64 protein-coding genes, 3 pseudogenes and 1 riboswitch (2 of these 68 cut by a window edge) are annotated in these 57,671 nt (G+C 35.6%); of the genes and pseudogenes, 55 read left to right on the forward strand and 12 right to left on the reverse strand.

All coding sequences use genetic code 11. The features are described from left to right. From HF078_RS15795 to HF078_RS15830, 9 genes and pseudogenes are all read left to right on the forward strand, one after another. Positions 1–1,298, forward strand: the 3' portion of a protein-coding gene (locus HF078_RS15795; protein WP_169292017.1) for an ABC transporter ATP-binding protein. Its footprint begins 502 nt before the window's first position; 1,298 of the gene's 1,800 nt are visible here — the last part of the coding sequence; its start codon lies beyond the left edge, outside the window; it ends in the stop codon at positions 1,296–1,298. A 210-nt stretch (positions 1,299–1,508) separates the two neighbouring features. Beyond that, positions 1,509–1,829, forward strand: a complete 321-nt coding sequence (locus tag HF078_RS15800; protein ID WP_169292018.1) for a hypothetical protein — start codon at positions 1,509–1,511, stop codon at positions 1,827–1,829. A 216-nt stretch (positions 1,830–2,045) separates the two neighbouring features. Further along, entirely contained in the window at positions 2,046–2,228 is a 183-nt protein-coding gene (locus HF078_RS21220; RefSeq protein WP_346775363.1) for a P-loop nucleotide/nucleoside kinase family protein, read from the forward strand. Then, on the forward strand, positions 2,171–2,503 hold the full coding sequence (locus tag HF078_RS20935) for a P-loop nucleotide/nucleoside kinase family protein (RefSeq protein ID WP_240951775.1): 333 nt from the start codon (positions 2,171–2,173) through the stop codon (positions 2,501–2,503). The genes HF078_RS21220 and HF078_RS20935 overlap by 58 nt, the downstream gene beginning before the upstream one ends. A 402-nt stretch (positions 2,504–2,905) precedes the next feature. Then, positions 2,906–3,808 carry an ABC transporter ATP-binding protein gene (locus tag HF078_RS15810; RefSeq protein ID WP_088019138.1) on the forward strand — a complete coding sequence of 301 codons (903 nt, stop codon included), beginning with the start codon at positions 2,906–2,908 and terminating at the stop codon, positions 3,806–3,808. Next, the gene (locus HF078_RS15815) at positions 3,789–6,284 is read left to right on the forward strand and encodes an ABC transporter permease (RefSeq protein WP_169292019.1); all 2,496 of its coding nucleotides are present in this window, start codon (positions 3,789–3,791) and stop codon (positions 6,282–6,284) included. The genes HF078_RS15810 and HF078_RS15815 overlap by 20 nt, the downstream gene beginning before the upstream one ends. A gap of 31 nt (positions 6,285–6,315) precedes the next feature. Beyond that, a complete protein-coding gene (locus HF078_RS15820; RefSeq protein WP_088019135.1) occupies positions 6,316–6,861 on the forward strand; it encodes a hypothetical protein in 546 nt (181 codons plus the stop codon). A gap of 377 nt (positions 6,862–7,238) precedes the next feature. Continuing rightward, positions 7,239–7,698: pseudogene (locus HF078_RS15825) on the forward strand (NUDIX hydrolase). Positions 7,699–7,839: 141 nt separating this feature from the next. Then, on the forward strand, positions 7,840–8,346 hold the full coding sequence (locus HF078_RS15830; protein ID WP_169292192.1) for a GNAT family N-acetyltransferase: 507 nt from the start codon (positions 7,840–7,842) through the stop codon (positions 8,344–8,346). Between the two features lie 311 nt (positions 8,347–8,657). On the opposite strand, the gene HF078_RS15835 is transcribed toward HF078_RS15830, so the two are convergent. The 3 genes from HF078_RS15835 to HF078_RS15845 form a co-directional block, all read right to left on the reverse strand. After that, positions 8,658–9,272, reverse strand: coding sequence for an MFS transporter (locus tag HF078_RS15835; RefSeq protein ID WP_346775365.1), 615 nt, complete (start codon positions 9,270–9,272; stop codon positions 8,658–8,660). Positions 9,273–9,296: 24 nt separating this feature from the next. Continuing rightward, positions 9,297–9,941 (reverse strand): MFS transporter, encoded by a 645-nt coding sequence (locus HF078_RS15840; protein WP_169292021.1) that lies wholly within the window; start codon positions 9,939–9,941, stop codon positions 9,297–9,299. 68 nt (positions 9,942–10,009) lie between these two features. Beyond that, the gene (locus HF078_RS15845) at positions 10,010–11,140 is read right to left on the reverse strand and encodes a winged helix-turn-helix domain-containing protein (RefSeq protein WP_169292022.1); all 1,131 of its coding nucleotides are present in this window, start codon (positions 11,138–11,140) and stop codon (positions 10,010–10,012) included. A gap of 366 nt (positions 11,141–11,506) precedes the next feature. Between HF078_RS15845 and HF078_RS21320 the strand changes: the two genes are divergently transcribed. From HF078_RS21320 to HF078_RS15860, 3 genes are all read left to right on the forward strand, one after another. Beyond that, positions 11,507–12,721, forward strand: a complete 1,215-nt coding sequence (locus HF078_RS21320; protein ID WP_481748026.1) for a GNAT family N-acetyltransferase — start codon at positions 11,507–11,509, stop codon at positions 12,719–12,721. A gap of 120 nt (positions 12,722–12,841) precedes the next feature. Further along, positions 12,842–13,876: a serine hydrolase domain-containing protein gene (locus HF078_RS15855; protein ID WP_169292023.1), complete on the forward strand. Its 1,035-nt coding sequence runs from the start codon at positions 12,842–12,844 to the stop codon at positions 13,874–13,876. A 683-nt stretch (positions 13,877–14,559) separates the two neighbouring features. Next, positions 14,560–15,402, forward strand: a complete 843-nt coding sequence (locus tag HF078_RS15860; protein WP_169292024.1) for an SMI1/KNR4 family protein — start codon at positions 14,560–14,562, stop codon at positions 15,400–15,402. A gap of 508 nt (positions 15,403–15,910) precedes the next feature. Here HF078_RS15860 and HF078_RS15865 read toward each other — a convergent pair. Then, positions 15,911–16,522, reverse strand: coding sequence for a DUF421 domain-containing protein (locus HF078_RS15865; RefSeq protein ID WP_169292025.1), 612 nt, complete (start codon positions 16,520–16,522; stop codon positions 15,911–15,913). A 383-nt stretch (positions 16,523–16,905) separates the two neighbouring features. Between HF078_RS15865 and HF078_RS15870 the strand changes: the two genes are divergently transcribed. The 7 genes from HF078_RS15870 to HF078_RS15900 all read left to right on the forward strand — a co-directional run bounded on the left by HF078_RS15870 (position 16,906) and on the right by HF078_RS15900 (position 20,484). Next, the gene (locus HF078_RS15870) at positions 16,906–17,406 is read left to right on the forward strand and encodes a hypothetical protein (RefSeq protein ID WP_169292026.1); all 501 of its coding nucleotides are present in this window, start codon (positions 16,906–16,908) and stop codon (positions 17,404–17,406) included. A gap of 215 nt (positions 17,407–17,621) precedes the next feature. Beyond that, on the forward strand, positions 17,622–18,002 hold the full coding sequence (locus HF078_RS15875) for a hypothetical protein (RefSeq protein WP_169292027.1): 381 nt from the start codon (positions 17,622–17,624) through the stop codon (positions 18,000–18,002). An 84-nt stretch (positions 18,003–18,086) separates the two neighbouring features. Next, complete coding sequence (locus tag HF078_RS15880) at positions 18,087–18,524, forward strand: hypothetical protein (protein ID WP_169292028.1); 438 nt, start codon at positions 18,087–18,089, stop codon at positions 18,522–18,524. A 146-nt stretch (positions 18,525–18,670) separates the two neighbouring features. After that, a complete protein-coding gene (locus HF078_RS15885) occupies positions 18,671–18,826 on the forward strand; it encodes a hypothetical protein (protein WP_169292029.1) in 156 nt (51 codons plus the stop codon). A 109-nt stretch (positions 18,827–18,935) separates the two neighbouring features. Further along, positions 18,936–19,484, forward strand: a complete 549-nt coding sequence (locus HF078_RS15890) for a DJ-1/PfpI family protein (protein WP_240951776.1) — start codon at positions 18,936–18,938, stop codon at positions 19,482–19,484. Between the two features lie 67 nt (positions 19,485–19,551). Continuing rightward, complete coding sequence (locus HF078_RS15895; protein ID WP_205831652.1) at positions 19,552–19,989, forward strand: hypothetical protein; 438 nt, start codon at positions 19,552–19,554, stop codon at positions 19,987–19,989. Between the two features lie 141 nt (positions 19,990–20,130). After that, positions 20,131–20,484 carry a hypothetical protein gene (locus tag HF078_RS15900; RefSeq protein ID WP_169292031.1) on the forward strand — a complete coding sequence of 118 codons (354 nt, stop codon included), beginning with the start codon at positions 20,131–20,133 and terminating at the stop codon, positions 20,482–20,484. Between the two features lie 160 nt (positions 20,485–20,644). Here the strand turns inward: HF078_RS15900 and HF078_RS15905 are convergent, their stop codons facing one another. After that, entirely contained in the window at positions 20,645–20,986 is a 342-nt protein-coding gene (locus HF078_RS15905; RefSeq protein WP_169292032.1) for a hypothetical protein, read from the reverse strand. 95 nt (positions 20,987–21,081) lie between these two features. Beyond that, entirely contained in the window at positions 21,082–22,452 is a 1,371-nt protein-coding gene (gene pdxR / locus HF078_RS15910) for a MocR-like pyridoxine biosynthesis transcription factor PdxR (protein ID WP_169292033.1), read from the reverse strand. Positions 22,453–22,543: 91 nt separating this feature from the next. Between pdxR and HF078_RS15915 the strand changes: the two genes are divergently transcribed. The 10 genes from HF078_RS15915 to HF078_RS15960 all read left to right on the forward strand — a co-directional run bounded on the left by HF078_RS15915 (position 22,544) and on the right by HF078_RS15960 (position 29,144). Then, positions 22,544–23,137: a GNAT family N-acetyltransferase gene (locus HF078_RS15915; protein WP_169292034.1), complete on the forward strand. Its 594-nt coding sequence runs from the start codon at positions 22,544–22,546 to the stop codon at positions 23,135–23,137. 4 nt (positions 23,138–23,141) lie between these two features. Further along, positions 23,142–23,573 carry a GNAT family N-acetyltransferase gene (locus tag HF078_RS15920; RefSeq protein WP_169292035.1) on the forward strand — a complete coding sequence of 144 codons (432 nt, stop codon included), beginning with the start codon at positions 23,142–23,144 and terminating at the stop codon, positions 23,571–23,573. Positions 23,574–23,947: 374 nt separating this feature from the next. Further along, positions 23,948–24,508, forward strand: coding sequence for a class I SAM-dependent methyltransferase (locus HF078_RS15925; protein ID WP_169292036.1), 561 nt, complete (start codon positions 23,948–23,950; stop codon positions 24,506–24,508). A gap of 264 nt (positions 24,509–24,772) precedes the next feature. Then, positions 24,773–25,054 carry a colicin immunity domain-containing protein gene (locus HF078_RS15930; protein ID WP_169292037.1) on the forward strand — a complete coding sequence of 94 codons (282 nt, stop codon included), beginning with the start codon at positions 24,773–24,775 and terminating at the stop codon, positions 25,052–25,054. Between the two features lie 114 nt (positions 25,055–25,168). After that, positions 25,169–25,534 (forward strand): hypothetical protein, encoded by a 366-nt coding sequence (locus HF078_RS15935; protein WP_169292038.1) that lies wholly within the window; start codon positions 25,169–25,171, stop codon positions 25,532–25,534. Positions 25,535–26,347: 813 nt separating this feature from the next. Then, the gene (locus HF078_RS20940) at positions 26,348–26,482 is read left to right on the forward strand and encodes a hypothetical protein (protein ID WP_240951777.1); all 135 of its coding nucleotides are present in this window, start codon (positions 26,348–26,350) and stop codon (positions 26,480–26,482) included. Positions 26,483–26,698: 216 nt separating this feature from the next. Then, entirely contained in the window at positions 26,699–26,890 is a 192-nt protein-coding gene (locus HF078_RS15945) for a hypothetical protein (RefSeq protein ID WP_169292039.1), read from the forward strand. Beyond that, a complete protein-coding gene (locus HF078_RS15950; RefSeq protein WP_169292040.1) occupies positions 26,887–27,324 on the forward strand; it encodes an NUDIX hydrolase in 438 nt (145 codons plus the stop codon). Before HF078_RS15945 ends, HF078_RS15950 begins: the two co-directional genes overlap by 4 nt. Before the next feature lie 150 nt (positions 27,325–27,474). Continuing rightward, positions 27,475–28,437 carry a helix-turn-helix transcriptional regulator gene (locus tag HF078_RS15955; RefSeq protein WP_169292041.1) on the forward strand — a complete coding sequence of 321 codons (963 nt, stop codon included), beginning with the start codon at positions 27,475–27,477 and terminating at the stop codon, positions 28,435–28,437. A gap of 74 nt (positions 28,438–28,511) precedes the next feature. Then, positions 28,512–29,144, forward strand: a complete 633-nt coding sequence (locus tag HF078_RS15960; RefSeq protein ID WP_169292042.1) for a type 1 glutamine amidotransferase family protein — start codon at positions 28,512–28,514, stop codon at positions 29,142–29,144. 317 nt (positions 29,145–29,461) lie between these two features. Here the strand turns inward: HF078_RS15960 and HF078_RS15965 are convergent, their stop codons facing one another. Genes HF078_RS15965 through HF078_RS15975 form a run of 3 tightly spaced genes read right to left on the reverse strand, consistent with a single transcriptional unit; the run spans position 29,462 to position 33,123 of the window. After that, complete coding sequence (locus tag HF078_RS15965) at positions 29,462–30,574, reverse strand: Ger(x)C family spore germination protein (RefSeq protein ID WP_169292043.1); 1,113 nt, start codon at positions 30,572–30,574, stop codon at positions 29,462–29,464. Continuing rightward, entirely contained in the window at positions 30,571–31,656 is a 1,086-nt protein-coding gene (locus HF078_RS15970) for a GerAB/ArcD/ProY family transporter (protein ID WP_169292044.1), read from the reverse strand. The genes HF078_RS15965 and HF078_RS15970 overlap by 4 nt, the downstream gene beginning before the upstream one ends. A gap of 9 nt (positions 31,657–31,665) precedes the next feature. Then, a complete protein-coding gene (locus tag HF078_RS15975; RefSeq protein WP_169292045.1) occupies positions 31,666–33,123 on the reverse strand; it encodes a spore germination protein in 1,458 nt (485 codons plus the stop codon). Between the two features lie 775 nt (positions 33,124–33,898). Between HF078_RS15975 and HF078_RS15980 the strand changes: the two genes are divergently transcribed. From HF078_RS15980 to HF078_RS16015, 8 genes and pseudogenes are all read left to right on the forward strand, one after another. Next, positions 33,899–34,276: an iron chaperone gene (locus HF078_RS15980; RefSeq protein ID WP_169292046.1), complete on the forward strand. Its 378-nt coding sequence runs from the start codon at positions 33,899–33,901 to the stop codon at positions 34,274–34,276. Positions 34,277–34,577: 301 nt separating this feature from the next. Continuing rightward, complete coding sequence (locus HF078_RS15985; RefSeq protein WP_169292047.1) at positions 34,578–34,847, forward strand: hypothetical protein; 270 nt, start codon at positions 34,578–34,580, stop codon at positions 34,845–34,847. Between the two features lie 241 nt (positions 34,848–35,088). Further along, positions 35,089–35,511, forward strand: coding sequence for a hypothetical protein (locus HF078_RS15990; RefSeq protein ID WP_169292048.1), 423 nt, complete (start codon positions 35,089–35,091; stop codon positions 35,509–35,511). 329 nt (positions 35,512–35,840) lie between these two features. Then, positions 35,841–36,737, forward strand: a complete 897-nt coding sequence (locus tag HF078_RS15995; protein ID WP_169292049.1) for a hypothetical protein — start codon at positions 35,841–35,843, stop codon at positions 36,735–36,737. 307 nt (positions 36,738–37,044) lie between these two features. Next, positions 37,045–37,131: pseudogene (locus HF078_RS21325) on the forward strand (aminoglycoside phosphotransferase); the annotation flags it as partial. Positions 37,132–37,293: 162 nt separating this feature from the next. Then, positions 37,294–37,881: pseudogene (locus HF078_RS16005) on the forward strand (kinase). A 157-nt stretch (positions 37,882–38,038) separates the two neighbouring features. Beyond that, the gene (locus HF078_RS16010) at positions 38,039–38,509 is read left to right on the forward strand and encodes a DUF5662 family protein (RefSeq protein WP_169292050.1); all 471 of its coding nucleotides are present in this window, start codon (positions 38,039–38,041) and stop codon (positions 38,507–38,509) included. A gap of 140 nt (positions 38,510–38,649) precedes the next feature. Then, positions 38,650–39,162, forward strand: a complete 513-nt coding sequence (locus tag HF078_RS16015) for a hypothetical protein (RefSeq protein WP_169292051.1) — start codon at positions 38,650–38,652, stop codon at positions 39,160–39,162. 335 nt (positions 39,163–39,497) lie between these two features. On the opposite strand, the gene HF078_RS16020 is transcribed toward HF078_RS16015, so the two are convergent. Next, a complete protein-coding gene (locus tag HF078_RS16020; RefSeq protein WP_169292052.1) occupies positions 39,498–40,430 on the reverse strand; it encodes a DMT family transporter in 933 nt (310 codons plus the stop codon). A gap of 310 nt (positions 40,431–40,740) precedes the next feature. On the opposite strand from HF078_RS16020, the gene HF078_RS16025 reads away from it, so the two are divergent. From HF078_RS16025 to HF078_RS16035, 3 genes are all read left to right on the forward strand, one after another. After that, positions 40,741–41,226, forward strand: coding sequence for a winged helix-turn-helix transcriptional regulator (locus tag HF078_RS16025; protein WP_169292053.1), 486 nt, complete (start codon positions 40,741–40,743; stop codon positions 41,224–41,226). A gap of 390 nt (positions 41,227–41,616) precedes the next feature. Next, positions 41,617–41,901 (forward strand): hypothetical protein, encoded by a 285-nt coding sequence (locus tag HF078_RS16030; protein ID WP_169292054.1) that lies wholly within the window; start codon positions 41,617–41,619, stop codon positions 41,899–41,901. Positions 41,902–42,079: 178 nt separating this feature from the next. Next, entirely contained in the window at positions 42,080–42,577 is a 498-nt protein-coding gene (locus HF078_RS16035; RefSeq protein WP_169292055.1) for a hypothetical protein, read from the forward strand. A 265-nt stretch (positions 42,578–42,842) separates the two neighbouring features. On the opposite strand, the gene HF078_RS16040 is transcribed toward HF078_RS16035, so the two are convergent. After that, positions 42,843–43,262 (reverse strand): MarR family winged helix-turn-helix transcriptional regulator, encoded by a 420-nt coding sequence (locus HF078_RS16040; RefSeq protein WP_169292056.1) that lies wholly within the window; start codon positions 43,260–43,262, stop codon positions 42,843–42,845. Positions 43,263–43,367: 105 nt separating this feature from the next. Between HF078_RS16040 and HF078_RS16045 the strand changes: the two genes are divergently transcribed. After that, complete coding sequence (locus tag HF078_RS16045; protein ID WP_169292057.1) at positions 43,368–44,354, forward strand: acrylyl-CoA reductase family protein; 987 nt, start codon at positions 43,368–43,370, stop codon at positions 44,352–44,354. Positions 44,355–44,436: 82 nt separating this feature from the next. Here the strand turns inward: HF078_RS16045 and HF078_RS16050 are convergent, their stop codons facing one another. After that, positions 44,437–44,718, reverse strand: a complete 282-nt coding sequence (locus tag HF078_RS16050) for a hypothetical protein (RefSeq protein WP_169292058.1) — start codon at positions 44,716–44,718, stop codon at positions 44,437–44,439. 176 nt (positions 44,719–44,894) lie between these two features. On the opposite strand from HF078_RS16050, the gene HF078_RS16055 reads away from it, so the two are divergent. The 14 genes from HF078_RS16055 to HF078_RS16120 all read left to right on the forward strand — a co-directional run. Next, positions 44,895–45,185, forward strand: a complete 291-nt coding sequence (locus HF078_RS16055; RefSeq protein WP_169292195.1) for a helix-hairpin-helix domain-containing protein — start codon at positions 44,895–44,897, stop codon at positions 45,183–45,185. A gap of 41 nt (positions 45,186–45,226) precedes the next feature. Next, positions 45,227–45,649: a FosM family fosfomycin resistance protein gene (gene fosM, locus HF078_RS16060; protein WP_169292059.1), complete on the forward strand. Its 423-nt coding sequence runs from the start codon at positions 45,227–45,229 to the stop codon at positions 45,647–45,649. 207 nt (positions 45,650–45,856) lie between these two features. Further along, positions 45,857–46,044, forward strand: a riboswitch (cobalamin riboswitch). Between the two features lie 176 nt (positions 46,045–46,220). Further along, entirely contained in the window at positions 46,221–46,769 is a 549-nt protein-coding gene (locus HF078_RS16065) for a cob(I)yrinic acid a,c-diamide adenosyltransferase (RefSeq protein ID WP_169292060.1), read from the forward strand. Between the two features lie 19 nt (positions 46,770–46,788). Next, positions 46,789–48,171 (forward strand): cobyrinic acid a,c-diamide synthase CobB, encoded by a 1,383-nt coding sequence (locus tag HF078_RS16070; RefSeq protein ID WP_169292061.1) that lies wholly within the window; start codon positions 46,789–46,791, stop codon positions 48,169–48,171. Continuing rightward, positions 48,164–49,705, forward strand: coding sequence for a cobyric acid synthase (locus HF078_RS16075; protein WP_169292062.1), 1,542 nt, complete (start codon positions 48,164–48,166; stop codon positions 49,703–49,705). The genes HF078_RS16070 and HF078_RS16075 overlap by 8 nt, the downstream gene beginning before the upstream one ends. Then, positions 49,689–50,729 carry a nicotinate-nucleotide--dimethylbenzimidazole phosphoribosyltransferase gene (cobT, locus tag HF078_RS16080; protein ID WP_169292063.1) on the forward strand — a complete coding sequence of 347 codons (1,041 nt, stop codon included), beginning with the start codon at positions 49,689–49,691 and terminating at the stop codon, positions 50,727–50,729. The genes HF078_RS16075 and cobT overlap by 17 nt, the downstream gene beginning before the upstream one ends. A gap of 33 nt (positions 50,730–50,762) precedes the next feature. Further along, the gene (locus HF078_RS16085; RefSeq protein ID WP_169292064.1) at positions 50,763–51,761 is read left to right on the forward strand and encodes an ABC transporter substrate-binding protein; all 999 of its coding nucleotides are present in this window, start codon (positions 50,763–50,765) and stop codon (positions 51,759–51,761) included. Further along, complete coding sequence (locus HF078_RS16090) at positions 51,727–52,800, forward strand: FecCD family ABC transporter permease (RefSeq protein WP_169292065.1); 1,074 nt, start codon at positions 51,727–51,729, stop codon at positions 52,798–52,800. The genes HF078_RS16085 and HF078_RS16090 overlap by 35 nt, the downstream gene beginning before the upstream one ends. Beyond that, entirely contained in the window at positions 52,793–54,271 is a 1,479-nt protein-coding gene (locus tag HF078_RS16095; RefSeq protein WP_169292066.1) for an adenosylcobinamide amidohydrolase, read from the forward strand. Before HF078_RS16090 ends, HF078_RS16095 begins: the two co-directional genes overlap by 8 nt. Before the next feature lie 20 nt (positions 54,272–54,291). Beyond that, entirely contained in the window at positions 54,292–55,233 is a 942-nt protein-coding gene (gene cbiB, locus HF078_RS16100; protein WP_240951783.1) for an adenosylcobinamide-phosphate synthase CbiB, read from the forward strand. 9 nt (positions 55,234–55,242) lie between these two features. Continuing rightward, positions 55,243–56,319 carry a threonine-phosphate decarboxylase CobD gene (gene cobD / locus HF078_RS16105; RefSeq protein ID WP_169292068.1) on the forward strand — a complete coding sequence of 359 codons (1,077 nt, stop codon included), beginning with the start codon at positions 55,243–55,245 and terminating at the stop codon, positions 56,317–56,319. After that, on the forward strand, positions 56,316–56,864 hold the full coding sequence (locus HF078_RS16110; RefSeq protein WP_169292069.1) for a bifunctional adenosylcobinamide kinase/adenosylcobinamide-phosphate guanylyltransferase: 549 nt from the start codon (positions 56,316–56,318) through the stop codon (positions 56,862–56,864). Before cobD ends, HF078_RS16110 begins: the two co-directional genes overlap by 4 nt. Then, a complete protein-coding gene (gene cobS, locus HF078_RS16115) occupies positions 56,861–57,622 on the forward strand; it encodes an adenosylcobinamide-GDP ribazoletransferase (RefSeq protein ID WP_169292070.1) in 762 nt (253 codons plus the stop codon). The genes HF078_RS16110 and cobS overlap by 4 nt, the downstream gene beginning before the upstream one ends. After that, a protein-coding gene (locus HF078_RS16120) for a histidine phosphatase family protein (RefSeq protein ID WP_169292071.1) crosses the window boundary here: on the forward strand, positions 57,574–57,671 show its 5' end (the start). 535 nt of this gene lie beyond the right edge of the window; the window shows 98 of its 633 coding nt (coding positions 1–98); the start codon lies at positions 57,574–57,576; the stop codon falls past the right edge of the window. The genes cobS and HF078_RS16120 overlap by 49 nt, the downstream gene beginning before the upstream one ends.

Raw genomic sequence — 57,671 nt, forward strand, 5'->3', positions numbered from 1 at the left:
ACGTGCAACTCGCGATTTTTTGTATGCTTATCATCCCGATCATCTTTGCAATAATGGCGACTTATCGCCATTTCAGCTCCCGATTTTATGCGGATATGAGGGAAAGGTTAAGCCAGTTGAATGCGAAATTAAATGAATCCTTACAAGGGATGTCTATCATTCAAGTGTTTCGACAAGAGAAACGCCTTCGCAAAGAATTCGCAGAAATAAATGAGGCACACTACCAAGCTGGAGTGAAAAATATTAAGCTTGACGGACTTTTGCTACGACCAGCGATTGATTTTGTTTATGTTCTGTCTCTCATATTAGTTTTGAGCTATTTTGGCATATCTTCTATTGGCAATGTTATTGAGATAGGTGTTCTTTATGCGTTTGTTAATTATCTCGGGAGATTTTTTGAGCCCGTGAATCAAATGATGATGAGACTATCTATGTACCAACAAGCTATTGTCTCCGCCTCAAGGGTCTTCTCTTTGCTTGATGAAAAAGAACTAGCACCAACTGCGGAAAAATCGCTAAGCTCACCAACTATAACATCTGGGGAAATAGAATTTAAAAACGTAACCTTCTCTTATGATGGAAAACGAGATGTATTAAAGGACATATCTTTTACAGCAAAGCCTGGGGAAACAGTTGCATTGGTTGGCCATACCGGGAGTGGAAAAAGCTCCATCATTAATCTTTTAATGAGATTCTATCAGATTGAAAAAGGGGAAGTGCTTATTGACGGGTTCCCACTGAAGTATTTTGAAGATCAGGAGCTTCGCAAGAATATGGGGCTTGTACTACAAGATCCATTTCTTTTCTATGGAACCATCAATCATAATATCCGTTTGCATGATCCATCCATCTCAGATCAAGAGATAAAAGCAGCGGCTGAATTCGTGCAGGCAGACTCATTTATCAAAAAACTTCCTGACCAATATGAGCAGCTGGTAGTGGAAAGAGGAGCGACTTTCTCTAGCGGGCAAAGGCAGCTTGTGGCATTCGCACGAACCATCGCAACCAAACCAAAGATCCTGGTTCTAGACGAGGCAACAGCCAACATCGACACCGAAACTGAAGAGGCAATCCAGACAGCCCTCAAAAAAATGAGAAAAGGTCGCACAACCATCGCAATTGCCCACCGTCTATCCACCATTCAAGATGCAGACCAAATTCTTGTCCTGCACCAGGGAGAGATAGTAGAAAGAGGCACACATCAAGAGCTTTTGAATATAGAAGGCTTGTATTACAAAATGTATCTTCTACAAAATGGAAAGCCAGATAAGGTGGAAGATGTACTAGCTCACCCTTAGATAACAGAGTAAATAGCAGACTAGTTTCTTCATAGGAACTAGTCTGTTTTTTGGGTGTGATTTTATATGTAGCTTATTCAACAAACGGGCCAGATTGTGGAATAACGGAGCACGTGTAGTATAGGGCGATTGCTGCATAGTGGGTCGCTTCTTACTTAAGAATTGGGAGAGGGAGTTTAATGTAAGAAGAAATAAAATTGGGGTGAGTTCATGTTTGTTAAAGTTTATCAGTATCATATTCAAAAAAATAAAGTAGACGAATATTTAGCAATTCAAGAAAAAGCATCAGAAATTTACGGGAGACATTTAGATTTTCACACAATGTATCTAAATAGTAAGGATGATGCTACGAAATGGATAGAAATTTCAAGATATAAGGATGAAAATGAGTATCAAAAAAGTATGGATATGATTAATGAACAAGAAGAAATACAAGAACTATTCAAAGCATTCCAATCTCTCTTAGTTACTGATAAGAGTGAGATAAGTGAAGAAGACTTTATTGAAAAGAAAGAAAAATATTCTTTTTAGGAATTACCTGGTTAAACAAACTAGGGCTATTGCAACATAATTATTAGTCGCTCGTTACTTAAGAATTGGTCTGTATAGTTTAAAAGGCGATTGAAACTTTTTAGGATTATGTAGGCATTCATATCAAAAATATGGAGGGTAGAATACAGATGTTTGAAAACTTTAATTTTGACATAATTTATCGTGAACGAGATGCTTTCACCCCTCTAGTGGTTGATGTGTGGTGTGGCTGGTTCTGGAAAAACTACATTCTCACAACAATTAGAAAAAGAAGGTTTTGTACGTCTTTCTATTGATGAAGAAATATGGGCTACTAATGGTCGTTATGGGATTGATTCCCCATGGAAAAGATTGAGGAATACAAGAAAGATGCAGAAAGAAAATTACGCAAGCATTTAATAAAGTTAATTCACGATAAACAACAGGTGGTAGTTGACTTCAGTTTTTGGGATCGTATTAGAAGGAACCAATATAAACAACTTATTAATAAGTCCGGAGGTAAATGGAAACTTATTTATTTAAAAGTTCATCCTGATGATTTGAGTGAACGGCTTAAGAAACGAAACAAACGCTTTGATGCTAATGCCTTCCCTATTACAGAAGAAGTTTTAACTTCCTACCTTAATGGTTTCGAAATACCAAGAGGTGAAGGAGAAATTGTGATTGAAAATTAAACATATCAAATAAAAACCATTCTTATAACGAATGCTTATCTTAAATAAGACCTTCCATTATCGGGCGCCGTTCCAGAGACAAGGATCAGCGCAATTTTTGTCGTGGCCAAAGAGAATTTCATATTGTAGGAATTTTTATATTATGAAATAATTGGAATTAAGCAATCGGGAGGATTAATGAATAAGCAAAAGTAGATAAAAGTAAGTTTGAGCTGGTTTCATTTCCTGGCCATATCAGCTTCTGAAATGATTCTACAACGGTGAGCAAAATGGTTATTGATAATTGTTTGTTATCCACTAATGCCTAAGGACCGCCTTTATTACATATAAAATAAATAAATAGTGTAAAATTATTATACATAAAAGCCACTTCTTATAAAAAATACGAGGGAGACTACACACATGATACTTACAGTCGATAACGTAAATAAATCATTCGGAAAAGAAAAGATTCTAAAAGAGGTTACGTTTAAAATCGAGCGCCCGTCTATTATCGCTTTAGTTGGCCCAAATGGTTCGGGTAAATCAACCCTACTAAGTATCATCACCAATCTACAACGGGCAGATAGTGGAGAAATAAGCATCTTAGATAAAGAAAATACTGATGTGAGTCTATTTAGAGAGGTTTCTTTCATGCAAGACAATACCGTTTTATATGACTATTTAACTGGATATGATCACATGCAATTTATTGCGGATGTACAGTCTTTATCTAAAAGCCAAATTGTAGAAACCGCAGAGCGCATTGGTATTACTAGATACTTGAATAAACGTATTGGTAAATATTCCTTAGGTATGAAGCAACACCTTCTACTCGCAATGGCAATCCTCAATAAGCCCAAATTGTTAATATTGGATGAACCATTGAATGGACTTGACCCCACAAGTGCCATTAAAGTGCGCAACCTGTTGTTAGAGTTACATAAAGAAGGCACCTCTGTTCTATTATCCTCTCATAATTTATCGGAGATTGACCGAATTACCTCAGAAATTTTATTTCTGAAAAAGGGAGCAATTATAAAAGAAGATATCTCCCAATATGAAAGGATATGTTACCACCTTACTGTAAATGACGTTTCAGATGCACATAAGCAATTAACTAAGGAATTATATGAAGTAGAAATTATATCAAACCAGAAAATCTCCCTGTTCCTGAAAGACACTCCCCTACATATTCCTCTGTCTTTGCTTATGCAAAGTGGGACTAAGATAGTTGAAATGGAAAAAATAATTTTTGGCTCAGAGGACCGTTATCAAAATATCTTTGGAGAAAAGGATGCAGACCATGAAGATATTCCTATTTGAGCTAAAAAAATTATGGAGACAAAAGAAATTCCTCTGGGTATCTATTATTTGCCTACTTTGTACCGTAGCTATCTTTCAATCCAACGCTAATGAACAAGAGGAAATGATGGAAAGAGCACAAGAGGAACTAATATTACACCAAGAAATTGTCAATGGAGTCCAAAGGGATCTTTCAGAATTAGATAGGCAACAGGAGCTACCAGAAATTCAACAAAATCAATTAAACCTTACAAAAGAAATGAACTTAATATTAATGCAGTTAAATAGAGTGATGGAAAGAGAAGAATGGGAAAATGTTTACCCATTAAAGCATTCGTTTCTAGAATTGGTAGAGCAATACGAAGCATATGGAGAAACTTTCCCTATCTTAACCGGGCAAGAATTAAGCATGGAAAAAGCTATAGCAGAGTGGTTTATTTCACACAATCTTAGCTATGAAGATGAAGAGTATCCTGTTTCTCCCCATTTAATCGTAAAGGAATTAAGTGACTCGGCATTCAGTTTAGCTGGCCTTTTTGTATTGATGTTGCTATTTGGGAATATATACACTAGTGAGAGGGAGCAACGAACATGGTTGACTTTACAAACTCAACCGATAAGAAAGTGGGAGTTGCTAATTTCCAAATATATTAGTCTGTTAGGTGCCACCTTAATCTTCACGGCTTTATTCATCGTTGTTGGAATAGCCGTTACTACTATTTTTACGGAATACTCCTTTAGTGGACAATATCCGATTTTGTTACAAGATACCCAAACTTTCTATATACTACCAGTCATTACTTACATTATTAGAATCACAATCTTCTTTGTCAGTGCGGCTATTTTTCTTTTTGCAGTGGTAACGATTTTAAGTAGCTTACTAAAAAATACGTTTATAACAATTATACTAACTTCTTTTATTATCATGGTAGGTTATAGTTTAACGGAACTAAATGACCCGTTGCAGGTAATAGGAAATCCGTTTCAACTCTTTCGTATTTCCGCTTTATCAGCGACCATACCTACTGGAGATGATTGGATTTATCCCTGTGTATCGATTATCTGGGGTTCGATACTGATACTTTGTGCAAATTTTAATCCTGAAATAAGAATTTTGTCGTTCTTCCAACAGTCTTCCCACATTCAACCTTTTAAGAGTAAAAATGGATCGATTTTAAATAGGTTAATGTTTTTTGAAGGGAGAAAAGTAATTAGAAAAAAGCTGTATGTACAGATCAATATTTTATTATTGTTATTTGTGACGGTTAGTTATTTTATTCTTTTTCAACAATCTAGTGACCAAGAAACACAGTATCTAGAAGATTTATCAAAGATGGAAGAAACAGAAAATTTGATTGCACTTTCTGAAGAATCCATAGATAGGTACGAAGATGTAAAAAAGCAATCAGGAGAAACGATATATGATGACCTCATTGCTGATGTCTATAAATCCATCGATTTCTTTAAAGAGAGAAGAGAAAAAGGTATAGAAGCAGCTAAGGAATACGAACAAAAAAATTGGACAGCATTTTATCATTATCAACTCTTTGATAATCATACTGCAGCTGGAGAGATAGATACAGGTGGTTTTTATCTGGATAACAGAATGGATACTCTCGGAAAATTCACTGTGGAAGCCAGTATTACAGAAAAGGAATGGTTGATGAAAAACAATATTCAACCTATTTTTACAGGTACCTTTATCCCGACCATCTATCATCAATTTTCAGATGAGGAACTCCATCAGACATTCAAAGAAGAAAATAGAAAACTAGATAGTAGCGGTCTGTTTTCTTTATATTTATTTAACAAGTACTATCTTTACTTTATTCCTATTCTCTTATGTTTCTTCTTGTTTGGAGGGGGCTTGGCTTCAGAGAGAGGAAAAAAACAAACGTTACATTTATTACAAACGCAACCACTAACGTTAAGTAGCCTTTTCTTAGGAAAAATAATGACAAGTAGTATTTTATCGATTTTCACTGGGTTAGGGTTATTTTTAATCATTATTTTGTTTGGAAGCTTATTCAATCGTTTTGGGGATTGGTTTTACCCGATTTTATATTATAACCATGAAGACATCGTGAATTCTTCCAACTACTCTGGCTTGATTTCAAGTGGAAATGGCTATCATTTCATCACTTTAGGGGAGTACCTTATCTACAGTATAATCTTGTTTGTTTTATGCTTACTTTTTGTCCTGGCACTTACCATGGTTTTGTCGATTTTTTTAAACAATGCATTGACCGTTTTTTCGGTTTCTATCCTTCTTAGCGTCTCTGGATATTACGCCACAACTAAAATAGGGATGGACATAGCTCATTTACTTCCATTCACATACTTTGATTTTCCTAAAGTGATAAACGGTGAACTATCTATTGTGATGGATAACGCAAAAATCAATGTATTACATGGATGCCTTGTACTTTCAGGACTGTCTATCTTTTTAGTGGTCATCGGTTATTTTGTGCTTAGTAAAAAGAAGACACGAAAATAAATCTCATACAAAATAAAAGGAGGTATTTTGATTGAGCAAAAATTATGAAAAAAGACATTACTTTATTGTAAGCACCATTGCTTTATTAGTTCTTTCTCCATTAGTCATCTGGTTACTTCCATATATTCTACAAAGAAGTACCTTTAACCAAAGCTCCATATGGATGTTGGAGACGCCAAGTATTACTTACGCTTACTTTGCTGTAGCTTGGTTCTTTTTACTTTCGGCTTCCATTGCATCTTATTTTTTTTACAGATGGAAAGTAGGTATTTGTTTACTAGCAGTCATCATAGCCCTACCACTCATGTACATTGGAGTAAAACCCATAACTATTGTTGGTTCAGCAGGATTTACAATGGTAGATGCGCCTTTTGACGAAAAAATTCTTTACAGCTGGGAAGATGTAGAGAAAGTATACTTAATTACCAATGATGAAACGAAAAAAGATAGTTTGGAGTTTCATTACAAAGATAATCAAACCATGATTATTGATAATCATCAGGAGGTACAACAGCTAAGAATAATGCTTCTAGAACTAAAAGATACTTATGGATTTACTTTTACTTCAAAAGAATAGATATTAGCATTGTTAGGACTTTTGTGTCAAAAAAAGACACAAAAGTCTATAGTGCAACGGTTTATACTTATTTAGGTGCTATTGGAACAGGTTGTTTGGAATAGGCTCTCTTCTTATGGGTCTACTAGCAGTAAATAAGTTGTTATAGATAAAGTGGCAAATGCAGATTTAAATATTATCTTGATATCAAGTCTTCAAGAAAAGGGCGCGATCCAGGAACAAGGATCTGCGCCATTTTTGTCGTGGATAGAGATAAGTTCATATTGTAGGAATTATTAGATTATGAAATAATTGGAATTAAGTAATCGGTTTAGTGAAGAAAGAAGTTATTTATATATAAAGATAAATCATCTTAAAATAGAATTGAGGATAAATGGATGTCTCAAGATAGAATTGTAATAGTAGCAAGTGTATCAATCTTCGTTAATGATAAAGTCTTAATTCTAAAAGAGAATAAACCTTCTGCTATCGATAAGTGGAAAATTTCCAAGTGGACATATAGAGTATGGTGAGGACATTCTTTATTCAGCTCGGAGGGAAGTAAAAGAAGAAACTGGGTTAGATGTAATACCGATTGGAACGACTGGAGTATATAATTTTATCAGTAGTACAAACAATCAAGTAATTAAATTTCATTTTATTGGTGAGGTTACTGGAGGTACATTAAATCTCGAAGAAGATGAAATTACTGACAGTAAGTGGTTAAAAGTTAATGACCTATTAACATTTGAAAACCAAGATTTACGAGAACCGCATGTAATAAAGCAGATAGTTGATAACTTATTAGAAGAAAAAATATACTCAATTAGTGTATTTAACGAGCAACTTTTTAAATAGTTCTTACTGAGCTAAACCAACAACTAGAAGTTAATTTCTTATTGCATTAACGAGGGCGATTGCAGCACAAATGGATCGCTTCTTATATTAGAATTGGGAGTTTAATTTAATAAATGTTTAGAATAGAATGGAGGGTTCATCATAATAAACGTATATAAAGCAGAGTCATGTCACATAGATGGTATAAAAAAAGTCTGCTCTGAAGGTTATTGGGCAACTTATGAAGATATCTATTCAAAGGAATATATTGAGAAAGTGATAAAAGAGTTTTATAACAATGAAAGAATACTAGATGAAGTGACAAAAACTAATAGACATTGGGGAGGTTATTTTGTAGCAATTGAAAATGGGGAAGTAATTGGTGCTGGTGGGGGAGGAATGATTGGTGAGACTGAAGGAGAGATTTTTGTCTTATATCTAGACCCTGAAAGACGTAATGAGGGAATAGGTACTATTTTGTTAGATGCTATCACTAAACAACAGAAAGAAGAATTTAATGCAAATAAGCAATGGGTATCTGTACAGAAAGGCAACTTAAAAGGTATTCCATTTTATGAAGCTAAAGGATTTGTTTACGAACACGAACAAAAGAGTTATGGAAATGAGAATCAGGACTATGTATCATTGAGATATTTTCGTCAAATTTAATTAGAGATATTCAACAAATTGGAGCTTTAATCGAAGACATTTACAAGGTATCTCGAAATTGAGTCTTCGGCAATCGGGCGCCATTCTTGAAGAAGAAAAGGTGCTCAATTTGTATTTTAGGGCCTTATAATTGAATAAGACTTTAGAAAATCTTCCAAATTTAAGAGCGTAGGTACTTAATAGATTGAACCTCCATATACGAGTCTCGTGGTGCGGTGGTGTGAGAGGACGGGAGTATTTTACTCCCTCCTACTCAATTATTATTCACCACGTTTTTCCCAAAACTCCCTAATCCACGACTCCAGTTATTCCTATTTGGCATCTACTGCAGGGATTTCTTTCTCTGCCTTCTGTTCTGGAAAGAGGAACGTGTTGAAGGTAACTAACACAGTTCCAATAAGAAGTAAAACCGCGCCAGAGGATAGGTACAAAAGGATGACACCGAAAAGCTGTACGAGAAAACCACCCATTAGCGGAGAGGCTAATACGGTAAAGCTAATAATCGAACTAAAAATCCCGGAGACACGCCCGATTTCGTGTTCTTTCGTTTCTTTTTGTATAATGTATTGGGGCGTGATAGTTAATAACCCCACCCCTAATCCACCAATAAAGCAAAGGAAGACGGGATAGAGAACATTAAAACCTTCCTTTAGGAAGCCCACTCCGCCAAAGCCGCCGCCTACTAACAGCATGCCAGCACCAATTAACCATCCATAATGCTTTAATGTTTCAAAGCGATTTAAAAAGATAATCATTACCACTGCTCCAAGTCCTGATCCGCCCATTAACCAACCAGTGAGCTCAGGAAAATGTGGTGCAAGTTCACGGAAAAGTACAGGGAATTGAATGTCCACCATTTGAATGACAGTCAAACCTAAGAAGGTTGCGACGAAACTAACAACTATTACTCTTCTTTTAAAAATAATGAGCCAGCCCTGTCTCCAAGCTCCCTAAAAGCTTTCTTCAATCAATGCTGTTTCATTCTTTGGTACGGTAGTCATCCTTTTCATTTCTTTATCTAAATAAACAAATAATAGGATAAAAGCCGAAATAGTAAACGCGATGGCATTAATTAGAATGCAAAACTTTGGTGACACGAGGCCAATTAAGGTAGCCCCAATAAAAGGGCCTATAATTTTGGCTAATTGATTCACTGTGCCGTTAAGAGTGACTGCTTTCATAATGAGGTTTTCTTTTACGACTAGTTTAATAAGTCCTTGCTGAGCAGGGGTGTGCACGACATTCACTGTTGCTCTTAATGAAATGATGACTAGTGCCATCCATGGTGTATTCGTAAACAGTAGACATACAGTTAAGACAGCGGTAATAAAGTCGGCATACATCATAATTTTCACTTTATGAAATTTATCGCTTAATACACCTGCAAATTGTCCAAGCAAGACGTGAGGAAGTGCATATGCAACAGGGATAAGAGCAATCATCATTGGATTTGCTTGCCAAACGTATCCAAACAAAATAATAATTGCCACCATATCAAACCAATGCCCAAGCATCGATACAGAATACGAGGCAAATAGCTTCATAAAAATGGAGTTTTGCCAAATCGATTCTTTCTTTATATTTACAATTGTCATTAATAAGACATCCTTTCAAAACAACTTATTATTTGTTTTAAGGATATCGAATGCATGTCAGAGCAATATCAGAGTACGGAATCAAATAACGTTTTAATTTGTTTTTTAAGCGGAATTAATTGATATTTATCGAAAACTTCGTCCTTTTTAAGGAAAATTATTTCTTTGGCTTCTTTACAGTGAACATCAGCCTGCAATAATTCAGCTACCAAAATAGAAATTAAAATGTGCATGACAAACTTTGTTTTTTCAAGAACATGAAAAGATTGAGAAATTAAATCCACACCGAGCGATTTTTTTTTCTGATGGAGAAAGTAAATACCCTTTAACATTAAAAACAAGCCGTATTCCCTTTGATAAGGTTTATCCTTAAAGAAAGAATGTAGGCACTTTATTTTATCTTCTGCTAATTTCCAATCTTTCCGACCAATTGCATAGGCTAGCCAATTAACTTGAAAAAATCCATAGAAGCCAGGTACATCGAGAGAAATAGTCCTTTCAGTTGCTTCCAGAATTTCAAAAGCATGACGAAAATCTTTTTCTCTTAAACAAAGAAGAATTTTGAATAAATCAAGCTCTTCCTTACCCTCATTTTCAAAAAGCTGTTTGTCTTCAAATATACGATAATAGTAATTTATTGCGTGGATGTCTTCTTCCACTGTCGAGTATAGGAAAAGCAACGGCAATACTTTTTCCTTAAAAGGTAATGGAGAATGTAAAAATGCTTTAAAATCACCACGTAATAACTTCATTACTAGTAGCAACTTTTCATCTATTTCTATTCCAAAAGTATGACTAGTTAGTAACTTCTCAATGGCTTCTCCATGCCCAAATAGATGATATTTACTAATTAGATTAATGGTAAGTTGTTGAAACTCCTGGTCCTCTACAAACGGAAACGACATAAACTCTTTTTGTTGAAATACCGTTAATTTATACCCAAAGCCTTTAACCGTCTCCAGTTTCAAAGCATGCTCCCACTTCTTTAGCTTTTTACGAAGACGATAAACATGATCATCGACGGTCCGGTCGGATGGTTCCTGTAAAGGCCAAACTGCATCCAAGAGCTGATGTCGAGATAAAGCCTTGTTTCCATTTTGATAAAGGTACTCAAGGAGTAAAAATTCTTTTCGTAAAAGCTTTAACTCTTCTCCGTCAATCATAACGGAATAGTCACTAATATTGAAAATGACCGACATATGCACACCACATTTCTATCACTATTCCTGTAAACATATAGTATCATGTAGCATGAAAATGATGGTTGATAATTTTTTTATATTTCTGTAAAAACTGGTAAGTAAATATTTCAAAATATAAACCTCTTAAAGGATAATGGATGAGCAGAAATTATTACGTATTCCGGAATCGGGCGCTATCCTGTAACAACAAGGTTCAGCGCTCGTTTTTCATATTGGCCAAAGGAAATATCTTATTGAAGGAATTTTTAGATTATGAAATAATTGGAATTAAACAAAGGTAAGTATTTTGGGGAATTGATATGTTGAGGGATGTAAAAAAAGTGGGGAGCGATTTATATAAAAGAATGGCATGGATCTGCAGCGATTTGTTTTAATGAAAATAATGAAGTTCTTATGGTAAGAAGTAATGATTCTATTGGGTGGAGTGTCCCATCTGGAGGAATTGAAATAGGCGAGACACCTGAAGAATGTTGCATAAGAGAAGTAAAAGAAGAAACAGGATATGAGGTTAGAATTATAGAAAGTTTGTTTGTAAAAGAGAGTGTAATAAAGGGGATAAATGTAAACACTCATTACTTTAAAGTAGAGAAAATAGGAGAGAGCGTAGGGATAAATGACCCTGATAAAACAATAATTGAAGCTGCTTGGAAGACTTTATTAGAATTAGTTAATTTGATACATATGTATCCTGAAGATTTAGAAATAATTCAAAGGGTGTTGAAAATGAAATTTAAAGTTTATGAGAATGCTCATGATTTTGAGAAGAAGATAGAGTCTTTTTTATTGGAAAAGGAAGATGTATTCAGTCTTTTTTATGGTGTACTGCAAGCGATTAAAGCTGGTAATTATGAGAATCCATTTATGGCAACAATTGAGGAAGACGGAAATGTGTTAGCCTTTTTCCAAATGACACCACCGCATCCGTTAAATATTATTTTTGTCGATGAAAACCGTTTAGATGAAATAATTGATTTTTTCATAAAAAATATTGTCGAACTTAAAATTGAATTTTCCTCAATCATCAGTTTGAAAGAGTGGGCATACAAAGTTGCGGAGAAGTGGGAAGATAAAACAGGTAAGGCTCATCAATTGCTTATGGACCAGGGATTGTATCGTTTAAATACAGTCAATGAAATGCTTGTACATAGTCCAGGTTCTTGGCGTTATGCAGAAGAAAGTGATTCTGCACTTATCGAGAAGTGGTTCAACTCATTTGAAAATGATGCCGGACTGTCGACTTCGCCAATCGAACAAGTGAAAAAACGTGTTGCAATGTTTCTAAATAAACAAGAGATCTTTATTTGGGAGGACAAAGGAAAGATAGTGTCTATGATGAAGAAGTCACGTCCTACAAAGAACGGTGTAACCGTTAGTTTGGTTTTTACTCCAAAGGAAGAACGCAAAAAAGGATATGCTCGGACGCTTGTAACGGCGGTATCAAAAGAACTACTTAAAGACTTCAACTTTTGCGTCCTGTACACAGATTTGATGAATCCGACATCAAATAAGATTTATAGGGAAATTGGCTATGAAAGGATTGCAGACTCTGTTCATCTCGGCTTTGATAAAGGCGAATAATTCAGTTTCAATAACTACTCAATGTTAAGTCGAATCTTCAATTATCGGGCGCAATCTTATAACAAGAACTTGCGCTCGTTTTCAATCTGGGGCAATATATCTCATTCGAGGTGGGAAAATTTGAAATTCAAAAATATAGATATTAAAGAACGAATGGAACATTATAATGTACCAGGTTTAAGTATTACATTAATTAACCAAGGTCAAATCAGTGGTACATATGATTACGGCTTACTAGAGGTGAAAAGTGATAAAAAAGTAATTAAAGATTCTATTTTTAGTGCTTGTTCAATTAGCAAGTTTCTAACAGGTATGCTTGTTATGAAACTAACAGAACAAGGGCTTCTTGATTTAGATGAGGATGTAAACCAAAGGCTTGTGTTGTGGAAAGTACCTGAAAATAATTTCACTAAGTATAAAAGAGTTACCTTACGAAATTTGCTTAGTCACCAATCTGGGATTAGTGATCCTGAAAATAGTTTCTCTGAGCTTAATGTGGATACAGAATTCCCTTCGATGGTTGAATTATTGGAAGGAAAAACTCCTTATTGTAATCCTATTAAAGTAACATATGAACCTGAGAGTGAATTCCAATATTCAGATGCAGATTATTGTATTATCCAGCAATTAATAGAAGATGTAACTGAAAGACCGTATCATCGAGTTATGAACGAACTTATACTTGAACCATTAAGAATGGATAATAGCCGTTTAAACACAACAATGTTAGAAATGGAGCGAAAAGGTTTCTCTTGTGGTCATAACAAAAACGGTGAATTGGTGGATGGAAAATATCCTATATATCCATATCCAGCTGCTTCTGGACTTTGGACAACCTCTTTAGATCTAGCCAAATTAGTCCTTGAGTTAATCAATGCTGTAAAAGGAGAAAGTAAAGTTGGTATTCCGGCAAGTATAGCAAAGGAAATGATATCCCAACAAAGAAGCAAAAATTGGACTGGATTAGGTGTGTTTCTAGATGGTTCTGAGAAAGAACTAGAAGTTACTTCACTTGGTTGGGGAGTAGGTTTTCAATGTATGATGGTGGCGTTTCCCTATTTAGAGAAAGGGGCAGTCATCATGACGAATGCAGAATTAGGTGTTCATCAAATGGAAGGGATTATAGGAGAAATTTATAAATCTCTTATGTCATAAAGGGGAAGGCGCTTATCCAAGGCAGGGTAAGCATTTTTTTGTAAATATTTTTCTTGTAGAAGTTACACTAGTTTGAAATAATTGGTATTAAGCAAACGGGCAGGATTGTTGAAGAAGGATTTTGTATTATAAATAAATTACAACTAAACATCTTATATTAATAGGATAAGCTTGAAAGGAGTAATCTTTTTGAAAAGATGGTCTATAGTTTGCTTTATTATTTGTCTATTGCTCTGGATTCCTAATATATTTTTTCATATTGCTAGTCCTTTTTGGATGTGCACATTTATTATAGGTCCAATAGGAATTGCTTTCAGCTTCTATGGTAAGAATTATATATTTGCTTTCCTTAATCTAGTTATGACATTTAGTTTCTTTTTGTTTATGGCTATAGGATATTATATTAATAGTTTATAAAGGACCACACTTTTATAATGTTAAATCCTCTTTCAAAAAGAACTTTCATTTTTCATTCAAAGGATCGGGAACGGGGTGGTCAAGATGGGATAGTCTTTTCAATAGGACTTATTAAAGAATCTAGGAGCGATTGTTGCATAGAGGATCGCTCCTTACATAAGAATTGGGCAGCATTCCTGTAATAAGGGCAGTCTGCTTAAAGTGCAAAACAGGTTAACCAAAGAATGCTACTGTTATTCCGATGAAATAATTACCAGGAGGATAATATGAAGATATTTACAGGGGAGTACTTTGACAATTATCGATTAGAGGATATAACAAGTGAGGTAGTTGATGATGCAGAAAAGAAGTTAAAGGTTAAACTCCCATCAGCTTATATTAATTTGCTTAATGAACAAAACGGAGGAGAAATTAAACTAAAAAAGTATATACATAGTGTTTTTGAAGATGGTTTTATTGAAATTGATTATATATACGGTATTGGTCAAAAAGGCGGAGAAGGGATACTAATAGATACCTATATACGTAAGGAATGGGGGTTATCGAACAAATTTGTCTATATAAATGGAGATAGTCATAATTGGATAGCCTTAGATTATCGTAGATACATAGGGGATAATCCACCAGTTGTTTATATTGATACGGATACAAAGGTAAAAATACGAATTGCTGAAGATTTTACGGAATTTATAAGCAGGCTGACTGTTTTAGAAGAGCAAAGTCAACGATATGATATAGGCGACGATTATGAAGACTTTGCAAGAGACGTTGTAGAAGAAGCACTTTTAAATGGGTCGCATAAATATAATATGACAGCTGGTTTACATTATTTTGGACTACTCGATGAGGATTTAAATTGGTTTTTAACACAATTGCTCGATTCTATTAAACGAATGATGGAAATACATCCATTCGAAGACACTTTTACAATTGATTGCTATTTAGATATTATAATTGATGTTATTCGAAAGAAGAAAGTAGACTTTAACAATTATCCACAAACGGAAGAACTATTTGAAATATTAACAAATTTCCCTCCAACACTTGATTATAATTCTATGATTCGAAATAAAAGTTTAAAGATTAAACGCTACTTTGCAATGGAATAAATTAGTTAATTTTTCCAAATGGATGAAAGAAAATTATCCGCTACTTGTAAAATTTGTCTATTTGATAATGTAAGTTAGTTTTAAAAAAGTGTACTTAAGCTAACGGGGTGCGTTTAGTTAAAGAAGAATTGTGAGTTAAGTGAACATTTTTATGACAGAGGCATATTGTAGTTATTCCATTAAATAGGGCTTTGATGGAATAAAAGGAGAGCAAATATTAGGCCAAGAACAAGCAACTGTCTCTTGAGGGGCAATCTCCCTAGTTAATGGAATAGCGTAAATAATAAGTGCCTATAAAATACTAAATTAGATACTTTCCAATTAACAATATGAATTTTCATTTCTTAAAGTCTAAATGGTGTTAATTTCAACTCAAAATTAGATAGGTACTTCCCAACCATAATTTGGTAAATGCGTACTTAATCGGACGAATAATCTGCATTTTCTCGAAATCTGAACCCCTGTTAACCTTGGTTGTTGTAAAAAGGTCTTCTGGCAAAGTAGTTGGTTACTCTAAATGCTTAGGGGAGGGTATAACATGCTCATGCCTATTTACCTCTGAAAAAATAGAATGAATATCTATTTCTTTAGTGATATCTGGGGGCTGTTGACCCGTAGGAAATTTATTATGAATATAATCTAATATAACCTTAATATCTTCTTTAGTGGCATATTGGGCATACTCTTTTAGCACATACCCTAATTGTCCACTAGGTTCGATGGTTGCTGTTTTCACATCACTAATCCTAGAGACGCTATCTTGGCGTAACCGCATTTCTAATTGGTCAACGGTGATTCGCAATTTTTTTAGATTCTTTTCAATTATTTCTCCATTCTCTATAACATCTATTCCTTTTCCAGTTATGAAGGTTTCGAACCTATCAAATTTGATCTGCAATCGTTCTATTGTTATTAAGACTAATACTAGTAATAATGCGATTAAAAAGGTTATCCAAATGTTTTTTTCGGTTACTGGCTGAATAATTAAATTCCCTATAGATATCATGAGGACTGTTTGTGCAACTGTCAGCTGAGAAATGGATTTTCTTCCAGCTAATCGCAAAATAAGAAACCCAACAATCACAATTAGTACCGCTTTCCAAATCCAATCTAAATCCAAGACAACTGCCTCCTAATGTAACTTCTTACTAATTAGCCTAACAAATAAATGACAATTTATTCAAATCCCTCCGTAGTCATATCTATTTCCTTATATTATTTAGTGTCTCCAATGGTATGCATTTTTTGCTTAGATCGAAATGTGTAACGTAAGATAAACTTGATTCCGTCTTTCATTGCGTAGTAAATTCAAAGTTATTTCATTAAAGTGCGCGAACCTGTTACAAGGATCAACACTCATTTTTTATTAATCAGGGTGTAGAATATCAATTGTTGGAATTTATAGATTATGAAATAATTGGTATTAAGCAATTGGGCAGGATAATGGAATATCAGAAACTTAATTATTTTGGTATTCGTCTAACTCTTAAAGGGGGAATAAATATGAAGCGAATAGTATTTCTTGCTGTTATCTTTTTTCTTGTTGGCTGTGGACCCCAAATGGATTCCGACGATGAGTTGGCGATGGATTCTGACGGTGAGTTGGCGAAGCAATATCTTTTAGACAAAGGTTATGATATAGAATCTTACAAAGGTAACCAAGATTACTCTTTTACCAGAGCAGAACTAGGGGATATGCCACACAATTCAATATGGGCTGTTCAAACCATTTCGCCTGAATTATATATAGGAAAGGAAATAGTCCAGGAAGTATTTGTCGTGAAGAATCACCCTTTAAGTGAAATGTACGGACATCAGGAAGGTTTTACTGGGAAAGTTGAAGTAAGGGTGTTTATCTACAATGATGAGGTAATTGGAGGTACTTCATACCCTGTCGGTGAAGGCGTTAATGGTTGGGGTTATTCATTAGATGGAAAGACTGCCGAAGAAATACACGGTGATGACTTAGATTCACTCCTGAAAGAATGGAGTGCCCAAAATTGACACAAAAATCTTAATACCCCATTGAGTTTATGTTGTTCCATAAACTAGGAGCGTTTGTTCAACTAGCACAGTCGCCTCTTGTGCTAAAGAAGCAGAAGAGTTGAACAAGAGGGGTTAATATAATGTAAGGCGTATTTATAAAAAGGAGAGTAGAGTTTATGAATAAAAGGGGTGGAGTATTTTAATTTCCATCAGTTTAATAGTAACTTTACCATTTGTTTTTTTACCAACAAACTCATATATCAATATGGGGATTTAACATTGCCAAAAAAGACATTAAAGATGTAATCGTTCAAACTGAAAATACATCTTATTTGATTACCGATAAAGAGAGTGTGTTAGCAATTGCGAAGGAAATTTCATCAATGAAAAAACACTCAAAAGTGGAGGTTTCTGACTCCTATTCTATAAACACTTCTGGTGATTACACAAAAATTCTTATCCGTACAAAAGATAACACTAATTATGGTGGAAATCTATTTATGATGGGAGAAAACATTGTCCAAGGTAGCAATGGTTATTACTGGAGTTTTGATTATCAAATGTTAGAAAATGAATTAAATTCTTCTATGAATACTGCTTCTTTATTAAACTAAAGGATGCTTTAGTTCAACAACAATCTTCAGCAATCTAGGGCGATTGCAGCATAGTGCGTAGCTCCTTAGACAGGAGTTTATCATTTGGAAGAGTATTATAAACAAAAAGGGGTTGGAAAATTGAAGAGAGTTAGATTTGTTGTTATAATGCTAAGCTTATTGATTATTGGTTGTAGTCAACAACCAAATGTTGAAGTATTGGTTGAACAAGATTTAATACATCTTCATAATGGTACTCCTGAAAATGTTAAGAAGTATTTTCAAGAAAAAATACAGTTAGGTGACGGCGGTTTACATACATATCACTTAGACAATAAAACATATTTAATGCTTTTTGAGCCTAACAGGATGATAAGTCAAATCCAAGAATTTAATAACGAAGTTAGGGTGAATACAGTTTTTAATGATGGACCTGGGACTTTTAAATCTAATAGAGAAGTGAATAGTGTCTTATATATTAAAGTAATTAATAGAGTAGAAAAACCTTTTACAGTAATTAAAGAAAAGGATACAAATCCCTGATATTAATGTTAAAAGTAGGAAGTAGGAAGTAGAAAGTAGAAAGTAGAAAGTAGAAAGTAGAAAGTAGAAAGTAGCATTTTTAAGGAAGGCTTTCGTAAAGTTTATTGAATAGCTAAAGAAATAATAGTTATGTTTGAGGGGGTTCTATGAAGAAATTAGTTGATGGAACAAAGAACATGTTTTTAGATATATCTGCAATGGGGAAAGGATTAGTCTATGGTTTTGTTATGGTTGCACTGTTAATTCTAGTTGCTGGGGTTTTGTTATACGGTATTTTGTACCTTCGTAATCTTATATTTTAACTTAAATTATTCCTCCATTATCTAGGAGCGATTGTAGCATTGTGGATCGCTCCTTATTTAAGAATTGGGTAGGATTACGTATTAGAAGTATAGAGAAAGGCGGGGTAACTTGAATAAACCTAAATTTACTGGTATTATGCTATATCCCAGATTTAGTGAGTATGAACTTTCAGTGCTGCTGTCAGTATTACAACAAGGTGGAAAACAGACTGTATATGTCGGATTAGATAATCAGGTTATAAAGGGGGAGGCAGGGTTACCCTGTATACCTGAAACAACTATCAAGGATATTAATTTAGAAAATCTTGATAGTATAGTGTTGCCTGGAGTTGATGATTTTGAGCACCTTGTTAACCACAAAGAGCTTGCATCTTTTTTATTCAAAGTTAACGAACATAGACTGTTAATTGGAGCAATCTCTAGTGCTCCATACTTATTATCTATGAGTGGCGTTTTAGCCGACAAAAAATTCACGACAGGACTAACAAAAGAACAAAGAAAATTTTTAGGAACATTTACAGAAGGTAACTTTGAAAATTCTCAAGTGGTAGTAGATGATAATATTATTACTGCGAGAGGTACTGCTTTTATTGATTTTGCATTTAGATTTGGTGATTGTTTAAATCTAAAATATCAAAAGGAATGGTACTATTCATAATTGATAAGCATCTTCCGCAATCTAGGAGAGATTGAAACATACTAAGTAGCTCAGGTGTTTATTAAACTTGGATGGGGAGTTTATTATGCTTAAACACGAAAGTTATTCATTTACTCGATTGTTTCTAGATCGAAATATTGAATTCTTTTTTATTCTAGGAATAAATGAATCAGATAATTTCGATGAATTCTGGGATGGAAGACTTATAGATGTCTTAGGTTATGCTGTAATCTACATTGATTTTGAAACAAATAAACATAAAAATCTCATATATTTAATTAATAAAAATAACATTGAGTATGAAAAGGTAATTAAATATACGAAACAATTCATTCAAAATATGTCTTTATCCGAAAAATATTCAGATAGAGAAAACTTTACAATTTTAAGGACAGACGTAGAGCAGAGAGTGGTACATAAACCCTATGAAGAATTTATAAAGTTGATTGTAAAGAATGAGATTCCTGAGTTTGGTTTTCAAAAAAAGTTTAAAGATAACACTTGAACTAAACAATATGCACCTCAATAATCTAGGAGCTTTTCTTTAATAATATAATAATTAAAGGTCTTCAACCATATAGGAGCTATTGCAATATAAGATAATTGTTTAAGTTTATTTAAAGAAACATATGAAAGCTATGGGGGTATGATGAAACGTTTAATTCTAATATGTTCTTTTTTACTATTAGCTTTCATTCTAGGTTGTTCTTCTAGTGAAAATACTGATCCGAAATACTTTTTGCTTATAGTTGAAGGTGAAGAAAATATAAGTGACAAGTTTAGTAAATTCATCAGTAATGATTATTCTGTTGTCAAATCAGAGTATTTACCAAACTTAGCAACAGCTAAAGAAAAGTATCCTAAATATGAAATAGAAAAAGCTCCAGCAGTATTTATCTTTGAAACTGGTGGTGGAGAGCTGAAACAATTAATTTTAAAAACTTATGATATAGACGAAGCTGTAAAATTTCTTGAAAAAACAAAGAAAGACAGTCAATAAGTAGGCTATCTTAATAAGATTGGAAGCTTTTCTGGAAGACCTGTGTATCCTTTACCTTAATCATGAATCTTCAGCAAAATGGCGCTATCCTTTAACAAAGATCAGCGCTCATTTTTATTCGTGCTATTCGGGTTATTTGAACAGTACTGCCTTTAATTGATTAATTGGAAGTAGGATTTACTGTAACCTCATTACAACTAAGTTCAACAAACATAGGAGGCATAGTAATATTAACTTTATATCTGCTGGTTGAATCTAGATTATTTTCATTAACTGATATGTCATGAATGGTATAGGGTAATTGAGCAAATGTCCATTTTTCAGGAGGGATCCCTTTTTCAAATTTAGGAGTATGTTTAATTTCTAAATGATAACATCTCTTAAAAATATAAATCCCTGCTTCACATTTTAAAATTATTTCATCTGCAAAATACTTAATGTCAAAGGCTAAGACCTTAGAGTCCCAATAATGAATAGAGTCTACTAATTTTTGAATTTTCATTTAGTCACCTTAGATTTGGAATATGAGCTTCTTTTTTTTGAATTCTTGTAAATAGAGGATCAAAATTTATTAAGAAACATTATGATCCATTATCTTTATTCTTTAACGTTGTTCCAAACAGAAGCTAATAAGTTTATTCCCTTCTGAATTTTTTCCATACTTGGTTCACCATATCCAATTATTACTTGATTACTTGGCTTTTGAAATTGATACATAGGTGAGATGGCATCGATTTCTACTCCTATTGACTTTGCTAGTTTTATTGCAATAGATTCGTTTAATCTCTGTGGTAATTGAAGGATAATATGTAAGCCTGAAGCATCTCCAATCACCTCATATTCTTCTCCTAGATATTTGTTTATAGCTTCTATTAAACAGCTTCTTTTGTTACGGTAAAGCGTCCTCATTTTTGCTATGTGGGAACTATAATGGCCTTCTTGTATAAATTTTGCCACTACTAACTGGTCAATCTTTGAAACTGTTGACTTATGAAAGGTGTTGAATTTTTCAAAATCTGATCGAAGGGATTTTGGGATAACAATATAGCTTATCCTAAGTGATGGTATTAAGGTTTTGGAAAATGTACCAAAATAAATGATTCTGTCTGATGAATCTAGATGGGACAAAGTAGCAATTGGCGCTCCTTTATAGCGAAACTCAGAATCATAGTCATCCTCTATGATATAAGCATCCTGCTTCAGAGCCCATTGTATTAATTCAATTCTTCTTGTAACGGACATAATTGTTCCGGTTGGATATTGATGGGCTGGTGTAGTATATAGTAACTTCATTTGGACATTTGGCACACAGCAGCCTTCCTCATCCAAAGGAATGGCTTGATTGGGGATTTGTAACTGCTCAAAAACAGATTTTGCTCGAATGAATCCGGGTTCTTCCATTCCAATAGTGGTCCGGTTAAAAAATAGGCAAACATTTATTAACTGTTGTTGAAAACCACTAAAGATATACACTTGTTCTGGGGCGCAAGTTAACCCTCTAGCTTGTTGCAAATAGGAGGCAATTTGCTCACGTAACAAATACTCCCCTTGCCAAGTTGCACTGTTTACATTTGTTTCAATAAGCTCTCTTCGATATAAACGGTTCCAGAGTTTATAAGGGAAGACAGCTGCATCCACCTGACCATTTTTAAAATTAATTAATTGCTCAGGTTTATGGGTGTCTTTCCTCGTAATAATATCCTCTTTTATTTTATAATTCCAATCATCTTCTATTTCAGAGACAAAATATCCCTGCCGTTCTATCGTATAACAATACCCTTCACTCTGAAGTTGTTCATAAGCAATTTGAACGGTTATCACACTTATGTTTAACATTTCAGCCAATCGTCTTTTGGAGGCAAGCTTAGTATGAGCTACAAGTTTTCTTTCCAAAATAGCTTGCTTTAGTTGTTCGTATATTTGACTGTACTTTGTTCTATCATTATTTAACAAAATCTGTATTTCCATTTCATCATTCCTTGGTTATATAAAAAAATTTGTATTTGGTTATTTTTATGATACCAGAAAAAAGGTTTAATAAATGAAAAGGAGTGAAAAAATGCAAAAAATAGAAAATGATGTGGTCCAATTAATACCAATGGAGTTGGAACATGTTGATGGAATTTATAAAGCTGCTCAAGATAACCGAATATGGGAACATATGACCGTTAATTTAACTGAAAAATTTCATGTGCTTGAATATGTAAATGATGCTGTGCGAAAGCGCAAGAACAACACTGATAACGCTTTTGTGATAATTGATAAGCAAACAGGAAAAATAATTGGTGCTACTTGGTTTCTTGAAATGTCGGAGAATCACAAACGATTAGAGATTGGATCAACCTGGATTAATCCAATTTATTGGCGGTCAAACATCAATACAAATTGTAAATATCTATTACTACAATATTGCTTTGAAGTTCTACAATTAAATCGAGTCCAAATCAAAACCGGCCATGAAAATTTCCGTTCCCAAAAAGCGATTGAGAGGATTGGAGCAGTAAAAGAGGGGGTCCTTCGCAACCATATGTTACGAAAAGAAGGGGCCATCCGACATACTGTCTTATATAGTATTGTAAAAGAAGAATGGGAAGTTGTGAAAAAGAATTTTGAAGATAAATTGCTTCAGTCGAAAACATACAAAGGAGGTTGAATTAATGCAGACAATCGTTAAAAAAATGAGTTCCGAAGCAGAAATTATGTCTACATTTAGTACGTTTAAACAATTACGTCCACATTTAAACGAAAAAGATTTTCTAGAAAAAATTATTCGCCTTAAGAAAAATAATGGATTCCAATTAGTAGCAGTAATTGTAGGCGGCGACAAAGTTAAAGCAGCTGCCGGTTATAGAATTACGGAATCCCTGGCATGGGGCAACTACTTTTATGTGGACGATCTGATAACAAATGAAACAAGTCGGCGTAAAGGATATGCCTCTATTTTATGGAGTTGGTTGATAACTCAGGCAAAATTAGACGGTTGTGCGCAATTTCATTTAGATTCTGGCGTTCACAGACATGATGCACACAGGTTTTACCTCAAAGGTGGACTAGATATCTCCTGTCATCATTTTCAGATGTCTCTATAAATAATATTACTTGCATTAACCACTCTGAAAGGGATTATATATTTAGGGCGCAATCCTGTAGTATGGATCAGCGCTCATTTTATTTTGGTCTTAATGTAGAACAACTTATTGTAGGAATTTTTAGATTATGAAATAATTGGTATTAAGTAACATTGTTGAATTATAGGCGTTAGAGAGGAGTTGTTGATTTGAAAAATTAGAGTGGATGACCATTTTAATCCAAGAACTATTTACTAAATACAACAAGATAAATAATGATTCATCATGGGGAGGGGTTAATGGAATACATAGAAGTACTTGTGCGGGAATTTTCAATAAGAAGTTATTAATTAAATAAGAAACAAAATTCTATTTTGAGAAGAGGATGGGGTAATATGGATTTAAAAGAAAATCTAAAAGTCGTCATTGGTGCAGGTGAACACAATAACAATCCAGAATGGCTTCAAACGCAAGAAAATGAACTAAATTTGTTAAGAAGAGTTGATTGGGAGGATAAGTTTTTACCTAACTCACTAGAAGCTGTTTTAGCAGAACACGTTTGGGAACACCTAACTTATGAAGAAGGAACAGAAGCTGCAAAGATTTGTTTTGATTTTTTAAAGCCTGGTGGATATATACGTTGTGCCGTTCCTGATGGATTTTTTCCAAATGAAGAATACCAAGAAGGGGTTAAAGTAGGAGGACCTGGACCTAAAGATCACCCTGCAGCAAGTCATAAAATTGTACATAATTATAAGACAATTAGTTCTATGTTTGAAGAAGCTGGTTTTAACGTTACTTTACTGGAATATTGTGATGGGAACGGTAAATTTCACTTCAATAATTGGGATGAAAAGAAAGGATTCATCTATCGTTCAAAGCGTTTTGACCACCGAAACCAAAATGGCAACTTGGGTTTTGTTTCACTCATAGTCGATGCTGTAAAACCATTATAAAAATGTAAGTGTCTATAATTAAGATGGATCAATTTTTTAAAAAGCGAATAAGCATATTTTATAATACCTAAGTAAAGGGTTGAAAGTTCTACTTTTGACGTTTTTTCTTCTAATACTTAGAAAAGTGTTTACAATTACAAAAAACAATAATGATTGTCAGATCTTAAGGATATTTGAAATAATTGGTATTAAGCAATAGGGCAGTTCGTGGAAGAAGGAATATGATTAAATGGGTTGAAAGAAATCAATTAAAGAGGTAAAGGAATGTTTGCTAATAAGTATAAAAAGTTAATGAAAGATTTTATAGATGAAGTAATAACTGTTGAGGATTTTGAACGTGACTATTTAAAAACATTAAAAAATGAGACGGAAAGAATCGATTACACACTATTCGAAATCTTAAACAGAGTGTTTGAAGCAGTAGATTGTTATTGGCACGAATGTCTTCCTGGACAAGAAACTGCTTTTGAAATATCCGAACAACAATTAAGAAAAGAAGTACGTGATGCATTGGTTAAAATGAATAGTTTATTGAATAGCCCTTAAAATTTATCAGTATAGTGGGATAGACTTACTTGTGAATTGGGCAGGATTGTTTAGTAAGGGTTATTATTCTGTTGTGATGATTTCTATGGAAATCATTTGTACCAGGGGGGAATTATGAAGAAAATAATAAAACTTCTCATTTTAGGGATTCTAGGGGTACTCTTAATATTTATGATTATAGGATTAATTTCTTTCTATAACGCCTCCAAGACCGAGGACCAAATACCAATTGAGATGGTAGCTTTCAATAGTTTATCTGGTCAGGAAAGTAATTTAATACCAGTAAGCCCGAAGGATTCAAATGTAAAACAAGTTCTTGTTAATAATGATATTCAAGAAATAATAGATACCAATTATGATAAAGATCAAGTGTATGCTGTTACTTTTAATAACACTGCGACAGAAGCTACTGGAAATCTTGTAGTATATGTTGGTTTAGATAAAAAAACAGTTCTTGGGAAAGGATTTACCAGTAATTAAAAAGGTGCTACCTGCATTAAATGGAGCGATTGCTGCAGAGTGGGTCGCTTCTTACTTAAGAACTGGCAGTTTTATTGAATAATAATTATGTAAAGAAAGTTTTGGAAATGTAATAACTTATGAGGTGATAGTATGAGTTTTAAAAAAGCAATATTAAAGTTTTTACTTTACTTTATAGTTTTTACAGCCTGTAACCTAATTCTTAAAACAGTTCTTTTACCTGTGCCTTTAAATATTAGTGATATTATATCTACAATACTCACGACAGGTTCAATATCTATTGGAATTGTATGGGTTGAGTATTCTTTAAGTAATAAGCAAAAGTGATTAACTACTGCTTTTAACCAATCTGGAACGATTGCTGCATAGGGGTCGCTACTTATATAAGAATTGTGCTGCTTTCCCTTAATTATATTTGGTTTATGATCTTTCGTTAAATGGGAGCGATAGCTGGATAAGTTATTGCTTTTTATGTACTTAGTATTGCGCAGCAACAAGTAGAGTGGACTCTTACTTACACAATTATGGGAGTATACTTGATGTAGTGGTTAAATAAAGAACTTATGATTAGTGACAATAAAGAGCTCATAGATATTAATGTTGTTACACAGTTACTTTCAGATACTTAATGGGCGACTAATAGAACAATGGAAACTATTGAAAAAGTATTGATAATTCGCTCTCATTTGGGATGTACATAAGCGGCAGACAAATTGGATTTGCCAGGGTTGTTACAGATAAAGCAGTATTCTCTTGGATTATGGATGTGGTAATTGATGATAATTACAGAGGAAAGGGTTGGGTCAATGGTTAATGAATTGTATATTTGAACATCCGGAAATACAATACACGGCATTCGCATTGGCTACTTCTGATGCCCATAACTTTTACAAAAAGTTTGGTTTTAAAGACAATAACTGTATGACCAGGCCCATATTAACATACTAAGTATTAATGCGAGTTTTATAACGCTTGTTACTTATTTATATATTCCCCATCGAGCGCAATCCTAGAACAAAGGATTAGCGCTTTTTTACATTTTTAGCTTCACATTTCAAATATAGATTCAAGTAGTAAATATAATCCCTATAAATTTCTACGATATGATAAAATAAGAATATACGTTCGATTTAGGTTTAATCTCGTAAATTTTAGGGGGTACTAGTGAGAGTAACTAAAGATAGCCAAGTATGGAATTTAAATAATATTTTTCCAGATGGAAGCAACTCATTTAAGTTTCAAGAACATTTAAAATACTTAGAAACCAAGGTGTGCGATTTAGAAAATTTAGTAATCAGGCGCCATTCATGTTTAGCATTAAAAATTTCATTCTTAAAGGGAGAAATTAATTTATGAAACGGGTAGATGTAACATACGTACTTCTCTTTGATGAGCAGGGCGAGAATGTATTAATGGTAAAAAATAAAGGAAAAAACTCTTCTTATTATACACTTCCTGGAGGTGCAGTTGAGCCAGGAGAAACACTTGAAGAAGCTGCAATCCGTGAAGTAAAAGAAGAAACGGGTTTAGATGTGGAGATATACGGTGTATTTTCTGTGAGTGAAGCATTCTTTGAAGAAAGGGGACATCATGCTATTTTCTTTACTTTTAGAGGGAAAATTACTGGTGGAGAAATCAATATATCATTGCCTGAAGAAATTGAAGAAATTACTTGGATGGATCCTGAGAAAGCAGAAGATTACATACATATAACCGGTACAAAGGGATTAATTAAAAGTAAAGCTTCCGTACCATACTTACTTAGAAAAACAGTTTTTAAAAGTCTTTAGCTATCGTGGGCAAATCTTTAATACGCGCTCTTTTTTTGCTTTGGGCCATTCAATGGAAGAGGGGGATTGCTCAATATTTTAATGTTTGAAATAATTGGTATAGTAAAATGATTCTTAATTATATTTCTAGGAATTTAGAGGTGGAATAATATGCCTAAAATTGATAATATGTTAGCCATTTTATGGATGCTTCGTTCAGGGAAAAAAATAACTGCGAAACAAATTTCAGAAAAGTTAGAAATAAATATAAGGACTGTGTATCGTTATATTGATACAATTTCAACAAGTGGCGTACCTATCATTTCAGAACCAGGACATAACGGTGGATACACTTTATTGAACAATTTTATTGAGGCTCCTCTTTTTTTTGATTTTGAGGAACAAACTTCACTAGTTCACGCGGCTGTTTTTGCAGAAGAAGCAGGATATTATGGAGGTGACGCACTAAATAGGGCCATTTCAAAACTCAGTAAACACTCAAATAAAGAGCAGGAATCAAAGATAAACCAACAATTAACTAGTCTTGAAGTAATAAGTCGATTAAGTTCGTTCTCTATGGAACATTTCTTGAAGGAGTTGGAGCAGGCCGTAGCTGACGGGTACTCAGTAAAAATTCTTTACCAAAAAAGTGGCGAAAAGCAATTAAATTATAGATTGGTCGATCTGTACAGAATTATTTATTGGAATAATAAGTGGTATGTAATTGGATTTTGTCATCTTAGGAATGATATCCGTAGTTTTAGAGTAGATCGAATGGAAAGTCTAATGCTAACGGAAAATAGGTTTAACCAACCAGAAAATTTTCCAGCACGTGACTTCTTCATAAAAAGCCTTCTTCCAACTATAGAAGATAAGGAAGGGGTTATTTCTTTAGTTATTAATGGAGATAAAAGTGTATTATCTGATATATGCCAACATTGGTTTTTAGGACATTATTTACAAGAACGGACTTCATATCAAGCTGTTTTTCTTCTTGAAAAAGATGTGATACATACATATGTACCTTATTTACTTTTACCGTACAATAAATCTATTAAAGTTATTGAGCCAATAAGTCTTAAGCAAAAACTCATTGAAGTTCTGTCAGATTTAATAAAATTTCATCAAGTATGATAACTTCCCTGACGTTAAGTGTCAGGGAAGTTATTTTATAATAGCTATATCAATTGTGATTGGAGTGTTATAAGATGCAAACCAAAAAAGTTTTTCTATATGTATTTACTACAATGTCGGACTGGGAATATGGATATTTAATTGCTGAACTAAACTCAGGAAGATATATCAAAAAAGATTTAGCACCTTTAAAAGTAATTACAGTAGGAGCTAATAAAAAAATGATTACTACTATGGGAGGACTGAGCATAAAACCAGATATTTCCCTTGATGACTGTACTTTTGAGAGTAAAGATCTTTTAATTTTACCAGGAGGGACTACTTGGGCAGAAGATATTCATCAACCTATCTTAGAGAGAATTGATCAAGCTTTAAAGCTTGGGACTATTGTTGCTGCAATTTGTGGTGCAGTTGAGGCCCTCGCAAATATGGGATACTTAGATACTAGAAAGCATACAAGTAATAACTTAGAATATACAAAAATGGTATGTCCTAACTATAAAGGAGAAAAGTCCTATGAGTTGAAATCTGCGATATATGATGGGAATTTAATTACTGCATCTGGAATAGCTCCCTTGGAATTTGCAATGGAGGTACTAAAAAAAATAGAAATTTTTACTCCAGATACATTACATTCATGGTATAACCTAAATAAGACTCATAAACCTGAATACTTCTTCCAGTTAATGAAATCCATTAATAAATGACGTAACTGAAAAAACTCAATTTCTCTTTTTAGCTTATTTGTAGAGAAGTTGAGCTTTTTTATTTAACATTTCCTTATCGTTGTATATCTGCATTAATCCATCTATTAATAATACGATGAACGCAGATGTGATGTTATAGTATCAGGTAGAGAACATATTCGCTTCATCTCTTAAGTGTGCCAATAAAGGATACTTCTATGAGCTATTAGGCAGTTGGCAGGCTGAGAGGGATTATGGTTATAAAGTAGATGAATCAATGAATGGTGAAAAACACTCTGATAACACTTCAGTCGAAAGTATGAATTGAAGTGTTATTTTTACTTGGCTTTTCCAAAATCCATAATCTTAACCTTCGATTTTATATTAATATCCATTGAGCTGTATAATTGATCCCAGTTTGTTTCCTGCCATTGTTGATAGGTCATATTGTTTCTTACATATTTACCTATACCTATAGGATCACAACCAAATTCTTGTAGCTGCCCCATAAATTCATTTGTACGATTATTTAAATATTCTTCAATTTTTTTTTCAATTATCTTTTGATTTTTTTCCTCGCTTAAGTTCATTGAACCAGTATACTCTAATAAACTAATCTCTAACTCTACATTTTTCTTCAGTTCAACCGTGTCATTTTTCATTTTTACACTTGTATTCGAGTCACTTTTTTTGTAATTGAACGTTACTCTGCTTTGTAAAAGTTTGTCATCTTCCTCCTCCTCGCCAACAGACACATTTAGATTAATAATCCCCTTATTTATATCATCCCTTAAGTAAAATAAGATTAGGGATTGACCCATATTGATCTTTTCTACGTATTTATCCTTCTTAAATAAACCGTACCCAACAATCGCTTGTTTTTTATTTTGAATTGATATTATTGGAAGAAAAGGATCTATGCCATCGTCATAATAATCACGAAAGAATTGAAATGTATGGTAGTTTACTGACTCTTTTTCAGCTTTTAATTTATTGAACATGGATAATAAATAAGAAGCACTTGAATCCCCTTCCTTTGATTCAAATGTTAACAAATCAAAACCATTGTCTTCCGCAATTGCTAGGTTGACATGCGACCCAATATTAGGATCTCGTTTAAAAGTATCTAGAATCTGGAGGATTCCTTTTTCAGCTAATTCTCTTCCTAATAATGCTAAATGAACCTGTCCACTAACTACTTGGAGGTTAGATAAGTTAGTAAATTTCATACGTGCATCTTTACTTGATTTTGATTGAACGCTTAATATATCGTTAGTTAATTCCCCTTCATTATTTATGATTGGATAGTTTATAGTCACCTGTAAAGGTTCTTCCTCATTTTCAGATAAATCGTAAGAAATCACATTAATTAATGCTAGTTCTTCTACAATTTGCTTTCTTTCTCCACAAGCGCTTAGAAGCAATACAAGTAAAATTAATATTATCCTCATTGGGAAATCTTTCTCCTTGATTTTAAGAAATTTTCGATAAAAATTATTAGTAGAAGAAGGATAGGGATTATCATTGCGAGACTAGAAAGGATGTAAGTAAACCACTTTAACCATAAATCCACATCTCTTAATACTTTTGGAATGAGAGAAATAAAATATCCTACCAATAATACAACAATATTAATAATTTTTGAATTTACATTATGATTCACTTGTTTAATCATTACTGTGGCTGCCCAAAAATACATAACAATCGTTATTAAAACTTTTAAAGAAAACAAGGAAAAGATGGCATTTTCCACTCGTTCAATAAAAGGAATATCGATAGACTCTAAAATTGTAATGACAGGATACATTTCCATCTTCAATTGTTCAAAACTGAAAAAACCAAAGCTTACGAAGGATACACCTAAATAAATAATGGTTGTTATTGCATTACCAATAAAAATACTTTTAGTCCACTTTTTTTGTACGTATGGGAACAGCAATAATGATAGCTCAAAGCCAAGAAAAGCAGTATAAACATTCATACCGTCTTTAAATATAGATTTTTCACCTTGAAACAGGAATGGTGTCAACCTAATCAACTCAAACTCTTTAATTGGAAACGCTAATAGGAAAACAGTCCATATGGTGATAAAAAACAAAGCAGTTGTAGTTTTACCTATATGATAAATACCTCCTGTTAACAGCATAAACGATAGAAGAAGTGCCATACCGAAAAAGACGAAGAAAGGTGTTTCTTGATAAAACAAAATCTTTAATAAAATGATATATTTTTTGGTAACTAATACAGCAAGGACAATAAACACTATAGATACAGCTAAATAAAATGGAATAAGAAACCATCTAAAAATATTCGACTCTAGAATTTCAAAAATTGAACGTCCATGTCCGAATTTATAGCAGAGAGATATTAATAATATATTAATGTTTATAATGATAAACACAATAATTAAACCAGCCCACCCGTTTGTACCAAATGCTTCTGCCGTTAACCGTGGAATACTAAATAGAGTAACGCCTGATTGGGTCATATATATTAATATTGCTATTTGAAACGGGTGGAGCCTCTCATTCATATTCCTCACCTATTTCTTCATTTTGTTAATATCTTTATTTTTAGATCTAGATTGGACAGGTCTCTCTTTTATAAAACTAAATGGAGCGCGAATAATCGTGTCAATCCAATCACCAAGATATGTAGGGGAGACCGGAATGAAATATGGAGCTTTCAAGTTCGTTATCCCATTTATGTGAATAATAAATAAACCCATACCAAATGCTAAACCGATATTTCCCCAAAGAGCAGCTATCAAAATAAAACAAAAACGAATGATTCTAATGGAACCACTCATTAAATAGCTTGGTATTACAAAGGACGCAATAGCAGAAGTAGCGACTACAATAATTAAGATGTTACTTGTAATACCAGCTTCTACAGCAGCTTGCCCAATAACGATTCCCCCGACAATTCCAATCGTTTGTCCTATCTTAGTTGGGAGCCTTGCTCCTGCCTCCCGTAAAAATTCTATAACGAATTCTAAAAACAAGGCTTCATAAATAGGTGGAAAAGGCACCTTGCTTCTGGATTCGATAATACTAGGTAGCAGCTTTTGAGGAATCATTTCATAATGATATGTTAAAATACCTACATAAAATGCAGAAAACGTTAGCGTAATAAAAAGCGCTAAGTATCTTAATAATCTTATAAATGTCGAAGTAATCCACCTTTGATTATAATCATCAGGTGATTGCATAAAATCAAAAAAACTAGAAGGGCTACAAAATACATATGGACTTTCATCAACGATTCCGATTACCTTACCAGCAAATAGCTTGGAGGCAACTACGTCTGGTCGTTCCGTTACAAAAAATTGGGGAAAAGGCGAGTATGGGTTATCATCCATAAGCTGTACTAATACGTTTGTATCCAGCACCCCTTGAACCTCAATAGAGTTTATTCTCTCCTTTAATAATTCTACAAATTCAACATTTACAATATCCTCAATATACATGATGGTTACATTTGTCTTGGATATCTCTCCAACAGAGAGGACAATCGATTTTAAATGAGAACTTTTTACTCGTTTTCGAATAAGAGAAATATTTTTATCTGACGATTCAATAAAAGCTACATGTGGTCCGAGAATAATTGACTCTGTTTCTGATTCTTCAATAGTTCTTGTTTCAGAGCTCGTTGCAACAATAGTGAATGCTTCACACTTATAGAAAATAACTATGTTTCCATTTAGAACTTCTTTAACTCCTTCTTTATTGGATGAAATTTTCTTGGTATCTAACTGCGTAATTAGGGACTCGATTTGATTTTCAGATAAATCTCTAATTTTAGAGATAATATGTCTATCGAGAATTTGTTCATCAATCATATTTTTAAAATATAGAAGCTCCAAAGATGTATTTGTAAACTTTCTATGCGTAAGGTCAGAGCAATTATGAAATTGTGAAATGATATGATCTTTACTGAGTTCAATTTCTGTTTGTTTGTCTGTTTCTTCTGATGAATTAATCTTATTATCTGGTTTCATTGCTTACCCCGTAGTACTTTTATCCTTATTATGAACAGTTTCATCCGTTTTACTCGCTTTTGATATAAAGATGAGTAGGTATTCGTTTTTAAGCATCAATTCTCATTACAATTAGAAACAAAAGATATTGAAAAAAGAAAAGCAAAAGGAATACCTAACTTATAAATTAAGTAATTAGATTATTCAGTTTGTGAAATTAAGGTCTTGAAGTAAATAGGAGAGATTGTAGTACATTGGGATTGTTCCGTACATAATGACTGGTTGATTAACTATGAATACTTTAAAGGCGTTTGAATGTATAGACTAGCATACAGAAAAGGGAGATTTAAATGGTTAGATACTAGACGAATTAATTTTTGTTGCAAAATAAACATTAAATGTTACTAAGAATATTTAGTGATGGTGACACATTTGGGGAAGAGATATATGGCATGGGAATAGAAGAAAGTGGAGTACCAATTAAGGTTTAAATCGATTACAAAACATATTAGAAAAAAAACTTTGCTAAATATCTATTTTGCTGGTTATGAAAAAATGTCCTTCAATGCAATACTTAAATACCTCTTATGGTTTGCCTATGTGGGAAAATTAGATTTAATAGTAGTTTTAACTTCACTGGAAACTCTGTAATATTATTGATTTTGCAAATAAGATAATGCTTTGAGATCCAGTGAGAGTGCTGGTAACAATTTTTTTTGTGCTTTAAAATATAATAGAAGAACTGAAAAGAAGCATTATGTATGTAAATTAAAAAAATGCAGGAGTGAGGTGTAACATGCAATATGATGTAAAGAATTCTGAAGAATATTTAGAATTGCTTGAAGAAGATTGGCGAAAAGAGAAACTTCTCTTGATACGACACATGATCTTCACATATGCACCCGAATTAGAAGAGGTGATTCGCTATAAGATGTTGAATTATGGGAAAGATGATAACTATGTCTTTGCATTAAACGCGCAAAAACATTATGTCAGCCTCTATGTCGGTTCAATAGAAAAGATAGGAGATGCAGACACGTTATTAGCAGGCTATAACTATGGAAAAGGCTGCATTCGCGTTAAAAAATCGATAAAAATTGAAGATACAGAACTGGAACAATTTATACATAAAACCGTTGATATGTGGCGTGCAGGTGATGACACTGCTTGTTAATATTGAATGAGAGAATAACAGACTTTCTAGTAAACATTGGTTATCCTTTAATTGAAAGATAATATTTTTAGTACTCAAATATAGGGCGCGTTTTTCTAAAAACGCGTCTATTTATTTTAGGTTGTGGTGTTGAAGGTGGAGTTAGAGATGTCAAATTTATTACGTAAACTTGCTCACAGTTAACGGAATTTATTGAAGAATCTTCAGCAATCAGGCTCAATGGTGTTTAATATTAAAAAGAGAAATATACTTTTTACAAATTAATTTTCAAAAAATAGGTTGAATGAAGCTAGGTGAAAGTATGATTTGGATGTATGTTGGAGTATCAATTATTATCTTTATTGGTAGTATTCTTATTATCCAAGGGTTTAAACTTACTAAAGCTAATTATAAAGAAGAAAAATATATTAATGGTACTGCTATATATAATGTAGGAATAGTCGAATCTGTTGTATTATTTTTGCTTACTTTATTATTTAAATATATCCCATTTTGGTTAATGAGAGGAGTTTTGATTTTATTCGGTTTAGTTATTATCATGTTGGGAATTCTCATTTTATTATTTGGTTAATGTAACTAAAATTTGGGTGTATTAAGTGAAAGGGTACTTTAGAAAAAAACTAATGATTAACTTTGTAGCTATTTCGCATGTTTAAATATTCAGCAAACGAGCGCAATCCTAAAACAAGGATTAGCGCTTGTTTTCTTTTTAGAGGAAAAAATACATATTGTAGGAGTTTTTAGATTATGAAATAATTGGAATTAAGCAAACGTCCAGGTTTATTGAAGAGTGAAATAAAGAAGGTGTTAAAATGGGGAAGTTATTTTTTTATAGTGACCAAGTAGTTGAATCTCCGGGTAATCGAAGGTTAGACAACATTCTTTTGACGAATAAGGATTTAAAGAGTATCAAAATTGGTTATATTCCTTCTACTGATGACAAGGAAAAGATTTTTTTCAATACTAAAGTAAAGTATTACCGAAATTACGGAATCACAAATATTATGTATTTTGACCTTTATGATGAATTTAATTCAGTAAAGATTAATGAACTAATTCAGTGCGACATTATTCATCTTTCTGCGGGAGATTCAATTAAATTTAGCGAAGCTATCAAACAACGTAATATGGAAATAGTTTTAAATAATTATTATAAACAAGGAGGAACAATAGTAGGGGTAAGTGGTGGAGCAGTACACTTGGAATATCTACGAAATTATTTCAGATATTTATAGGGGATAAAGGAATTGGAAAATCGACATTACAACTAGTTGAATTTGAGTTTCTGCCACACTACAACCGCTGGAATGATAAATATAAAACAGAAGTTCATAATTATGCTAAAACTAGTGGAACAACAGTTTATGCTGGAAATGATGGAGACGGAATTATTGTTGAAGATAATAAAGTACAAATAGTAGGTGACATTGTTGTCATTAGTGGTAACGAATAGATTAATTGTTTATTCAATTAAAGCGATTGAAGCATGTTCTATCGCTTCTTACTTAGGAACAGGGCAGGTTTGTGATAGGAATTTACTTACATTTAGGGAGCTAGGATAGGAATGAGTATTCAAATTGAACCTTCTAAAGAACAAATAAATATGTGGATTAGGAAATTTGTCCCTGATAAAGATTTCTTTTTTATTGATGAAAGTGCCTTAACTGATCTGGAAGAATATTTAGCTGATGTGTTATTAATTCCAAGAGAGGAATTTTTTCATCATTCTTCCTACAAGCAAATTGACCTTATTAATAGTTTTATGTATTGGAACATATCAAATAAGGCTAACAATGTCATTGTGGCAGATTCTCAATGGGTTACAAAATTACCTTTACTAAAAAGAAAAAGAATATTACAAGCCCAAAGTAATATGAGAAGGGGTTTAGTATTACCGATTGATAGTCTTTCTTTTACTAAAAGCGTTCCTAAAGAATATGTCGTATCTAAAAATGAAGAATTCTTTCTTGTCCTTCAACAAGATATGTGGGGAAATATGTCATATGAGTTAAAAGAAAGTTTATTATGTTCCTACGCAAAAAGGTGGGATAACGGGTCTTGCTTTGAAGTCCCTGAAGATACTCCTTTACATATCAAAAAATACACTAATAAGTTTTCAACCATTTCAGGTAGTAACTGTTTATCCTCTACATTATTCGCAGTCACAAAACAGGATTGGGTTATTAAGGAGTGGGTACATCAAAAAACTTTTGAACTTGCATTAGAAAGAGTAGGTTATTCCCTGATAAAAAGTGTGGAGGGAATATCTAATGGAGACGTAATTACTTGGGTAAATCCTAAAAATGTTATTCAGCACGCATCGTATCATATTTCAAATCACCTATTCTTCAATAAAGACGGACAGACTTTCTTCAATCCTTGGAAAGTCACTCACTTAAATCAATTAATTGAAGAATGGAAGGAATATGAAATGAACATTTATCGGAAAAAGATTATTTAATACTTGTGTTTAGGAGTGTTAATGCTCCTACATGAGCAATTGCTACGAAGCAGAAGCTCCTTAAATTTGTTTCTGGCAATGATTATTGAATGTGAAGTAAGGAAAAAGACTCCCCTGGAGGTTGTAAATAATGTTTACTTTTCTATCACTAATCAATTATTTTATATCTTTAGATATTTTTAAATTAAATAACAAACAAGGCTTAATTTATTAATTAATAAAATATTAAAGGTCACAAAGATAGTACTGTTTTTAATAATAGTATTTATCGGTTACCTATTTGCGTGGGTTACCGGAGATAAACCTTTTTCAAAAAATGATAAAAGACGGACACCTTGAGCATTATCAAAAGGATATTGAATTCATTCGTGAACATGGTAGAGAGTGGTTTTAATCAGAGTAATTAATTGTATTTTGAGGGCCTTGACTATTGGATATCTCGAGATTAAGTCTTAAACAATCGGGGGCGATTGTAGCACAGTGCCTAGCCCCTTATTTAAGAAAAGGGAAGGATTAGTTAGCGTGGGAGCATAAAAGGGGGAAAGTTAGCATGTTGATTAATAATTATGATATTAGTAATTTAATTGCATCAACTAAATCTAGTCAAAGTTACATTCTTGCAATTGATGGACTAAGCCGTTCGGGAAAAACGACTTTTGTAGAACATTTAAGTGATCACTTGAAAAAAGTAAGTATTGATTTCACTACCATTCATATTGATAATCACATCGTTAAGCGAAGTCAGCGTTATAATACTGGATTTGAAGAGTGGTATGAGTATTTTTATTTGCAGTGAGATGTGGAAAAATTAAGGAAGAACTTATTTGAAAGACTTAAAGAAAGACATCATGTTGAACTACAGTTTTATGATAATGAAACTGATGAACATGATACTAGAAAAATTAAGTTACCTCAAGGGGGACTGATTATTATAGAAGGAGTTTTTCTCCAACGTAAGGAGTGGAAAGACATCTACGACAAAGTATTATTTTTGGACTGTTCGCGACAAAAAAGATTCGATCGTGAATCAGAAGAAACAAGGCTTAATCGCGAAAAATTTGAAATAAGATACTGGAAAGCAGAAGAATATTATATTAATACCTTTAACCCAATAAATAATGCTGACGCTATAATTGAGACGTAGTTCTGTGTTTGAAGGAATCTGAATGGAAATTTAGCAAACTGGGAGGAAGAATTATAGATTAGGCTGCAATTTTAGGTGGCTTTATTTAACTAAACCCAAAGGAATTATAATATCCAAATAGAATATAAATCTAACAGTTACACGATAGGGGACTTTTATGTTAAAGGCTTGTTGGAAGTACTTCCTTTATATCCTGAATCATAAACTAAATGTGCTTATTGAATGCTGGAAAGAAGGATTATACATACAAGGCATTATTCATGATTTGTCAAAATTCTCACCAAAAGAGTTTTTTCCATATGCAAAGAAGTTTTTTTATAATGGAGACAAAAGTGCTGATGATGAATTGAAATGGAGATATGCCTGGCTGCACCATCAACATAAAAATAAACATCATTGGGAATATTGGGTTGTCGATCCAAATAATAAAAAGGCTTTGCCTATCCCCAGAAAATATCTTATTGAAATGGTATGTGATTGGCGTTCGTTCTCAAGAAACTGGGGAAGAAAGGTCAAAAACTCTACCTTAGATCTTACCAACAAAATTATTTTACACCCTGATACAAAAAAAGAACTTGAGGAAATTATTAGAACTATAAGAGAAGATGGTGTAAAAGAGATAAGCTGAATTGCTCGTAAAAAATGTGATCATCTATAAATGATTCTTCAACTATCTGGGAGTGATTACAGTTCAATGGTTCGCTCCTCCCTCCTTACATAAGGATTGGGCAGTTTTGTTGAAGAAAAAGAGTTTTTTAGGGGGTATATATGCGAATAAAAATTATAATAGCCTTGGAATTAATAGTATCAGGTTGTAATCAGGAGGTTTCTCAACACCCAATAGTCCATAGTTTAGAGGGCATTGAAAAATTCCCATATGATTTTAAACTACCTACTTATTTACCTTATGATGTAAAAGAAGTAAGGATATATGATTACTTTCAAGTTATAGAAGAGTTGCCTGAAAAATTAGCGGATGCCAAAACCAATGATTTTGCTTTATCAATTGGCATTGGTGGTAATTCGGAGGAACTTATCTTTATAGAAATGACACCACCTTTGAACAATAGAAATTCAAATCATCCAAATTTAAAACAAGTTGCATTAAGTGGTAATAGAGAAGGGTTTTACTCATACGATAACAACAGACAAACTCTATCCTTAAACGACGAAGGATTAAACTACAACATCATTGTTTTTACTCATCAAGAAGGAAAAGAACTGTATTCACAAGAAGAATTGATTAAGATTGGAAATTCTTTAACTTTAGTAAATAGATAAGCTTGGTGATAAGTCGGACATTCCACCTTAGTGTTTCGGCTTTTAACAAGAACTAAAAATCTACAATAATAGTTCTTTATTCAACAATCTGGAGCTTTTATTGAATAAGCCTATTATTCACTAATAAAAAGACCGACTCTTTGTAAAGTCGGTCTTTTTGTGCGAATCTCCTTGTGAATTAGCAAGCCTCTTATTGGTGATTACATTATGAGATTATACATGATATTTTTCTGTTTGCACCTCACAAGTAAACCCGTTACTAAGGAGCAAGATTGTATCTTATGTAAATATGCCCGTCTCTAAAGTGCATGACCAGACAGTCACTTTTACAACTTTTAATGGCTTTGTTTTACCGACTCTCTAGGTATGAAGGGATTGGGTGTGCTTTTGGGTATTTTAACAGGATTGTCTTTTAGAACTGTAAATAACAAGCAGCCTGCAATAACAATGACACTGCCGACAGCTTGAATCAATGTCATTTTCTCTCCTAGAAAAGCAAAGGCTAAAACGGCTGTAAAAACGGGATTGAAATTCAAGAACAATCCTGAAGTATTGGGTCCCAGTTTATTCACTCCGATATTCCAAAGGACCATACACAGGACGGTTGAGACCAGGCCAGTATACAAAATGGATTGAATAAATGATGTATCTATGTTCGTTACCTTGAAGCTTGATATGTTAAAAGGAAGCAGGACAATAAGTCCGAATATCCCGGAGTAAAGAATCGACATCATCGGTGTGACGGTGGTCATCGCCCATTTGCTGCAGACCGAATAAATTCCCCACATTCCCACAGCTACCATCATATAGAAGTCCCCCACATTAAATTTCATCAATAATAACATTTCATAGTTCCCCTTTGAAAGGACAAGCATAACTCCAAATAATGAGACGAACATGGAAAGGAACTGAAGTGGATTCATTTTTTCCTTTAGAAAAAAGAATGAGAAAGCAGCAATTGAAAACATATTTAAAGTAGAGATTAACCCAACATTCGTTGCAGATGTTTTTTCTAGAGCCATGAATTGCAGTGCCTGAAATAGGGCTACACCGGTAACGCCCATTAAAAACAGGGGCAATAGGGCTTCTTTTGATGGGAACAGCTTTCTTTCTTTTCGCCAAACAAGCGGGACCAGGCAAATAATCGCAATCCCCCATCTTAAAATGGTCAAGGTTCCAGGGGAAGCATGATCTACAAGTGTTTTTCCCACTATAAAATTTCCGCCCCAAAGAAAGCTGGTTAATAGCAATATAGAATAATATTTCAAATCGTTTAGCCCCTTTTTGTTTCTATAGGATGTGTTTATGCTTAGAGGTTGTTTTTGCATTCTTGTAGCCTGGAGCGCAAATCAACAGACCAGCTAAAAAAGTTTTTTTATATTAAGTGATAGAGCTAAATGCACAATGACAGAGTCTATATGAAATATCTTATCATTTACCTTCAAAAACAAAAGAACAATTTGTATAATTAAATAAACTCAAAATAAATGAAAGAATAAAAGATTATTAGTTTAAATAATTCATTTTAAGATTGTGGATTTGTGTATTGTTGGAATAATTGAAAAGGTGGAATTAATTGTGGAATCGATTGTAAGCAAAGTTTTGGACAATGTGGATATTAAAATCTTGGATTTACTGCAAAATGATGCTCAGCTAAGCAATCTGGAGCTTTCAAAACGGGTAAATTTATCGGCGCCAGCTGTACATGCAAGAATCAAGCGGTTAGAGGCGGAAGGATACATAAAAAAGCAGGTCGCCATTTTAAGTCATGAAAAGCTGGGCTTTGATCTATTGTGCTTCGTTTTTATGAGCACCAATCTGCATCTGGCTGAAAAACTGGAATTTCTTGAGAAAACATTGGAATCAATGGAGGAAGTTCTGGAGTGCCATTGTTTAACAGGGGAGTACGATTATTTATTAAAAGTAGCCTGCAAGGATCGTAAGGGGCTAGAGATGTTCATTAGAAGGTTGAATGAATTGGGGATTACCAAAATACAGACAAGTTTAGCACTAAGGGAGATTAAGGATTCGACTGTGCTGCCGATACAGGAGGGGCGTTTATAAAAAATGACCTTATCATGTATGTTGCAGGTGGTGGTATTACACCAAGTTATAAAGAGTTAACGTTCAATGGTGAAACTTATCCATTAAACCCCTCTGTTCAACCAGATGTAAAAAACGGAAAGATAAAAGGCGTTGGAATAATTAGTGATGATTTTTCCGAAAGTACTGGGATAAAGTTTTAAGTAATTTATTCTGTTTATTCAAGAAAAGGGCGCGATCCTGTAACAAGGATCAGCGCTTATTTTATTTTGGAAAAGATTAAGAATTACATATTGTAGGAATTTTTAGATTATGAAATAATTGGTATTAAGCAATAGATCAAAGGTTTTTTCAACAGTAATAAAACTATTAAAAAATGCTTTCATCAAAAATATATATGGAGGAATAGTTATGTGGGTAATATTAGGGGTCATTGCAATAGTAGTAACTTTTATAAATCTTTATATGTATGCAGTAGGAAAGGATTATAAGATCGCAATGGCGTTAGGGTTATCGTTTACAGCATTAACACTTTGTGCAGAATACAGCCTTGTATCGATGTGGGTAGAAGTGGAAGATTGGGCAGCTTTAATGGATGTAGTACCTGGTATGGAAAGGGCATTATGGTTTCTGACTATTGTTTCTATCTTACTAAATATAGCGCCTATATTTTTAGAACGAAAAGGTAAGAAATAATATACATAAACTTTAAATCTACATAATTTATATATTAGATTAAGTACATCATGGACTTTAATCTATTGTTTGAAATGATAGTATCCGTACCTTCTAGAGATAAATTGACAGGCTATCAGGAGCTTGGAAAAATTAAATATCCGTCTTCAAGGAAATAAGAAGAGGAGGAGTTGGCGAGATGGAGAATCTTAAAAGGTTACATATACTTAATGGGCAAGAGATGTACAATGATTTTGAAAAAAGAAATTTTCTGAATAACGAGATGATGATTCCCTTTAACGAGGCCATGTGTTTTGGAAATGTATGCGAAAATTTGTTTTCAGAGAAATTCAACAACATGCGCGCGAAAGCTCATCATGTAACGGAAGCTCAATATAGAGAAATAACATTAAGACCATTGGAGGTCCTCTTTAACGGGAGTTTTACACACATTGAGTTATGGTTTGATGCTGATATGTTTTGTCAAATGAATGTACTTACTGTTTTAGCTTTGCTAGATCAAAAAGAATATAATGGTCCAATTGACCTTCATGTAGTTGATGAACAATCGGATTATTCCCTTAAGGCTAAGGGATATTTTCAACTTTATAAACAAGTTTTCATTAACAAAAAAATGCCAACCACGGTCTATCCAGAGGTTTTAAAAAGGGGATTGAAAGATACTTACATTTTCTAAATAAAAATAGTGAATTGATGGTTTACATTCAAAATCATTTGGATACTCCAGAAAAAAAACTTGTAGCTTCACTTCTTAAGAATTTTAAACAATATGGATTAGGTGATACACAATACTTTGAGATAATTCAACAACTGAAGAAGGAAGTATAAATATAAGAAAGGAGAAAGGAGATTCTTTCATGAGTTCTGCCTGAAAGTCAGGACCAGTCTCTGTCGCCTTATCCTTTCATGGGCTCAAATGCCTAACCGTAAACGTATGAAGATTAGAAATCAGCATTTATGATGGTTTCTAATCCTTTTTTTAGTCCGTCCTGTTCCTTATCTGATAAGTTTTGCAGAACCTTATTATTCATGTCACTTGTTGCAGATTCCACTTTTTCTTTAATTTCATATGATTTTGGAGTAGCAGTTACTAAAACATTTCTACGATTGTTTGGATCTACCGACCGTTCTATCAGATTTGCTTTTTGCATTTTGTCTAATATCCCTGATATAGTAGGGGCTTCCAAATAAACCATAGCTCCAATTTGTTTAGGGGATAATTGTCCTTCTTTCCATAAACAATTCAATACACCATATTGAGCAGGGGTTACGCCATGTACCTCTAAGAGCTTGCTGAAATATTTGAACACTTTATTCTGGCTTACACTGAGTAAGAAGTTCATACAATCTTTTAATTCCATATAATCTCCTCCAATTGACAATTACTATAATAGCATGTTAGTTTTTGTTGTGAAATACTTTTGGTGCAAAAATATTTTGTGACAAAGTAAAGGGAGAGGATAGTTGTGGATAGTTTCAAGGCTATTGTAGTAAAAGAAAACGAAGATCAAGTAAATTATGGTGTAGAAAATGTTAATCTTATTAGTCTTTCTACCGGTGAGGTTTTGATTAAGGTGGAATATTCTTCCATCAATTACAAGGATATGCTTGCTGTTCAAAAAAATGGGGGCGTTATAAGAAATTATCCAATGATTCCTGGCATTGATCTAAGTGGTACGATTGTTCAGTCTTCTGATAACCGTTACACGGAAGGACAGAAAGTTGTCGTTACAGGTTTTAAAATGGGGATGAGTCATACTGGAGGTTTTGCGGAATATGCTAGAGTTCCTTCTAATTGGATTGTTCCTTTACCAGACAACTTAACACAAAAAGATGCGATGGTTTTTGGAACAGCAGGATTTACTGCAGCACTCTCCATCATGACTCTAGAAAAGAACGGTATGGATATAAATAATAATCCAAGAATTTTAGTCACGGGTTCAACTGGCGGAGTCGGAAGCATTGCACTCCAAATTCTTTCTAAAATTGGCTACAAAGAAATCTCTGCGTTGGTTCGAAAAGAACATCAAGAAGAAGTAGCAAAGTCATTAGGAGCTACAGATGTCATTTTCGCAAGTGAGTTAGGAGAGCAAAAAAAGCCACTTGATAAACAAAGGTATGATTTCGTGTTGGATACTGTCGGAGGAGAGGTAGCTTCTAGATTGATTCCGCATATTGCTTATGGCGGAAGTATGAGCATGTGCGGAAATGCTGGGGGTATTAAACTAACTTCAACAGTGTTGCCGTTTATTCTTAGAGGTATAAACCTTTTAGGAATCGATTCAGTAAATGTGCCTATTCATAAACGTGGTTATATTTGGGAGAAAATAGCTAACGAATGGAACATTTCAAAAACATCTTTAGTGAATGAAATTACACTAAATGAGTTACCTGATATCATTGAAGCGGTTAAAAATGGTCAGCATTTAGGAAGGACCATTATTAAGATATAAAGTGGAAAGTAGTATGAGGACGGTTCTCGTTCTACTTTTTTTATCTTGGAAAAAGCCCCTGTTGATGGGGCTTTTTCTGAAATTATCTTCCGCGTCGCTCTTCGGACGGCTCTTCGTCCAAGTCCGGCTCTTCTTCATCCATGTTATACGGAGTATCACGCTCACCAGGTTCTCTCACATCTCTTGGGTCTGTGTCGATATCAAGACCCCTGTTCATGTCACGATCAAGATCACGGTCATAGCGGACAGGGCGGTAGTTTACATCCTCTGGTCCATTATCAGGCTCGTTGTTCCCCATATTACATGCAGTAAGTACACTTAATGAGAAAAGAATAGACGCAAGTAAAAGCATTGATTTCTTCATTTTTATGAAACCTCCTTGTTGGTTTAAAGTGAAATCAATATTAATATTTGCTATCCAAAAATTTTTACTCTCCTTGCCAAAAATTCTCTTTGTTTTCTAAGGGATGTTTTTCTACAAAGATTTGATAACATAATTGATAGTTAATATTTATTTCCAAAAGAAGGAGCCGTGGATTAATAACTACTTCAAAATCTTTGCGAACTTGCGACAAAGGGCACCAATATTATAAAAGTAGTGATTGTCCAATCTTTCCTGTTTGTGAGAAAGAACATAAAACCAACGCTGTCTTTCTTTCAATACTTGGAGCACCAGCAAGACGGGCTTTAGAAAACAATGACATTAAGACTTTAGAGCAACTATCTAAATATATGGAGAAAGAGATTTTGCAATTACACGGTATGGGACCAGCTTCTTTACCTAAATTAAAGGCTGCATTAAGGGAAGAGGGCTTTTCTTTTAGAAACTAATCATTAATCTTTAATAACGAAGCCAGGAATGAGGTATAGTAGTGGACATTAAAGGATTAAATCATTTTTTATTTTCCGTATCTAATTTAGAAAATTCTATTGAGTTTTATCAAAATGTTTTCAATGCTAAGCTACTATTGAAAGGGCGAAAAACTGCTTACTTTGACTTAAATGGTATGTGGCTTGCACTTAACGAAGAAAAAGATATTCCTCGAATTGAAATAACCCACTCGTATACGCATATAGCTTTTTCAATAGAAGAACAAGATTATGATGAGATGTATAATAAATTAAATGTTTTAAATGTGAACATTCTTCCCGGGCGTCCTAGAAACGAAAAAGATAAGAAATCCATTTACTTCACAGACCCAGATGGTCATAAGTTTGAATTTCATACAGGCACTTTGCAAGAAAGATTGGATTATTATAGGAAAGATAAAAGTTATATGAAGTTTTACAATTAGTTGTCCTTTCTTGTACAGATATGGGTTTTTCTATATAGATCGCAGCGTCAACTACTAATTATGGAGCGGGTTGATGAAATTTTTTCAAAATCAGCAATATTCACTAAAGACATTCGAAAGAAAATAGGCTACAATAAAAAGCGTTGTTAATCTATGCTTAAGCTAGTTTAGTTTAAGAACAATAAATAAAAAATTGCATAATTATTTGATACATTACAACATTTAGGTGCCTTTGTGAAGAAAGGTTAAAAGGGAAGCTGGTGAAAATCCAGCACGGACCCCGCCACTGTAAGCGTTGAATATTGCCGAGATTATCCACTGTGCAACAGCATGGGAAGGGTCGGTGATGTGTTTGAAACGCAAGTCAGGAGACCTGCCTATTTGTTTTTAAGGATTCTGCGAGGAAAGAATGCTTAAAGTGACATTCATTTATTTTTCCAGTTTTTAACGTTTTAAAGCGAATCTTTGTGGAAGAGTTTTAAAAATTATCTGGATTGAGTGGACCTTTAAACGTCTTTTTGCAACTAGCAGAAAGGCGTTTTTTTCATGCAAAAAAACAGGAGGTATGTTTATGAGTAAAAAGACGAAACAAAGGGGCTTAACACTGGTGTACACCGGAGATGGAAAAGGCAAAACAACTTCGGCAATTGGTTTGGCAGTTCGAGCAGTAGGCAGGGGGATGAAGGTGAAGATCTATCAGTTCATCAAATCACCTGAACGTACCTATGGTGAACAGATTTCTCTGAGGAAACTAGGAGTGGAGATGGAGCAGCTGGGAATTGGTTTCACTTGGACAAAGACACCAGAAGAGCATCGAGAAGCGCTTCGCAAAGGTTGGCCAAAAGCAAAGGACGCTGTCATGAGTGGTGATTATGACATAGTTGTCTTGGACGAGTTAAATAATGCTCTAAGCATTCAAGGGTTTCCGGTAGATGATGTTCTTCCATTAAACGAAGTTCTGGCACTTATTAAGAACAAGCCTGAGCACGTTCATCTTGTCATTACAGGTAGAGATGCACCGGAAGAAATACAGGAGGCTGCCGATCTTGTCTCAGTCGTCCATGCCGATAAGCATTATTACGACAAGGGAATTCCAGCAGTTAAAGGGGTGGAATTTTAAGAAGGAGGTGGTGAGGAATATGGGAAAAAGAAGAATCCTGATAGCGGGTACAGGCAGTGGGGTAGGAAAAACAACCATTACCATCGGTTTGATGGCGGCGATGAGGAAAAAGGGACTTAGTGTCCAAGGGTTCAAGTGTGGACCGGATTACATCGACACCTCATACCATACTGCTGTAACAGGTAGAAAGTCGCGGAATCTGGATAGTTGGATGCTTTCATCTGACTGTGTGAGAGAAGTCTTGGTTGGTGGAAGTGATGGAGCCGATATCTCCATCATAGAAGGGGTGATGGGATTCTATGATGGGAAAGATCCGCTTTCCGATGAGGGAAGCAGTGCAGAAATAAGCATCCTCACCGGCAGTCCTGTTGTACTTGTGGTGGACTGCTCCGGCATGGCAAGGAGTGCGGCTGCAATGGTCAAGGGGTATCAGGAACTGTCAGGAAAGGTGAACATTGTAGGAGTGATAGCGAATAAAGTGGGAAGCGATGGTCATTTTCATCTAATTAAGGCAGCGGTCGAAATGGAATGTAAGATTCCAGTTATTGGATATATGGCAAGGGATTCTGAATTCGAGATGCAAGAGCGACATTTAGGGCTTGTTCCATCTATTGAACGAGGAGAGCTGGAAGGGTTTTTTGATGCATTGGGTGAGCATGTTGCAAACACGGTGGATGTTGATCGTTTTTATGAGCTTGCGGATGAAGCTTCCGAGCTTCCTACCGAGAGTAAGCCTTCCATTTTCAACTCATCCCCCAATAAAAAGGTTCGTATAGCCGTCGCCTATGATTCTGCCTTCCATTTTTATTATGAAGAGAACTTGGAACTTCTACAAAACAGAGGGGCGGAATTAATCTTTTTCTCTCCCTTGGAAAATGAGGAGATCCCACATGATGTGGACGGGTTGTATCTTGGTGGAGGCTTCCCGGAGGAATTTGCACCAAGACTCTCTACCAATACAAAAAGCAAGGATAGCGTCTACCAGGCAGTAGTGATAAGGGGAATTCCTACCTTTGCAGAATGTGGAGGCTATATGTATTTATGCAAGGAACTTGTGACCACAGGTGGAGATGCTTATCCCATGGTTGGGATCATTCCTGGTAAAGTGCACATGCAAACCAAGCTCGCTGCCCTTGGATACAGGGAGATTAAAGGGTTAAACGGGAATTTTCTCTTGAAGGAGGGAGAGGTGGCAAGAGGCCATGAGTTCCACTATTCCACCTTTCATCACCAGACAGAGCTACCGGCCGCATTTGAAACAAAAGGAATGAGAGGCAATGGGACAGACGGGTATATCTGCAAGAACCTTGTTGCTGGTTACACTCATATTCATTTTGCCTCCAACCCAATGGTCGTGGAAAACTGGATCCAACAATGTCTGGAGGTAAAGTTGCATGTTTAAAGGGACGCCACTGATGATCCAAGGAACGCATTCCGATGCTGGAAAAAGCGCTGTCGTAACAGCATTGTGCAGGGTTTTTGCAAGAGAGGGTTATAAAACTGCACCGTTTAAATCGCAAAACATGGCGCTGAATTCCTATATTACCAAGAATGGCAAGGAAATTGGCAGGGCTCAGGGCGTTCAGGCGGAAGCAGCTGGTGTGGAGGCGACGACCGATATGAACCCCATCCTGATTAAGCCTACCGGCGACTATCAATCGCAAATTGTCGTTCATGGAAGTCCTTACCGCAATATGAAAGCGGGTGTGTATCGTCAAGATTTCTACGAGTTAGGTCTACTGATAATTACAGAGAGTTATCATCGGCTCAAAAAGGAGTTTGACTGCATCGTGATAGAAGGGGCGGGAAGTCCTGCCGAGGTGAACCTCAATGATCGTGAGCTTGTGAACATGCGGATTGCCAGGTTGACCAATGCACCCGTCATTCTTGTAGGTGATATAGAAAAGGGCGGCGTATTTGCAAGCCTTGTCGGAACATTGCAGCTCTTAGAAGAGGAGGACCGCAAAAGAGTCATTGGCGTTGTCATCAATAAATTCAGGGGAGATGTGTCTCTGCTTGAGCCTGGGCTTAAATGGTTTGAAGCATATACCGGCATTCCGGTATTAGGTGTGATACCTTATGTTTCCGGCTTACATATTGAAGCGGAAGACTCTGTCGTCCTTGATAGCTTTTCCAAAGAAAAAGACGATACGAAAGCTTTGGATATTGCAGTAATCCGCTTCCCTTATATCTCGAACTTCACTGATATGGACCCACTCTTTTCCGAGGTGGATTGCCATGTAAGATATGTGCAGAAGGCGGAAGATCTCGGTGCACCGGACTTGGTCATCCTCCCTGGCAGCAAAAATACGTTAGGTGATTTGCAATTTTTGCATGAAAGTGGCCTTGCGAACCGGCTGCAGACTTTGGTAGAACTAGGAACAAATTTAATTGGGATATGTGGTGGATATCAAATGCTCGGTGAGGTAATAGTGGATGAGTATGAAGTTGAATCTTCGTTAAAGGTGGGTCCCGGACTTGATCTCATCCCTATGAAAACACACCTGGCAAAGGAGAAGAAGACAGTTCTTTCAGAGGGCATTCTTACGTTTAACGGAAAACAATTTTTTATAAAAGGTTATGAAATCCATATGGGAGTATCAACCGTCTCTGATAGAAAAGATGTCATGCCGTTTGTCGTGTTAGCAGACCGAAAAGATGGAGTGCAAATGGGAAATATCATAGGTACATACTTCCACGGGCTCTTCCATAATGACAGTTTTAGAGAGGAACTGTTGAACACATTAAGACGGAAGAAAGGCCTCTCTCCGATAATAAGTAGATCCTCTTTTGATAGAAAAAGAGAAGAGTCGTTTGATAGATTGGCAGATGTTGTGAGCATGTATCTTTCTATAGAAATGATTAAGAAGAAGATGCTTGAATTTCAGGAAATAAGCAAAAAGGAGGCAGGGAAAGGAAATGAGGAGCGTGTATAACATAAAGCCTGTTAACCTAAAGCAAGGCGAAAAGATGGAGGAGTATTTAAACTCTTTAACCAAGCCTCAAGGCAGTTTAGGGGTTGTGGAGGAAATCGCAATTCAGCTTTCGCAGATTACAGGGGAGGATTTTCCTGAGGTAACACCACCAGGAATTATTGTTTTTGCTGCTGATCATGGTGTAGCTAGCGAGGGAGTGTCCGCATACCCTCAGGAAGTGACTGTACAAATGGTTCATAATTTCCTTGACGGGGGAGCCGCGATAAATGTATTGGGAAATCAGATTGGCGCAAAAGTAGAAATTGTTGACATAGGGGTGGCGGCAGATGTGAGCCGGGCAGGACTTCACATAAAAAAAATCCGTCATGGGACAAGTAACTTCCTCGAGGGGGATGCCATGACCAGAGAAGAGGCTTGGGATGCAATTGAAGTGGGAAGCGACATGGCAACCAGTGTCATCGAAAGGGGGGCGAAATGTCTGATCGTTGGAGAAATGGGGATTGCCAACACGACGAGCAGTAGTGCAATCCTGTCTGGCTTAAGTGGGTTGGATGTAAGTGATGTCATCGGTACTGGGACTGGGATAAATTCTGACCAATTGAAATGGAAAAAGCAAGTTATCCGTAAGTCGCTTCAAGAACGAAACCCTGACCGGAATGATCCAATTGATGTACTATCTAAGGTCGGTGGCCTTGAGATTGCTGGAATGGTTGGCGCCATTTTGAAAGCAGCGGAGCTGAATATACCGGTTCTGGTGGACGGTTTCATCAGCACGGTGGCGGCTCTACTTGCGCAAAGGTTATACCCTGAAGTCAGAGGGTACCTTTTCATAGGGCATCAATCCATGGAGGCTGGCCATAAGCATGCGATTAAAATGCTAGATAAAACGCCAATCCTAAATCTCGGTCTCCGACTTGGAGAAGGGACAGGAGCGGCTCTCGCCTTTCCAATTCTAAAGGCGGCAACAAACATCGTGAAAGAGATGGCAACCTTTAAATCAGCAGGAGTAGCAGAAAAAATATAAAAAATTACATCTATTAGTAGAGGAGAAAAAGAGATGAAACAAACTAAACAAAAGTGGGGAATTTTAGGTCTTGTTTTAATGTTATTCATTGGAATAATAACTGGATGTGGGTCAACCTCACAAGAAACAAACGGAAATGTAAATGATGAGGCAATCGGTGAAAATACAAGCAGTGATGAGCAATCGGAAAATGCAGCCTTTCCTATTACCATAACAGACGATTCCGGTCAGGAAATCACCATTGAAAAAGAACCAGAAAGCATTATTTCTATGCAACCAAGTAATACAGAAATCGCTTATGCTCTTGGTCTTGGAAATAAAATGATCGGAGTGTCCGATTATTGTAACTATCCAGCGGAAACTGCCGATGTGGAAAAAGTAGGCGGCCAAGACATGAATGCGGAAATGATTTTGACATTAATGCCGGATATAATTTTTGTAACAGATTATCATCATCAGAATCATGAGGCAATTCTCAAACAGTATAAGGAAGCTGGAATAAGTGTTATTGTCATTGGCAGCGAATCCTCGTTTGCGGATGTATATGAAACAATCGAATTGATTGGAAAAGCTACTGGTACAACAGTGGAAGCAGATAAATTAGTTGACGATATGAAGGAACGACTACTTACTGTGGAAGAAAAAGCTAAGCAAGTGACCGCAAAGAAAAAAGTTTGGGTAGAGGTTTCTCCTGCTCCGGACATTTTCACGACAGGTCAAGGGACTTTCATGCATGAGATGCTTGAGACCATCCAAGCGGAAAATGCTGCAGGCAATCAGGAAGGCTGGGTGAAACTTACGGAAGAGGAAATTGTCCAGTTAAATCCAGATGTGATCATTACTACCTATGGCTATTATGTGGACAACCCAAAAGAGGGGGTCATGGCTCGTTCTGGTTGGGAGGAAGTTCCTGCCATTAAGGATGGAAATGTCCATGATGTGGACAGTGATACGGTAACAAGGCCTGGACCCCGTTTGATTGAAGGAGTGGAGCATCTTGCAAAACTTATCTATCCGGAGATTTTTGAGTAATAGGGTCATTTGGTTGTATCTGGGGAGCGGAGGGTTTGTACTTGTTGCAGCCCTCCTTGGTTTATTAAACAGCAGTGTCTCGATTCCGATACCAACCATCTTGCATGTCTTATCAGAAAATACACTTGGGAAGGGTTGGCTGCATGACATTCCCAAGAATGAAGAAATGATCATTTGGCACATCCGCTTTCCGCGTGTGTTGCTCGCCATGTTTGTTGGGGCATCCCTTGCGATTGCTGGCGCGGCATTTCAGGGGTTGTTAAGGAACCCCCTTGCTGATCCCTACACCATTGGGGTTTCTTCCGGAGCTGCATTGGGGGCGGTAGCCGTACTTTTCTTCAACATCTCTATAATTGGTCTTGGAAGCTTCACCCTCCCTGTTGTTGCCATTCTCAGCGGATTGTTGTGTTTGCTCCTTGTATTTGGACTAGTCAAATTGAGTAACAGGGGACTGGCAATAGAAACCATCATCCTGGCGGGAATCATTGTCAGCGCGTTTATCAGCTCTATTATTTCATTGATCATTGCCCTAGGTGATAAAGAATCTATGACCCAAATTATTTACTGGCTATACGGAAGTGTGGGAATGAGGAGTTGGGGGCATGTACAGCTTATTTTCCCGTTTACGATGGCAGGATCCATCCTTTTGATCATGCATTATCGTGAATTGAATGCAATGGCGCTTGGGGAAGAGGCCGCAGATCATATCGGCGTGAATGTGAAAAGAGGGAAGGTACTGATCTTGTTTGGTGCTTCGCTTCTGACAGGTTCCGCAGTAGCCGTATCTGGATCTATCGGATTTGTGGGCCTTGTGATTCCTCATTTGGTAAGGCTAATGATTGGGCCCAATCATCGCTACGTCCTACCTTTATCTATGCTAATTGGCGGGGGATTCCTGGTATTTGCGGACTTATTCGCAAGAACCATCATTGCACCGAAGGAACTGCCGATTGGTGTAATAACCGCCTTGATCGGTGCGCCAGTCTTTGCTGGTCTGCTTATCAAAGAAAGGATAGGGAAGGGGAAGAGAAATGATTGAATTAAAGCAGCTTGTCGGTGGTTACCAGCCGGAAACACCAATAATAAACGGGGTGGACCTGGCTATAAGGAAAGGGGAGTTTTTCGCATTACTCGGACCGAACGGGAGTGGTAAGACAACCCTTTTCAAACTTGTAACAGGTCAGCTACCTGTGGTATCGGGGGAACTGTTGCTTTCAGGCAGACCGCTCTCTTCTTTTACAAAGTTGGAAAAAGCCCAGCAAATTGCGGTGCTTACACAGGAAATTCAGGTTTCATTTGATTATACTGTCGAAGAAATCATCAGTCTTGGACGGTATCCGCATCAAAAAGGTTTACTTAGGAGCCTCACTAAAAATGATAAAGAAATCATGCAGCAAGTGATGGATATTACCGGGGTGGCCGTGCACAAACATAAGCAGTTCCGTAAATTAAGCGGGGGAGAGAAGCAACGTGTCCTTCTTGCAAAGTCCCTTGCCCAGGAACCGGAGATCCTTTTGTTGGATGAGCCGACCAACCATCTTGATATAAAGCATACCTTTCATATGTTGGATCTTATCAAGGATTGGCAACACACGAAAGGGCTGACCGTTTTTGCCATCCTGCATGATTTAAATGTGGCGTCTTTGTACGCAGACCGATTGGCACTTTTACATAATGGAAATTTTCTGGAGGTGGGGGATTCTGACACCCTCAGAAAAGAGGAGCAGCTTGAAAGAGTATATGATGTGCTTATAAAAGCAGGACCTCATCCAGTTGTCCCTAAACCTCAGCTATTAATGACGCCAAAGTGGGAAGCAAGGAATGAAGTTCAAGGCTTGGCCGATCTCGAATTGAACAGGGATGAGAGGTGCATCCATGTCCAATCCATCAGACCGTTAAGAACCATCTCTAATGGAGTGAAAGGTGAGGGAATCCAGTGGCATAAACATTTCTGCAACTTTCATGTGAATAAGGACTATAACTGTGATAATCCTGTAAAAGATATCGGGGAATGGCTGCATAAAAAGGGAATTCCGACTGAGCAGTCAGTCGGGATGATGACGGCTGTAAAGCTCTCGGATGTTGTGATATCCAAGAAGGAAATTAAAGGCATAGAGTTCATGGCAGTGGTTACAGCCGGGGTTGGGAATGCGGTTGATATCACAAACACAGAAATGTGTCAGACACCAATGACTATTGGCACCATTAACATCATGCTTTTTATTGATGCACATTTGACGGATGGTGGACTTGTTAATGGATTGATGTCAGCGACCGAGGCAAAGGTGAAAGCCCTTCATGATATGAAGATACAAGATCCAAAATCCCGCACGATTGCAACTGGGACTTCCACTGATGCCATGGTTCTCGCCGTTACCCAACAAGGGGAAAAAACTCCTTATGCTGGGTCTGGTACCCTTATTGGAAAGGGGATTGGTCATCTTGTCTATGAAGGGGTAATAAAAGCCATTCAAAAATACAGAAAAAGAATAGGTCAGCATGTATGTTAGATAATGTGTTTTATATAAGTATGTTTATTTTGGGAGCAGCGGTTGTGTTGGATGTAATCTCGGGGGATCCGCGATGGCTGCCACATCCGGTGGTTCAAATGGGGAAACTCATATCTTTTTTGGAGAAGACCTTGAACAACGGTCAGAAGCGAAGGAGAAAGGGTGTTCTTCTGGCATTCATCGTAGTTCTCTCTGTTTATGGAAGTGTATTCCTAGTCATAACGCTATCCTATAAGATTCATTTTTATGTAGGCGTATTATTGGAAATCTACTTTATATGGACAACCATCGCTATCAAGGGATTAGCGGATGCAGGAAAAAGTGTATGGATTCCGCTTCTAAAAGGAAACTTGGAAGAAGCTAGAAGATCCCTTAGCATGATTGTGGGGAGAGACACAGAGAACTTGTCTGAGAGTGAAGTGGTCAGAGGAACCGTAGAAACCATAGCGGAGAATACAGTAGATGGCATTACCGCCCCTTTGTTCTGGGCAATGATAGGCGGAGCCCCTCTTGCCATGGCATACCGAGCCATCAATACTTTGGATTCCATGGTAGGTTATAAGAATGAAAGGTTTCTGGATTTTGGATGGGCCTCTGCAAGGCTGGATGATATAGCTAACTTTATTCCGGCAAGGCTGACAGCTCTATCCATATGGTTATCTTCTGTTTTTATTAAAGGCTCTAATAGAAAAGCGGGATGGCTCATTACTATGCGTGATGCGAAGAAACATCCCAGCCCCAATAGCGGTTGGCCGGAAGCAATGACAGCAGGCTTGATGGGGATCCAGTTAGGTGGGGTGAATTATTATATAGGGATTGTATCTAACCGTAAAACGATGGGGGATTTTCATAGAAAACTAGTGGCAGGGGATATTCCAAGATCCATTATATATATGCATGGTGGTTGGGGTGTGTTTTTTGGATTAGAAATTTTATTTCTATTTTTATTAGGACAGAAATGAGGGTTGAGAATGAATTGGCCAGAACATGGCGGTCAGCCAGATATGATGAAGAAGCTCTTTCAGGCAGAAGAGCTGGAAGTCTTGGACTTTAGTGCGAATCTTAACCCATTGGGGCCACCTGAATGGTTGCGGGGGGAATTGGAGAAACAGTGGAAGAAGCTGTTGTGTTATCCTGACCCAAATTATTCTTATTGCACTAGTTTATTGGCATGGATGGAAAGAATTTATAATGAGGAAATCCTTCTTACAAATGGGGGCGCAGAAGCTATTTTTCTCGCGGCTAAATATTTTGAAGGGAAAAGAGCTGGGATCGTCCATCCTGCTTTTTCGGAATATGAACGGGCATGTAGGCATTATCATCTACAGGTGAAAGGCATTATGACTTCACCTCTGAATGATTTTCGATTGCCGATGAATCAGCTGCTTGAAGCACTGCCTGATTTGGATGTCCTTTTCCTTTGTCGTCCCAACAATCCGACAGGGGTGGTCATTCCGAAAGCAGAAATAAAAATGTTACTAAAACAGGGACTACATGATCAAACTTTCCTGGTTATAGATGAAGCGTTTGTGGATTTTGTTCCATCCGAGTCGCTGACCCCGATGCTAAAGGAATATCCTAACCTGATTCTACTCCGCTCTCTGACAAAAATGTACACAATTCCTGGCCTTCGGTTAGGTTATATGATGGCCAGAGAAGCTGTTATAAATGAAATAAGAAGCTTTCAGGTACCGTGGAGTGTGAATGCTTTGGCAAGTGCTATCGCTCCGTGTTTGTTAAGGGATAAAAGCTTTGTGACCAATACCGTCAGTTGGCTTGATGAACAAAAAAGGACATTGCGAACCTTTGCAGAAAATAATGACTTTTATCTATCTAACACCTCGGTGAATTTCTATCTTCTTCAGGATAATAGACATCCAGAAAAAACGGAGGCACTTTTCACTTTCTTGTTCCAACACGGTATTTTAGCAAGACATACATATAATTTCAAAGGGTTGGAAGGCAGTCATTTACGGCTTGCTATAAGATCTGAGGATGAGAATGCTAAATTGTTGACCATTCTTAAAAAATGGAGGGAGAGAGTGTGATCATTTTTATCTCCGGGGGGGCTCGATCAGGGAAGAGTCATTTTGCAGAAAGGTTGGCTTTATCCCTTCATAAAAAAGAACCCACTAATCATCTAATATATTTAGCTACTTCCCAAAAAAGTGATAAAGAAATGGAGCGCCGAATAGCGATGCACAAGGCTCAGCGTGGTAAGGAGTGGAAGGTGGAAGAAGTACCGGTTGAGGTTGCAAGAAGTATCATGCGAGCAAATATAGGTGATGTGGTACTGTTGGATTGCCTGACCATTTGGCTTAGTAACATGATATTTCATGGAATTGTAAGGAAAGAAGAAGAGATAGTTGCAGAAGTTGATAAGTGGTTGACTCTTGCAAGAAAGAAGGGGGTGAGTTTATTAATTGTTTCAAATGACCTGAACGAAGAACCGCCTTCCTTTTATAAAACGGTCACTTCCTATATATATATGTTGGAATTACTTCATCAACATATCGTGAAACAAGCTGATGTGGCGGTACAGGTCAGAGTTGGAATTCCAAAATATTGGAAAGGGAGAGGGGTGTTACAATGAAAAATAGCTTGTATGGATTAGCCTTATCTCTTCAATTTTTAACCAGGATACCAGTACCTGTGGAGTGCCCTTGGAACAAGGAGACTAGTAGGTGGGCGTTAAGATGTTATCCGCTAATAGGCATGGTGTTGGGCGGGATTCTAGTATTTATTATCTCATTTTTGCATGGTGTCCTGCCAACTTGGATGTTAGCACTTCTTATTTTGACCATCTGGATTTGGATGACAGGAGGGCTGCATTTGGATGGCTGGATGGATGTAGCGGATGCGGTTGGTTCCAATGCAACCCTTGAGAAAAAATGGGAAATTATGAAAGACCCACGGGTTGGAAGCTTTGGAATATTAAGTGTATTGTTCCTGCTAGTATGGAAAGCCGTTTTCATCTATTTACTATTGAACGAATCCTATCAATCTACCATGTGTTTCTTGGTCATCCTTGCCTGTTCAAGAGGAATTGCGGTTTATCTGATGCATCTTTTCCCAACTGCTCAACAGCATGGGTTAGCGTTTGAATGGAAGAAGAACCTGACTGGGAGGGACCTGGTACTAGCATTCCTGCCTATTGCTGTATTGTTTTTATTTCTTCCGCAGTACCTTGTACTTTTGCCAGCGTATGCCTTGTTCACATGGTGGTATGGTAAATGGATGATGAAACAATTCAAAGGAAGTAATGGTGATCTGATGGGGACTGCGATAGAAGGAGGAGAACTATGCGGGTTAATCGTTATGTGGACCTATATCTCATACGTCATTGGATAACCGATTGGAACAGGGAGAAACGTTATCTTGGACATACGGATCAGAATAT

Source organism: Bacillus sp. RO2 (assembly GCF_012911845.1).
GTDB lineage: Bacteria > Bacillota > Bacilli > Bacillales > Bacillaceae_I > Sutcliffiella_A.

What these genes read in the sequence shown, in the direction of transcription:
- HF078_RS15800 (WP_169292018.1), top strand. Translation starts at nt 1,509, where the DNA reads ATGTTTGTTAAAGTTTATCAGTATCATATTCAAAAAAATAAAGTAGAC.
- HF078_RS21220 (WP_346775363.1), top strand. Translation starts at nt 2,046, where the DNA reads ATGTGTGGTGTGGCTGGTTCTGGAAAAACTACATTCTCACAACAATTA.
- HF078_RS20935 (WP_240951775.1), top strand. Translation starts at nt 2,171, where the DNA reads ATGGAAAAGATTGAGGAATACAAGAAAGATGCAGAAAGAAAATTACGC.
- HF078_RS15810 (WP_088019138.1), top strand. Translation starts at nt 2,906, where the DNA reads ATGATACTTACAGTCGATAACGTAAATAAATCATTCGGAAAAGAAAAG.
- HF078_RS15815 (WP_169292019.1), top strand. Translation starts at nt 3,789, where the DNA reads ATGAAGATATTCCTATTTGAGCTAAAAAAATTATGGAGACAAAAGAAA.
- HF078_RS15840 (WP_169292021.1), bottom strand. Translation starts at nt 9,941, where the DNA reads ATGACAATTGTAAATATAAAGAAAGAATCGATTTGGCAAAACTCCATT.
- HF078_RS15845 (WP_169292022.1), bottom strand. Translation starts at nt 11,140, where the DNA reads ATGTCGGTCATTTTCAATATTAGTGACTATTCCGTTATGATTGACGGA.
- HF078_RS15860 (WP_169292024.1), top strand. Translation starts at nt 14,560, where the DNA reads ATGAAGATATTTACAGGGGAGTACTTTGACAATTATCGATTAGAGGAT.
- HF078_RS15870 (WP_169292026.1), top strand. Translation starts at nt 16,906, where the DNA reads ATGAAGCGAATAGTATTTCTTGCTGTTATCTTTTTTCTTGTTGGCTGT.
- HF078_RS15885 (WP_169292029.1), top strand. Translation starts at nt 18,671, where the DNA reads ATGAAGAAATTAGTTGATGGAACAAAGAACATGTTTTTAGATATATCT.
- HF078_RS15900 (WP_169292031.1), top strand. Translation starts at nt 20,131, where the DNA reads ATGATGAAACGTTTAATTCTAATATGTTCTTTTTTACTATTAGCTTTC.
- HF078_RS15905 (WP_169292032.1), bottom strand. Translation starts at nt 20,986, where the DNA reads ATGAAAATTCAAAAATTAGTAGACTCTATTCATTATTGGGACTCTAAG.
- pdxR (WP_169292033.1), bottom strand. Translation starts at nt 22,452, where the DNA reads ATGGAAATACAGATTTTGTTAAATAATGATAGAACAAAGTACAGTCAA.
- HF078_RS15915 (WP_169292034.1), top strand. Translation starts at nt 22,544, where the DNA reads ATGCAAAAAATAGAAAATGATGTGGTCCAATTAATACCAATGGAGTTG.
- HF078_RS15920 (WP_169292035.1), top strand. Translation starts at nt 23,142, where the DNA reads ATGCAGACAATCGTTAAAAAAATGAGTTCCGAAGCAGAAATTATGTCT.
- HF078_RS15925 (WP_169292036.1), top strand. Translation starts at nt 23,948, where the DNA reads ATGGATTTAAAAGAAAATCTAAAAGTCGTCATTGGTGCAGGTGAACAC.
- HF078_RS15930 (WP_169292037.1), top strand. Translation starts at nt 24,773, where the DNA reads ATGTTTGCTAATAAGTATAAAAAGTTAATGAAAGATTTTATAGATGAA.
- HF078_RS15935 (WP_169292038.1), top strand. Translation starts at nt 25,169, where the DNA reads ATGAAGAAAATAATAAAACTTCTCATTTTAGGGATTCTAGGGGTACTC.
- HF078_RS20940 (WP_240951777.1), top strand. Translation starts at nt 26,348, where the DNA reads ATGAATTGTATATTTGAACATCCGGAAATACAATACACGGCATTCGCA.
- HF078_RS15950 (WP_169292040.1), top strand. Translation starts at nt 26,887, where the DNA reads ATGAAACGGGTAGATGTAACATACGTACTTCTCTTTGATGAGCAGGGC.
- HF078_RS15955 (WP_169292041.1), top strand. Translation starts at nt 27,475, where the DNA reads ATGCCTAAAATTGATAATATGTTAGCCATTTTATGGATGCTTCGTTCA.
- HF078_RS15960 (WP_169292042.1), top strand. Translation starts at nt 28,512, where the DNA reads ATGCAAACCAAAAAAGTTTTTCTATATGTATTTACTACAATGTCGGAC.
- HF078_RS15965 (WP_169292043.1), bottom strand. Translation starts at nt 30,574, where the DNA reads ATGAGGATAATATTAATTTTACTTGTATTGCTTCTAAGCGCTTGTGGA.
- HF078_RS15970 (WP_169292044.1), bottom strand. Translation starts at nt 31,656, where the DNA reads ATGAATGAGAGGCTCCACCCGTTTCAAATAGCAATATTAATATATATG.
- HF078_RS15975 (WP_169292045.1), bottom strand. Translation starts at nt 33,123, where the DNA reads ATGAAACCAGATAATAAGATTAATTCATCAGAAGAAACAGACAAACAA.
- HF078_RS15980 (WP_169292046.1), top strand. Translation starts at nt 33,899, where the DNA reads ATGCAATATGATGTAAAGAATTCTGAAGAATATTTAGAATTGCTTGAA.
- HF078_RS15985 (WP_169292047.1), top strand. Translation starts at nt 34,578, where the DNA reads ATGATTTGGATGTATGTTGGAGTATCAATTATTATCTTTATTGGTAGT.
- HF078_RS15990 (WP_169292048.1), top strand. Translation starts at nt 35,089, where the DNA reads ATGGGGAAGTTATTTTTTTATAGTGACCAAGTAGTTGAATCTCCGGGT.
- HF078_RS15995 (WP_169292049.1), top strand. Translation starts at nt 35,841, where the DNA reads ATGAGTATTCAAATTGAACCTTCTAAAGAACAAATAAATATGTGGATT.
- HF078_RS16010 (WP_169292050.1), top strand. Translation starts at nt 38,039, where the DNA reads ATGTTAAAGGCTTGTTGGAAGTACTTCCTTTATATCCTGAATCATAAA.
- HF078_RS16015 (WP_169292051.1), top strand. Translation starts at nt 38,650, where the DNA reads ATGCGAATAAAAATTATAATAGCCTTGGAATTAATAGTATCAGGTTGT.
- HF078_RS16030 (WP_169292054.1), top strand. Translation starts at nt 41,617, where the DNA reads ATGTGGGTAATATTAGGGGTCATTGCAATAGTAGTAACTTTTATAAAT.
- HF078_RS16035 (WP_169292055.1), top strand. Translation starts at nt 42,080, where the DNA reads ATGGAGAATCTTAAAAGGTTACATATACTTAATGGGCAAGAGATGTAC.
- HF078_RS16040 (WP_169292056.1), bottom strand. Translation starts at nt 43,262, where the DNA reads ATGGAATTAAAAGATTGTATGAACTTCTTACTCAGTGTAAGCCAGAAT.
- HF078_RS16050 (WP_169292058.1), bottom strand. Translation starts at nt 44,718, where the DNA reads ATGAAGAAATCAATGCTTTTACTTGCGTCTATTCTTTTCTCATTAAGT.
- HF078_RS16065 (WP_169292060.1), top strand. Translation starts at nt 46,221, where the DNA reads ATGAGTAAAAAGACGAAACAAAGGGGCTTAACACTGGTGTACACCGGA.
- HF078_RS16070 (WP_169292061.1), top strand. Translation starts at nt 46,789, where the DNA reads ATGGGAAAAAGAAGAATCCTGATAGCGGGTACAGGCAGTGGGGTAGGA.
- HF078_RS16075 (WP_169292062.1), top strand. Translation starts at nt 48,164, where the DNA reads ATGTTTAAAGGGACGCCACTGATGATCCAAGGAACGCATTCCGATGCT.
- cobT (WP_169292063.1), top strand. Translation starts at nt 49,689, where the DNA reads ATGAGGAGCGTGTATAACATAAAGCCTGTTAACCTAAAGCAAGGCGAA.
- HF078_RS16085 (WP_169292064.1), top strand. Translation starts at nt 50,763, where the DNA reads ATGAAACAAACTAAACAAAAGTGGGGAATTTTAGGTCTTGTTTTAATG.
- HF078_RS16095 (WP_169292066.1), top strand. Translation starts at nt 52,793, where the DNA reads ATGATTGAATTAAAGCAGCTTGTCGGTGGTTACCAGCCGGAAACACCA.
- cbiB (WP_240951783.1), top strand. Translation starts at nt 54,292, where the DNA reads ATGTTTATTTTGGGAGCAGCGGTTGTGTTGGATGTAATCTCGGGGGAT.
- cobD (WP_169292068.1), top strand. Translation starts at nt 55,243, where the DNA reads ATGAATTGGCCAGAACATGGCGGTCAGCCAGATATGATGAAGAAGCTC.
- cobS (WP_169292070.1), top strand. Translation starts at nt 56,861, where the DNA reads ATGAAAAATAGCTTGTATGGATTAGCCTTATCTCTTCAATTTTTAACC.